52 protein-coding genes (1 of these 52 running past the window's edge) are annotated in these 57,671 nt (G+C 31.7%); 28 read left to right on the forward strand and 24 right to left on the reverse strand.

Translation table 11 applies throughout. The features are described from left to right. Positions 1-123 precede the first annotated feature (123 nt). From ACWNT5_RS17395 to ACWNT5_RS17410, 4 genes are all read right to left on the reverse strand, one after another. Complete coding sequence (locus ACWNT5_RS17395) at positions 124-1,176, reverse strand: hypothetical protein (RefSeq protein ID WP_456518062.1); 1,053 nt, start codon at positions 1,174-1,176, stop codon at positions 124-126. 42 nt (positions 1,177-1,218) lie between these two features. After that, positions 1,219-2,328, reverse strand: coding sequence for a hypothetical protein (locus ACWNT5_RS17400; protein ID WP_456518063.1), 1,110 nt, complete (start codon positions 2,326-2,328; stop codon positions 1,219-1,221). Between the two features lie 151 nt (positions 2,329-2,479). Continuing rightward, a complete protein-coding gene (locus tag ACWNT5_RS17405; protein ID WP_299601590.1) occupies positions 2,480-3,151 on the reverse strand; it encodes a LytR/AlgR family response regulator transcription factor in 672 nt (223 codons plus the stop codon). Further along, on the reverse strand, positions 3,144-4,220 hold the full coding sequence (locus tag ACWNT5_RS17410) for a sensor histidine kinase (RefSeq protein ID WP_456518064.1): 1,077 nt from the start codon (positions 4,218-4,220) through the stop codon (positions 3,144-3,146). Before ACWNT5_RS17410 ends, ACWNT5_RS17405 begins: the two co-directional genes overlap by 8 nt. 190 nt (positions 4,221-4,410) lie before the next feature. Here ACWNT5_RS17410 and ACWNT5_RS17415 point away from each other — a divergent pair, with 190 nt between their 5' ends. Genes ACWNT5_RS17415 through ACWNT5_RS17430 form a run of 4 tightly spaced genes read left to right on the forward strand, consistent with a single transcriptional unit; the run spans position 4,411 to position 6,836 of the window. Then, positions 4,411-4,710, forward strand: a complete 300-nt coding sequence (locus ACWNT5_RS17415) for an EF-hand domain-containing protein (RefSeq protein WP_456518065.1) — start codon at positions 4,411-4,413, stop codon at positions 4,708-4,710. 35 nt (positions 4,711-4,745) lie between these two features. After that, entirely contained in the window at positions 4,746-5,591 is an 846-nt protein-coding gene (locus ACWNT5_RS17420) for a YHYH protein (RefSeq protein ID WP_456518066.1), read from the forward strand. Continuing rightward, entirely contained in the window at positions 5,591-6,187 is a 597-nt protein-coding gene (locus ACWNT5_RS17425) for a toxin-antitoxin system YwqK family antitoxin (RefSeq protein WP_456518067.1), read from the forward strand. The genes ACWNT5_RS17420 and ACWNT5_RS17425 overlap by 1 nt, the downstream gene beginning before the upstream one ends. Then, positions 6,162-6,836: an SCO family protein gene (locus ACWNT5_RS17430; protein ID WP_456518068.1), complete on the forward strand. Its 675-nt coding sequence runs from the start codon at positions 6,162-6,164 to the stop codon at positions 6,834-6,836. Before ACWNT5_RS17425 ends, ACWNT5_RS17430 begins: the two co-directional genes overlap by 26 nt. Before the next feature lie 244 nt (positions 6,837-7,080). Here the strand turns inward: ACWNT5_RS17430 and ACWNT5_RS17435 are convergent, their stop codons facing one another. From ACWNT5_RS17435 to ACWNT5_RS17465, 7 genes are all read right to left on the reverse strand, one after another. Continuing rightward, on the reverse strand, positions 7,081-7,482 hold the full coding sequence (locus ACWNT5_RS17435) for a hypothetical protein (protein WP_456518069.1): 402 nt from the start codon (positions 7,480-7,482) through the stop codon (positions 7,081-7,083). A 26-nt stretch (positions 7,483-7,508) separates the two neighbouring features. Further along, positions 7,509-8,423 carry a DUF5777 family beta-barrel protein gene (locus ACWNT5_RS17440; protein ID WP_456518070.1) on the reverse strand — a complete coding sequence of 305 codons (915 nt, stop codon included), beginning with the start codon at positions 8,421-8,423 and terminating at the stop codon, positions 7,509-7,511. Between the two features lies 1 nt (position 8,424). Next, on the reverse strand, positions 8,425-8,970 hold the full coding sequence (locus ACWNT5_RS17445) for a YceI family protein (protein WP_456518071.1): 546 nt from the start codon (positions 8,968-8,970) through the stop codon (positions 8,425-8,427). A 14-nt stretch (positions 8,971-8,984) separates the two neighbouring features. Beyond that, positions 8,985-9,401, reverse strand: a complete 417-nt coding sequence (locus ACWNT5_RS17450; RefSeq protein ID WP_456518072.1) for an OB-fold protein — start codon at positions 9,399-9,401, stop codon at positions 8,985-8,987. 10 nt (positions 9,402-9,411) lie between these two features. After that, positions 9,412-9,714, reverse strand: coding sequence for a c-type cytochrome (locus tag ACWNT5_RS17455; protein WP_456518073.1), 303 nt, complete (start codon positions 9,712-9,714; stop codon positions 9,412-9,414). 155 nt (positions 9,715-9,869) lie between these two features. Next, on the reverse strand, positions 9,870-10,718 hold the full coding sequence (locus ACWNT5_RS17460) for a COG4315 family predicted lipoprotein (RefSeq protein ID WP_456518074.1): 849 nt from the start codon (positions 10,716-10,718) through the stop codon (positions 9,870-9,872). Positions 10,719-10,964: 246 nt separating this feature from the next. Then, entirely contained in the window at positions 10,965-12,092 is a 1,128-nt protein-coding gene (locus ACWNT5_RS17465) for a LytTR family transcriptional regulator DNA-binding domain-containing protein (RefSeq protein ID WP_456518075.1), read from the reverse strand. Between the two features lie 237 nt (positions 12,093-12,329). On the opposite strand from ACWNT5_RS17465, the gene ACWNT5_RS17470 reads away from it, so the two are divergent. From ACWNT5_RS17470 to ACWNT5_RS17480, 3 genes are read left to right on the forward strand one after another with little or no spacing between them, the layout of a single operon-like run. Further along, positions 12,330-12,767, forward strand: coding sequence for an OB-fold protein (locus ACWNT5_RS17470; protein ID WP_456518076.1), 438 nt, complete (start codon positions 12,330-12,332; stop codon positions 12,765-12,767). Further along, positions 12,760-13,308 carry a YceI family protein gene (locus tag ACWNT5_RS17475; protein ID WP_299601555.1) on the forward strand — a complete coding sequence of 183 codons (549 nt, stop codon included), beginning with the start codon at positions 12,760-12,762 and terminating at the stop codon, positions 13,306-13,308. The genes ACWNT5_RS17470 and ACWNT5_RS17475 overlap by 8 nt, the downstream gene beginning before the upstream one ends. Further along, entirely contained in the window at positions 13,298-14,209 is a 912-nt protein-coding gene (locus ACWNT5_RS17480; protein WP_456518077.1) for a DUF5777 family beta-barrel protein, read from the forward strand. The genes ACWNT5_RS17475 and ACWNT5_RS17480 overlap by 11 nt, the downstream gene beginning before the upstream one ends. Positions 14,210-14,266: 57 nt before the next feature. Here the strand turns inward: ACWNT5_RS17480 and ACWNT5_RS17485 are convergent, their stop codons facing one another. Further along, positions 14,267-15,832, reverse strand: a complete 1,566-nt coding sequence (locus ACWNT5_RS17485) for a M28 family peptidase (protein WP_456518078.1) — start codon at positions 15,830-15,832, stop codon at positions 14,267-14,269. Between the two features lie 282 nt (positions 15,833-16,114). Between ACWNT5_RS17485 and ACWNT5_RS17490 the strand changes: the two genes are divergently transcribed. The 3 genes from ACWNT5_RS17490 to ACWNT5_RS17500 are packed head-to-tail and all read left to right on the forward strand — an operon-like array spanning position 16,115 to position 18,995. Further along, positions 16,115-17,164 (forward strand): DUF3667 domain-containing protein, encoded by a 1,050-nt coding sequence (locus tag ACWNT5_RS17490; RefSeq protein ID WP_456518079.1) that lies wholly within the window; start codon positions 16,115-16,117, stop codon positions 17,162-17,164. A gap of 12 nt (positions 17,165-17,176) precedes the next feature. Then, on the forward strand, positions 17,177-18,739 hold the full coding sequence (locus ACWNT5_RS17495) for a protein adenylyltransferase SelO (protein WP_456518080.1): 1,563 nt from the start codon (positions 17,177-17,179) through the stop codon (positions 18,737-18,739). A gap of 4 nt (positions 18,740-18,743) precedes the next feature. Further along, positions 18,744-18,995, forward strand: a complete 252-nt coding sequence (locus tag ACWNT5_RS17500; RefSeq protein ID WP_456518081.1) for a peptide methionine sulfoxide reductase — start codon at positions 18,744-18,746, stop codon at positions 18,993-18,995. 50 nt (positions 18,996-19,045) lie between these two features. Here the strand turns inward: ACWNT5_RS17500 and ACWNT5_RS17505 are convergent, their stop codons facing one another. From ACWNT5_RS17505 to ACWNT5_RS17525, 5 genes are all read right to left on the reverse strand, one after another. Beyond that, on the reverse strand, positions 19,046-21,244 hold the full coding sequence (locus ACWNT5_RS17505; RefSeq protein WP_456518082.1) for an acylase: 2,199 nt from the start codon (positions 21,242-21,244) through the stop codon (positions 19,046-19,048). Between the two features lie 36 nt (positions 21,245-21,280). Next, entirely contained in the window at positions 21,281-22,207 is a 927-nt protein-coding gene (locus tag ACWNT5_RS17510; protein WP_456518083.1) for a LamG-like jellyroll fold domain-containing protein, read from the reverse strand. Positions 22,208-22,394: 187 nt separating this feature from the next. Beyond that, the gene (locus ACWNT5_RS17515) at positions 22,395-23,948 is read right to left on the reverse strand and encodes a hypothetical protein (protein ID WP_456518084.1); all 1,554 of its coding nucleotides are present in this window, start codon (positions 23,946-23,948) and stop codon (positions 22,395-22,397) included. Positions 23,949-24,282: 334 nt separating this feature from the next. Beyond that, positions 24,283-25,146, reverse strand: coding sequence for an ABC transporter ATP-binding protein (locus ACWNT5_RS17520; protein ID WP_456518085.1), 864 nt, complete (start codon positions 25,144-25,146; stop codon positions 24,283-24,285). Between the two features lie 11 nt (positions 25,147-25,157). Further along, positions 25,158-26,483, reverse strand: coding sequence for a serine hydrolase domain-containing protein (locus tag ACWNT5_RS17525; protein ID WP_456518086.1), 1,326 nt, complete (start codon positions 26,481-26,483; stop codon positions 25,158-25,160). Between the two features lie 216 nt (positions 26,484-26,699). Here ACWNT5_RS17525 and ACWNT5_RS17530 point away from each other — a divergent pair, with 216 nt between their 5' ends. The 4 genes from ACWNT5_RS17530 (at position 26,700) to ACWNT5_RS17545 (ending at position 31,807) form a co-directional block, all read left to right on the forward strand. Then, on the forward strand, positions 26,700-27,683 hold the full coding sequence (locus ACWNT5_RS17530; protein ID WP_456518087.1) for a sensor histidine kinase: 984 nt from the start codon (positions 26,700-26,702) through the stop codon (positions 27,681-27,683). A 92-nt stretch (positions 27,684-27,775) separates the two neighbouring features. Beyond that, the gene (locus ACWNT5_RS17535) at positions 27,776-28,483 is read left to right on the forward strand and encodes a LytR/AlgR family response regulator transcription factor (RefSeq protein WP_299601520.1); all 708 of its coding nucleotides are present in this window, start codon (positions 27,776-27,778) and stop codon (positions 28,481-28,483) included. Positions 28,484-28,593: 110 nt separating this feature from the next. Further along, a complete protein-coding gene (locus ACWNT5_RS17540; RefSeq protein WP_456518088.1) occupies positions 28,594-30,774 on the forward strand; it encodes a S9 family peptidase in 2,181 nt (726 codons plus the stop codon). 169 nt (positions 30,775-30,943) lie between these two features. Beyond that, positions 30,944-31,807 carry a phospholipase A gene (locus tag ACWNT5_RS17545; protein ID WP_456518089.1) on the forward strand — a complete coding sequence of 288 codons (864 nt, stop codon included), beginning with the start codon at positions 30,944-30,946 and terminating at the stop codon, positions 31,805-31,807. Positions 31,808-31,905: 98 nt separating this feature from the next. Here the strand turns inward: ACWNT5_RS17545 and ACWNT5_RS17550 are convergent, their stop codons facing one another. Further along, positions 31,906-34,908 carry a GEVED domain-containing protein gene (locus tag ACWNT5_RS17550; RefSeq protein WP_456518090.1) on the reverse strand — a complete coding sequence of 1,001 codons (3,003 nt, stop codon included), beginning with the start codon at positions 34,906-34,908 and terminating at the stop codon, positions 31,906-31,908. Between the two features lie 226 nt (positions 34,909-35,134). Here ACWNT5_RS17550 and ACWNT5_RS17555 point away from each other — a divergent pair, with 226 nt between their 5' ends. The 4 genes from ACWNT5_RS17555 to ACWNT5_RS17570 are packed head-to-tail and all read left to right on the forward strand — an operon-like array spanning position 35,135 to position 37,458. Then, positions 35,135-36,247, forward strand: a complete 1,113-nt coding sequence (locus ACWNT5_RS17555; RefSeq protein WP_456518091.1) for a serine hydrolase domain-containing protein — start codon at positions 35,135-35,137, stop codon at positions 36,245-36,247. An 11-nt stretch (positions 36,248-36,258) separates the two neighbouring features. After that, on the forward strand, positions 36,259-36,588 hold the full coding sequence (locus ACWNT5_RS17560) for a DUF6249 domain-containing protein (protein WP_456518092.1): 330 nt from the start codon (positions 36,259-36,261) through the stop codon (positions 36,586-36,588). Continuing rightward, positions 36,578-37,150, forward strand: a complete 573-nt coding sequence (locus ACWNT5_RS17565; protein WP_456518093.1) for an RNA polymerase sigma factor — start codon at positions 36,578-36,580, stop codon at positions 37,148-37,150. The genes ACWNT5_RS17560 and ACWNT5_RS17565 overlap by 11 nt, the downstream gene beginning before the upstream one ends. Then, a complete protein-coding gene (locus ACWNT5_RS17570; RefSeq protein WP_456518094.1) occupies positions 37,147-37,458 on the forward strand; it encodes a hypothetical protein in 312 nt (103 codons plus the stop codon). Before ACWNT5_RS17565 ends, ACWNT5_RS17570 begins: the two co-directional genes overlap by 4 nt. Positions 37,459-37,529: 71 nt before the next feature. Here the strand turns inward: ACWNT5_RS17570 and ACWNT5_RS17575 are convergent, their stop codons facing one another. Further along, positions 37,530-38,690: an iron-containing alcohol dehydrogenase gene (locus ACWNT5_RS17575; protein ID WP_456518095.1), complete on the reverse strand. Its 1,161-nt coding sequence runs from the start codon at positions 38,688-38,690 to the stop codon at positions 37,530-37,532. Between the two features lie 187 nt (positions 38,691-38,877). Between ACWNT5_RS17575 and ACWNT5_RS17580 the strand changes: the two genes are divergently transcribed. From ACWNT5_RS17580 to ACWNT5_RS17600, 5 genes are all read left to right on the forward strand, one after another. Beyond that, positions 38,878-40,080, forward strand: a complete 1,203-nt coding sequence (locus ACWNT5_RS17580; RefSeq protein ID WP_299601500.1) for a sensor histidine kinase — start codon at positions 38,878-38,880, stop codon at positions 40,078-40,080. A gap of 195 nt (positions 40,081-40,275) precedes the next feature. Further along, positions 40,276-40,596 carry a hypothetical protein gene (locus tag ACWNT5_RS17585; RefSeq protein WP_456518096.1) on the forward strand — a complete coding sequence of 107 codons (321 nt, stop codon included), beginning with the start codon at positions 40,276-40,278 and terminating at the stop codon, positions 40,594-40,596. Between the two features lie 20 nt (positions 40,597-40,616). After that, entirely contained in the window at positions 40,617-41,405 is a 789-nt protein-coding gene (locus ACWNT5_RS17590) for a hypothetical protein (RefSeq protein WP_456518097.1), read from the forward strand. Positions 41,406-41,620: 215 nt separating this feature from the next. Continuing rightward, positions 41,621-42,718, forward strand: coding sequence for a type 1 glutamine amidotransferase domain-containing protein (locus tag ACWNT5_RS17595; RefSeq protein ID WP_299896574.1), 1,098 nt, complete (start codon positions 41,621-41,623; stop codon positions 42,716-42,718). A 222-nt stretch (positions 42,719-42,940) separates the two neighbouring features. Further along, positions 42,941-43,858 (forward strand): helix-turn-helix domain-containing protein, encoded by a 918-nt coding sequence (locus ACWNT5_RS17600; RefSeq protein WP_456518098.1) that lies wholly within the window; start codon positions 42,941-42,943, stop codon positions 43,856-43,858. Positions 43,859-43,864: 6 nt separating this feature from the next. On the opposite strand, the gene ACWNT5_RS17605 is transcribed toward ACWNT5_RS17600, so the two are convergent. The 3 genes from ACWNT5_RS17605 to ACWNT5_RS17615 all read right to left on the reverse strand — a co-directional run bounded on the left by ACWNT5_RS17605 (position 43,865) and on the right by ACWNT5_RS17615 (position 47,554). After that, on the reverse strand, positions 43,865-44,368 hold the full coding sequence (locus ACWNT5_RS17605; protein ID WP_299601487.1) for a hypothetical protein: 504 nt from the start codon (positions 44,366-44,368) through the stop codon (positions 43,865-43,867). A 74-nt stretch (positions 44,369-44,442) separates the two neighbouring features. Continuing rightward, positions 44,443-46,680, reverse strand: coding sequence for an NAD(P)-binding protein (locus tag ACWNT5_RS17610; RefSeq protein ID WP_456518099.1), 2,238 nt, complete (start codon positions 46,678-46,680; stop codon positions 44,443-44,445). Positions 46,681-46,687: 7 nt separating this feature from the next. Beyond that, positions 46,688-47,554 (reverse strand): hypothetical protein, encoded by an 867-nt coding sequence (locus ACWNT5_RS17615; protein WP_299601482.1) that lies wholly within the window; start codon positions 47,552-47,554, stop codon positions 46,688-46,690. A gap of 116 nt (positions 47,555-47,670) precedes the next feature. Here ACWNT5_RS17615 and ACWNT5_RS17620 point away from each other — a divergent pair, with 116 nt between their 5' ends. The 5 genes from ACWNT5_RS17620 (at position 47,671) to ACWNT5_RS17640 (ending at position 54,680) form a co-directional block, all read left to right on the forward strand. Further along, positions 47,671-49,701 (forward strand): sensor histidine kinase, encoded by a 2,031-nt coding sequence (locus ACWNT5_RS17620; protein ID WP_456518100.1) that lies wholly within the window; start codon positions 47,671-47,673, stop codon positions 49,699-49,701. 208 nt (positions 49,702-49,909) lie between these two features. Further along, positions 49,910-51,832, forward strand: a complete 1,923-nt coding sequence (locus tag ACWNT5_RS17625; protein WP_456518101.1) for a hypothetical protein — start codon at positions 49,910-49,912, stop codon at positions 51,830-51,832. Beyond that, positions 51,833-52,648 (forward strand): DUF2490 domain-containing protein, encoded by an 816-nt coding sequence (locus ACWNT5_RS17630; protein WP_299601476.1) that lies wholly within the window; start codon positions 51,833-51,835, stop codon positions 52,646-52,648. Between the two features lie 31 nt (positions 52,649-52,679). Beyond that, complete coding sequence (locus ACWNT5_RS17635) at positions 52,680-53,531, forward strand: hypothetical protein (protein WP_456518102.1); 852 nt, start codon at positions 52,680-52,682, stop codon at positions 53,529-53,531. A gap of 54 nt (positions 53,532-53,585) precedes the next feature. Then, positions 53,586-54,680, forward strand: coding sequence for a serine hydrolase domain-containing protein (locus ACWNT5_RS17640; protein ID WP_456518103.1), 1,095 nt, complete (start codon positions 53,586-53,588; stop codon positions 54,678-54,680). A gap of 20 nt (positions 54,681-54,700) precedes the next feature. Here the strand turns inward: ACWNT5_RS17640 and ACWNT5_RS17645 are convergent, their stop codons facing one another. Next, positions 54,701-55,600 (reverse strand): alpha/beta hydrolase fold domain-containing protein, encoded by a 900-nt coding sequence (locus tag ACWNT5_RS17645; RefSeq protein WP_456518104.1) that lies wholly within the window; start codon positions 55,598-55,600, stop codon positions 54,701-54,703. Positions 55,601-55,700: 100 nt separating this feature from the next. Then, positions 55,701-57,671 carry the 3' portion of a TonB-dependent receptor domain-containing protein gene (locus tag ACWNT5_RS17650; protein ID WP_456518105.1) on the reverse strand. The gene runs 405 nt beyond the window's last position, so 1,971 of the gene's 2,376 nt are visible here — the last part of the coding sequence; the start codon falls outside the window, past its right edge — the gene reads right to left on this strand; it ends in the stop codon at positions 55,701-55,703.

A 57,671-nucleotide genomic window follows, 5' to 3' on the forward strand; every position in this document is an offset into this window, starting at 1 on the left:
GAAAATCATTGCTCAATATGTAAAAAATCAAGGCAAGGAAAAAGAATATGAAGTGTTACATAAAACAGATCAGTTAGATCTATTCTAATCTAATGCCTCGGGGCTTGCCCCGAGGATTATTTACTAATATATTGAGAATTCTAAGATGTATTCTTGATTTGTAGCGTTGACATCTTCAGTATTATCAATCTCATTATCAAAGAGACGAGAAAGATTATTACCTGCCAGATCTTCTATAGTTTGATTGAAGTTTATTTGGTAGTTTCCTAATTTCCATTTCTTTTTAGGTAGGAACTGAATTATCCTTTCATTATTTGATAACTCCCATGTACCTCTGATTATCTGGTTTTTATAACTAATGTTAATATTGTCTATAAGACTTCCATAATCTAAGGGCTCATAGCATTTAATAATTAGGGGAGATAGTGATTCTTTTTTTGGATGTTCTATATGCCATTGCGATATGTTTGGTTTAGAACGATCGGCATCTATGATAGAAAAACTTTTTATATAATCCTTTTGCATCGATATACCATTACTATCTTTTATATTTTTTGAAATTATTATCCTATAATTTTCTCCAGGTGTAAAGACTGAGCCTAATAATTGGTTAGGTATCAGTTTTCGTTTTTGTCTTCCCGGTTCGATCCATAACGTTACCAGAGTTTTATCCCTATTAATTAATATATTTTCTAGTGGTAATATAGCTCTAGATAGGGTGTCTCCTTTAGCGTTTATAAAATGAAAATAATCATATACGTTATTTCTATTTATTGGGTTTGAAAACTTAATGTACCATTTTAAAATATTCGACGGTAGTTTGGAAGATGTTGGATATATCTCTACTACAGATAATTTGTTGTAGTTTTTTGGTATAGGTATTTTGAAATAAGTAATAGAATGGTTGTAAACCAAGGTGTAAATCCGATCCCATCCTAGCGGTACTACAGGAGTAAAATGTAATGAATCTTCTTCAAAAAAAGTCTTGCCAAGGATTGGAGTAGTACTAGTGATCAAATCTTCTTCTATTTCTCCATTATATAAGAATATCTTCTTTTCTAAAGAATCATCATGATTAAGTATTGTGATTTTATCTTTGGTAAAAATGAAATCATATTTTTTCTGACTTAAAAGATCAGATGATAAGATGAGTAAAAAAATAAAAGTGTACTTCAAAGCCTAAACTAATAAGTGTACTAATAGCAATAAGAAACTAAGTTATTTTACCCACCAACTATTCCCTGTTTTTAAAGCAAGGTTTCCATTGGATTCACGTTGAACAATAATGAAACCATTATCACCCATTTTATCCAGTTGTTGAACATTTACATACGGTAAGTTTACATAGTCAACACCTTCGGCGGCTCCTTTTTTTACTACAGGTTTAGTTAATTCTCCCTGAAACGATTCTAAATCTTTAAAATCCATTTTCATAAGAGGTCTATTGGTATTAGCTATTAGCAAATAACGATTTCCTTCGCTAGCAATTTCTATCATATCTACTGGAGAATTTCCACTTCCTAATTCTGCCACAGTTTTCCCTTTATGATGCTTACCTTGTTTTATTTTGTCTATCGGAAATACAACTAAAGGAGTACAAGTATAACTAGCTACAATCTGTGAAGTTCCGTTAACAGTTGTTGGAATAAATGTTTTAATAGGCGCATGAGTTTCATATTTACCATGAGCAGCATGATAAATTTCTAAAGAGCTAGATTCTTGTTTTTCATTAAAAGGAAAATCAATAGCACTAAAAGTGGAGGCAAATTCTTGGTTACTTAGACCAGATAACAGTAGTTTCCCGTCCGTATATTTAATATCTGCAATCGCCCATTTTCTTAAACTACGACCACGTCTATCTTTAGCTTCTTTATCTATTGGGTTTGTCAGTGACACCTTACTAAACGATACATTATCTAACGGTACTTGCTTCAATACATTTTCTTCAACTCTTAATAATATTGGAATACCTGAACTATGATTAATAGATAAGTATATATTATTGTTGTTCGGATTAACAACCATATCCGTGATTTGTACCTGATCTATCGTTGTCCCCATCATGTCGGCTATAAGCTTGTCTATATTATCTAATTTAACTTTAGAATTATCTAATTTAGGATGTTCACTAAGATCTACAGCTATAATTTGTGCTGCATCACTATCACCAATAAATAATATACCTTCTGGACCAAAAGTCATTTTGTGAATTGAAGAAATTTCCGGATTTCCTGTCTTAAAATTTGCTTTCAAATATGTGTTCGCTTGTGCTTTTTGAAGAAAAAAAGAAAATAGTAATGAGATGATAAAAGTGATGAGTGTTTTCATGAGAAGTGATTTGTGTGTTTACCGTACATTGCTTTAAAAGTACTAAAAATCAAGTGTGTGAAGCGTTAAAGATATCCCAATACTATTATGGGATGATATATTCGAATCAAAAAGCTTTAACTATTTCGTGTCATTAAACATAAACAAATTACTAACTGAATAAGGTTTCTTTTACAGATTCATAGTATGTAGAACTTACAGGTATTTTAGTATTATGTATTAAAAGATCTTTTCCTTTTAGAGCACTCACATAATTTTTGTTAATAATAAAAGAACGATGAACTCTCATAAAAAAGTGAGGTAATTTTTCTTCTAATGATTTTAATGTTTGATGGCTCATTATCTTTTTGTTATCTATATGATATATTACATATTCACTATCACTTTCTATAAATAAAATGTCCTTATATTTTATTTTGTGCAAATCATATCCTGATTTTATAGTAATGGTGGCGTCTGTTTCTTGTGAATGGCTTTCTTTTTTAACTTTATTGATTGCTGTAAGAAATCTATTGAAAGTAATAGGTTTTAGTAAATAATCTAGCGCATTTAATTCAAAACCTTCTAAAGCATATTCTGAATACGCAGTGGTAAATATAATCTGGGTGTTAGAAGAAATCATTTTAGCTAAATCAGTACCTTTCAAATCAGGCATTTGTATATCTAAAAACAAGATATCAATGGTTTGACTTTTTAAAATTGGTATGGCATCCAATGGATTTTCCAAAGAAGCTACAATCTCTACATAATCCAAACGATCTATATATGTTTTTAAAAGAGTTCTTGCTAATTCTTCGTCATCGATTATAATACATTTAAGCATGATTTGGTAAATTTATACGTAATTCTACTTTAAATATTTGATCTTTAGTATCAATATGTAATGTATGTTTTTCTGCATACAGTATATTTAATCTTTTCTTCACATTTTCTAATCCAATTCCTCCAATTTTATCTTTTATCATGGTGTCTTTAGGAATACTATTTTCAACTTTAAAAACTACTACTTCTGCAGAGGAATATAAATAAATATCCATAAAAGAACTTTCAGGTTTCTCAATATTACTATGTTTAAATGCATTTTCTATAAACGGAATAAACAGCATAGGAGCAATCAATATTGAAGGATCAGAGACCTCGAATTCTGTATTAATATTATAAGGTTTACTGCTTTTTAAAGAAAACAATTGAATATAATTTTCAATATATGCTAGTTCTTTTTTGATAATTACAAAAGGACGGTCACATTCATATAATACATAACGAAGCATTTCTGATAAATAACTGATACTCTGTTGTGTTTTATCGGAATCAATTACGGATAAAGCATATATGTTATTAAGAGAATTAAATAAAAAATGTGGGTTGATCTGTGATTTTAATAGTTTAAGTTCAGTTTGCAAATTTTCATTTTTGCTTATGATCATTTCCTCTTCTTTTCGTTGTGCAAACAAAAAAGTTTCTAGAAAGGTAGCTATTAAATATGCAATCATTAAACTCGAAAAATGAACCATAAATATCGATGGAGGATTTACTCTTTTTGGTGGATTCACAGGTCTATTTCTTCTAATTGGGGGTTTGCGATTATCATTTGGAGTTTCGAATCTTCGTAATGGCGTATGACTTTTTGGTCCAGAGAATATGGATGATGATATAATTGCAGAAACTGATATTAGGATTATGGATATGATCGTGAAGAGGATGTACTTTCTTTTAAACAAGAAATGTTTTGCGATATAAAAAATTAATAATCCTATTAGTGCAACTTGGAAACCAAAGACTACCGTATTCTCAAGAAGAAATCTGTCATTTCTTTTCTGTAAAATCGATAAAAAAATCCAAACTGTAGCCCAGAGTCCTGCTTGGCATAAGAATCGTATAGATCTTGTCATATTACAAATTAAGTGAAAATAAAATATTTATTTTCTAAAGTAATATATTCTAAAGCTTCTGTAGTATACTGTTTATAGAATTAAATAGGGTATTCGCTGAGTATATGATTAGATTCACAGAAAACACTGCTTTCGCATTATACTTTTGGCGAAATTTAAAGTCTATACAAGAAACTAAAACAGAAAAAATATGAAAAGTAACTTGTTTAATTTAGGACTTATAATGACCGGTATTTTTGTTTTTACTTCTTGTCATTCAAATGCACAATCCAATGATAATAAAAGACAAAAAGAACGTCCTTCCGTAGAAGAAATTTTCAAAAAAATGGATGCTAATGAAGATGGTAAATTAGCTAAAGATGAGATAAAAGGACCATTAAAAAGAGATTTTGCAAAAATAGATCTTGACCAAGATGGGTTTATTACCAAAGAGGAATTAGAGAAAGCTCCAAAACCTGAAAGAAAAGGACCTCCTAGAGATAATCGATAATTCAGTCAATAATTTATTAACTAAAAACCAGAAAAATGAAGAGTATATTTAAAAATGGATTCGCCAGAGTCTCTTTATTGGTGATTATTCTTATTTCTATTGGAATTATTGCTTGTAGCGGAGATGATAATAATACGTCCACAACAGATGATGATGGGATGGTAGCAGAACTTCATGATGCTTTCGCAGCGTTTGATACCGATAATGTAACGGTTATGTTGAGTGGTTCTAATGTAATTATAGAAACCAATGGAAGACCAAATCATACGTCTCCTTATTGGTCTAACACGACAGCAAGAAGTCTTATGGGACCTAATGGAGAAGTAATAGAAACTCCTGCCGCCGCCGAGGATCATCCTTTATTTATAGCTCCTACGGTTACTTCGTTTGAACAAATGGCACCAGGAAATATTGATGATTTTAATGGTTCTTACTCATTAACTGTTCCATCATCACCAGAGCTAGCCACAAGTTCCACAGCTACAGGATTAGGAGCTATTGGTATCGCAGTAAGTGGTGCAGTAATTTATAATGACGAAGAAGGACCTAACATTCCTCTGGATAATGCCGTTGGATCTTTAGATTATACTGCTGCTCATACGGGACCACAAAGCTATCATTATCATTTAGAACCAAAGGCATGGTCTAACGACGATGATAAGTTGATAGGTATTATGGCAGATGGTTTCTTTTTATATGGTAGAAAAGAGCCTTCTGGAGAATATCCTTTGGATTTAGATGAATCTGGTGGACATACAGGTGCAACGCTATATTCGGATACAGAAGAATATCATTATCACATCCAGAACGAAGTATATCTTAACGAGTTTTATATTCTTTTTCCAGGAGATTATCAAGGAACACCTAATAACATTCAGTAATGAAGTTGCTTTCGTTCTTTCTGGTGATAGTTGTTATGGGTTCTTGTTATGATACCAAGGAAGACTTTAAAATAGTATCTGAAGACATTCCTGTGTTTAACGTGGTATCCAAGGACCACCTAAACATGAAAAAGAATCTTGGGTTAGTATATTATAAAAATGAACCTTTTAACGGTATTTCAGAATCCTATTATACAGCTAATAATAAAGCAGAAATGGCAACATATAAAAATGGGAAAAAGCATGGGATATATCGAAAATGGTTTGAAAATGGAACATTAAGTTTTGAAGCAAATTATGTCGAAGGTAAAAAAGATGGTATAGTTAAATCATGGTGGAGTAACGGGAATTTACGTTCCGAATCCAGATTTAATAATGGTATTGTAGATGGACTTCAAAAACAATGGTATAAAAGTGGAAACAAATTTAAAGAACTGAATATTATAAATGGTAAAGAAAAAGGGCTGCAAAAAGCTTGGCGCGAAAATGGAAAAGTCTACAATAATTATGAAGCTAAAAATGGAAGAATCTTTGGCTTAAAACGAGCGAATTTATGTTATGAATTGGAGGATGAAATTATTCAATATAAAAAATAGGTTTTACGTATTCATTATCTGTTGCTTTTGTGTAAGCTGTAAACAAGAAGAATGGAAGTCTAGTAGAGTAGAGGTGTTGCCCTATTATCAAGATGCTAGTTTTACGCCAAATTGGTTAACACCAAATGCTAAAGAATTAGAAGATTTTCATAAGATACCTAACTTTTCTTTAGTGAATCAACTAGGTGAAAAAGTAACTGATGAAACATTTAAGGATAAGATTTATGTTACTGATTTTTTCTTTACCAGTTGTCCAGGAATTTGTCCTAAAATGACTACCAACATGTTAGTATTACAAAAAGAATTCGAAAATGATGAAGAAGTTTTGTTGTTATCACATTCGGTAACACCTGAAAGAGATTCTATAAATGTTCTTAAAGATTATGCAGATGCCAAAGGTGTGATGAATGATAAATGGCATCTGGTAACAGGTAAAAGAGATGATATTTATAATCTAGGTAGGAACTATTATTTTGTAGAAGAAGATTTAGGAGAAACCAAAGCAAATGATGATTTTCTGCATACAGAGAATTTTGTATTAGTAGATAAAAACAAACATATAAGAGGTATTTATAATGGATTGAATAAGACTTCAATTAAGCAACTTATCGCAGATATTCATACCTTAAAATCTGAAAAATATTTTTAAAATAGAAACTACCCCTGAACTTTAGAAACGTACCACATGGTTGTTTTTTGTATCTATAGATAGATTGTGTTCAAATTCCCGGTAACTGGAGAGTTACTGGGGATTTGTTTTTATTCTAGAACCAAAAAAAGGCTGAATTTCATAAAAATCCAGCCTTCATAAACAACCAATTATCTAACATAAACCATTTATCATAGCAATTTTATCCCCTGTTTCTATAGTAATTAGTTCTGTTGAAAATTGATTAATAACTGACATTGATAATCTTATTTTTGTTCATCATTGCATTATCAAAATCAAGAAAATGTGTATTTGCCATAACACATAATTCATTATTCGAATTAAAAAATCGACTTTTAATTTCTATTTTTTTCAAGTTTTTATCGGAACAAATAAGCTCTAGGTTGATACAAAACTCTTGTAAAAACATTAGTGGCTTAATTAAAACTAATGAGTTTAATGATGTCACTGGTGTATAATCTATTTTTTTTGAGGTTTTGTTTTTAAGACCATTTTCAAAAAGGAAAGTTTTAAATATTGATGCAACATATTTTTGATAAGCAGAGGTTTCCATTACCATAAAATCGTCAACATCTTCTCCTTTTACTTTGTACTCTTTTTTAAAAATTTTAGTTTGTAATGACATAGATCTCATAGTTTTATTAGAAGCTGTTAAATACCAGAGTTTTTTATCTGCTTAAGTTTTTTCTTTTTCTTATTGCCCACTTGGAACGCTCTGGATATATTGAATCCTAAATGTATATCACCTTCGAAAAAATTATCCGTGGATTCCGTAATAAAGCTTTTTTCTATCATCGTTATAGAATTAGAAAGAATAATCTGGAAAACATGTCCACCTGTTTCGATATCCACACCAAATGCTAAAGAATTAGATGCGTCTATAGACTGTAGAGGATTCGCTGTATAATAATATTCTCCGTTTATAGAAATTCTTTTAGTTATCTTAACCCTACTGCCTATCCCTACTGCAAAAATTCCGTGTGGATCGTCATTAATCGCTACTGAGTTTCTATGTACATAAGTAGGCGTTATTTGTAATGAAAAAGAAGGACTAAACTTTCGTGCTATTAATATTTGAGAAACATAAGATAATTTTTGGCTAAAAGTAGGTTCATCTTCAGGGTCAAAATCTTTTAATGTTCTGTAAGCAATACTAGAAAATATAGTAGCTGTGAAAGGAAAAGACTTTTTACCAGTACTTTGTTTTAAAAACTTATATTTTATAAATCCATCATACGTTTTATCAAAACTACTTCTTCCAACACCTAGCATTACATTATCAGTTAATCCATATTCAAATGCAAATCGAATATTAGATTGATCTAGTCCATATAATTCATCGGCTCCAAGATTAACTCTTCCAAATCGATGAGATATCAAAAACTCTAGAGTTCCTTTTTTTCTATTCTCTACCGAATGACCATTTAAAATTCTGGTTCCTTTAAATGTAGCGGTAGTATAGTTTTTTGTTTCTGTAGTCTCTTCTTCTAAAATATCCATTAGATCTTGAGCAGATGCTCCGATATTAATGGCCAGTAAAAAGACAATAACTGTCAATTTTTTCATGTTACTTTTGATAAGGTTTGTGATCAAATTCATACGTTACCTTTATAGTTTTAGCAATATTATTGGCTACTACAGAAGGTATTTTAATTCCAAAGTCTGCTACTTCGATTTCAAAATCTCCATTTAGTGAGATATCTTCTTCTGTAGAATTAATATTGCCTTGTATTTCCATCTTCTTAGTTACACCATGAATCGTTAGGTCACCTACAATAGTAACTTTGCTTTCTTTGTTTGTTAAGGTTTCGAAGTCTAAGATTTTTCCTTTGAAAGTAGCCTTTGGATAACGATCTGATTCTACATAATTTTCATTAAAATGTTCTTGCATCAAGGCTTTTTCAAATGAAAAAGATTTCATTAAAATGGCTATAGCTATAGTGCCTGAAGAGGTGTCTATAATACTTAGCACTTGATTATTATCTGCTTTTATATCTTCTATTGGAGTGGAAGAATAAAAGGATGTATAGCCTTGTTTGGTTAAGAATTTACCTTGTCCTACCACAGTAATAGATGATAATAGGAAGGTGCATATTATAAGTATGGTTTTCATTTTGTTAGTGTTGTTTATGGTACGATTACACATTTTACGAGTATGACATCCATTAAATATCCTGTACAGATGCCTTTAATGCTTATTTCTTGACCTGTTTTTAAGTTTTTTTCATTTTTTGAAAGATGACAAATGATACTACCTATAGTATTTTCATTGCCTAGTGTTATAATATCATTACCATCTTTTCCTTCCTCTATTGCTGTAATAGTTCCATTAACTTGTATTAGTTCTTCTAAATACTTTGTGTTAGCAGTACTTTCATCATTGATAAAGTCCGACAGTAGCACTTCTGAAGCTAATGACAAACTAGGTTTGGATTCAGCAATATTTATAAATGGTTTGTTGTATATTTTTACAGTAATGATAGAAACTACCAGTATCGCTGCGAAAAAATAGAGTATTAAGAGTTTTTTTGTCTTTTTAGTCATATTGAACGATTTAGTTGTTTAAAGCTCCATTGTCTATCCAGCAACGTATAAGCTCAATTTCGTTGTTACTTAAACTACCTCCTAAAGGCATCGTTCTGTTTACAACTTCTCTTCGTACTCTGTTTGCATTATTACTAATATTTTCAAAAGTTGTTAAATCTGGCGCCTGGTTACCGCTACCTCCATGACATCGTATACAATTGTTATCAATGATTGGTTTTATATCAGATGAAAAAGAGATTTCATCATCGCAGACTTCAATTGCTACAGTTTCTTCTTCAACATTTGTTTCGCAAGAGTAAAATATACTCACAGATAGAAGACATATTAATTTGATTTTGGAAAATGATTTCATTGTTTTTTGTGAATTTAGAATAAGAGGAAGCTTAACTTCATAAGTAAAGTACCGTCTTCCTCTTATGACCAACTAACTACTTAATGATTATAAAAATGAATCAAACTAAAATGTTATAATGCTGTTGTATCGGTATTAACTATTGGCCAGATTCCAGGCGTAGGAACACTGATTCCGTAATTATCTCCTCTTTCTACATCTTGACCAAAATAATACAGAGGTCTTCCTTTGTAGGTTACTTGAGTTCTTCCGAATACATCTATAGTTCCAAAGTCGTTACGATCTAGGATACTTGGTATGTTATTAATATCTAGGCTTATGATTGGCCAGATTGGATCATTAGAGAAATCATCTGCTGTGTAATTGTTCGTGTCTTTAGTATCATTTACAAAAGCATAGATTGTTCTTCCTGTACTGTTGGTGATGTAAAATGTAAGTCCATCTCCTTCAGTATAATCACTAGTGAAGTTTTGATCGTTTCCATCGGCGTCTCTTCCTACCAATTGTGCTTCTGCATACATTAAAGAATAATCTGGTTTTGCGATATACCAGTTGTTTCCAACTTTATCTCCATTTGTATCTCCCGCAGCATTGTCATTTACAAAATAATATAACGGCCAACCTTTGTAAGTGTTTTGTCTTTCTCCATCTGCTCTGGTAATTACTCCAAAGTCTGCAGCATCTAATCCTTCATCAAGTGTTAAGTCAGCTTGATAAAATATTGGCCATGCAGTTTTACAATCACCGTTACATTCAGATTGTCCTTTTGTATCTCTTGAAAAGAAATATAGAGACATTCCTTCAGAATCTGTAAGGATATTTCCAAAGGTAGCATCGTTTGCAAGTTGTACTGCATTAGCAGTCGTTGGAGGATTAGGATCAATAATGTTTTCTACGTCGTCGCTACTACAGCTAGTTAATATTGTTATTGATGTTAATAATAGATAAATTGATTTTTTCATTGTAATAAGTTATTTATGATTTATGCCACAAATAACCGTCAACACTGGGCTCAGAAACAAAATAAAATGTATGAGAGGGAAAAAAAAAGGGTTAAAAAGGAAAAAAAAGAGGGTGAAATAATTACGATTTTTGAATAAATTCAAGAATCACATCTGAGTTAAAATGAAATTAGAATTCATCTTATCTATAATATCAAAAAGTTAGTATGTAGATATTTTGGAATCTAAAAAACGAATAAAACTTTATTAAATATTTAGCCATTGTCTAAATTCTGATGCTTTATTTTTACTAATAATAATTTCGACATCAGCGTTGTTAATTAAAATTTTAAGCTGGCTATTTCCGTATTTAATAATTTTTGCAATGGCACTTATGCTAATTATAAATTGTCTATTTGCTCTAAAAAATACCGAAGGATCTAAACTAGTGAGCATATCATCAAGACTCACGTTACTAGTTGATTTTTTTCCATCAAAACAAACTACATATGTTATACTATTCTCTGTATATATATATGCTATTTGATCAATTGAAACAGGGACTAATTCGTTTCGGATATAGGTAAGTATTCTTTTTTTACTAGGGTCATTAGCTAAATCGGAAGAAGAGTCATTTGGCTCGACTACTTCATCCTCAGTTTTATCTACAATCCTTTGTTGGTATGCAATGAGATCTGTATTCAATTTGGAAAGGTTGAGTAATTCACTTTCTAAGTCAGTGTTTTTCTGTTCCAATTGTTTTTCGTAGTAACTACCTATAATGCGAACTACAATAAATGAGGAGAGAATAATTAATCCACCCATTAATATAAATATGGTATAAAAACTAGTCTTTAATTTCCGGACTTGTCCTTTTACTTTATTAAGATTAATTTGTGCTGCAACAATAAGATCAGAATCTTTAACAGGAGCAATGTAAACAATCTCCGTCTCTAGCTCATTATTAGGAATACTATCATTTTGTTTCCTTTCGCCTAAAAGTAAATCATATAATTTATCAGAACTGTTTTCTTCGTTAAGTGAGGTTAGGAGAGATTGATCAGAATTTACTTTTTGTCCAACCTTTGTAATATCAGGATTACAAACTTCTTTACCAGACCAATCAAATACACAGACAAAAGAGGTCCCATTATGCGTGTTTTCAATTACTTTCTGAAGATTGCTTATTATTTTTTCTCTCTCAATACCATCATTGATTTGGTAATGCGTAAGTTTAGAAATTTCATCAGCTTCACGCTTACTGGATTCTAATTGTATTTCTATTAATTGATTAGCGCTTACTTTTACAAAATACTTTACTCCAAAAGAAGCAATAATTAGGAATATTACGGCAATAGAAACAAAAGTTAAAAAATATAATCTGTCTTTTCTCATTATTGCTTAGGGGTATCGTATCGTTTAGCCGGGTATTTCTCCAAATTTAAAACGAAAATACAATATTTTATAACTAGTTAGTTTTAGATAAAAGAATTATTGATATTTGGCTTACTGCCTTTTTTTTCCTTTTCAACTCCTATTTTTCTTTTTCAGAAACTTTTTCTTTTGATACTCTATGATTTCCTATTACTTTGTTTTTCAAATCTACAGTGTCCATAAACTTTGATATTCTAAGTGACTAAGAAAATTAAAATAGCAATGTTCCTTTTCATTTCCGTATGCTTCCTGAGTATATCTGTGTATTATCTGATTTTTGGTGGAGAATATATAAATGTTGTAGCAACTGAGCCAGAATTACATTTGAGCTCTACATCGCTAGTTGCATCGTTTAGTAGAGATGAGCAAACTGCCAACGATAATTATAAGAATAAAGTAGTAGAAGTAACTGGCAGCATCAAAGAAATTAGCTATTTAAATAATAGAAGCACATTGATATTAGAGGGAAATACAAAAAGCTCAAGTATCATATGTGATATACAACCAAACCACAAAATGAAATTAAAAAAACTTAAAGAAGGTGATACAATTACCATTAAAGGAGTCTGTAAAGGGTACCTTAAAGATGTTATTTTATTAAATTGCGTGCTTACTAATCAAAATACTAATGAATAAAATTCTTATTCAACTATTTTTCTTGCTCAATTTTGTGCCATCAGACAGTATATCTGAGCAAGTGATTACGCGTCAGGGACAAGTCTCGTTCTTTTCGTATACCTCTGTAGAGAATATAGAGGCTAAAAATAATCAAGTATTAAGTATTATCGATTTATCCAAACAAGAGATTGCCATTAGTATGCTAATGAATGCTTTTGTTTTTAAGAAATCTTTGATGCATGAACATTTTAATGAAAGTTATATCGAATCTGACTTGTATCCGAAAGCTACTTTTAAAGGTAATTTTATAGATTTTGATCCGAATATTGAAGGATCTCAAACCAAGTTTGTAAAAGGTACTCTCACGATAAGAAACATCTCCAAGGAAATGGAGATTAAAACTAATATAGAAAAGATAGACGGTAAATTTATAATTACCGGAGATTTTGAACTAACCGTTAAAGATTTCGAAATTAAAATTCCACCTATTCTTAGACCTAACATAGCCAAAGTTATATCTGTTACATTTAGATTTGAATATCAGCCTTATGAAGAATAATATATTTTTTCTCTTATTAATTATATGTGTTGGTTTTAATAACATGGCACAAGCTCAGGATTTACTGGAAACCTTGGAAAAAGAATATCCAGATACACCACAATACGAAATAGCAACCTTTAAATCTACAAGAATTGCGATAGGCCATTCAATAGAAAATAGAAAAAAGGGAGTTTTACAGATAATGGCGATGAACAGATGGTGGAATGTTCCTAATCATCAAGGACAAAGTTTTGTAGCTGATAAATGGAGTGCAAGACTTGCTTTAGAATATGGTATTTCTGATAGACTGTCTACTGGTTTTGGTTGGACAACTTTAGAGGATGTTTACGACGGATTTTTAAAATATAACCTAATTAGACAACGCAAAAAGTCTAAAAAGTCTTTTTTGAGTATCACATTATTTCAAAATGCTTCTTATCGAAGTGAATCTAATGGAAGATCAGCAATTTATGGAGGTTTTGAAGACACTTCTTTCCAAGATCGTTTGGCTTTTACAAGTCAGGTGTTAATTGCCCGTAAGTTTACACCACAGTTTTCGGCACAAATTTCTCCAACGTTTATTCATAGAGGATCATCATTATCTTATGAAGATCCAAATAATCATTTTGCTGTTGGTATTGGAGGAAGATATAAAGTGGGAGGGCATGTGTCTATAGTGTCGGAATATTATTATGTAGCAAATCCTATTCAATCTGTGGATACTTTTGGTGCTTTTGCTTTAGGAGTTAATTGGGAGTTAAGTGATTTAATGTTACAATTTCATATGACCAATGCATGGAGCACTGTAGAAGATGTATTTATTACCCAAACTCCGAATAACTTTAATTTACAAGACGGTAATTTTACTTTTGGATTTACGGCTACTTTTGCATTGCATCTTAGCCAAAAAAAACCTTAAAATAAAAAAAGAGGCTTGAATAACATCAAGCCTCTTTTTTAAATTAAAACGTAAATTTTAATTGGTCTTTTCTACTGCTTTGTCAACAATGATACGATTTTCTCTATTAGCTAGTTCCCAAGCAGTATAGAATATTAATCGCGTTCTGTTTTCTAATAAATCATATTCGATTTTATCTGGAGTATCACTTGGCTGATGATAATCATCGTGAGTTCCATTAAAATAGAATATAACAGGGATATTGTTCTTTGCAAAATTATAATGATCTGATCTGTAATAAAAACGATTTGGATCGTTTTCATCGTTGTAAGTATAATCCAATTCTACATTCGTGTATTTTTGATTTACTTCTTCTGATATAGTATGAAGTTCGGTACTTAATTTATCACTTCCGATTAAGTATATATAATTTCTTTTTCCTTCTTTTCTTTTAGGATCTGTTCTTCCTATCATGTCTATATTAAGATCGGCAACTGTATTTTCTAAAGGAAAAATAGGATCTATATCCGTATAATAGCGAGAACCCAAAAGACCTTTTTCCTCACCAGTAACATTTAAGAACACGATAGAGCGTTTAGGTCCATTACCATCTTTCACTGCTTTGGAGAAAGCTTCGGCAATTTCAACGATAGCTACAGTACCAGATCCATCATCATCCGCACCATTATATACCTTACCATCTTTTACACCTTCATGATCTAAATGAGCTGAGATTACGATAAACTCATCTGGTTTTTCAGAACCTTTAATGTAAGCTGCTACATTCTCGGATGTTATTTTTTCAGAAACATTTTTATAATCTACTGTTATATTGGTTTTCAACGTAGTAGATTTTTCATTAGATTCAATATCACCAACAAAAGCTTTGGCTAAATCTGTATTGATAAGAAAGAAATAAGGTTCTTCTTCATTTCCTACTAGTGACATTCTACCAGATGAGCCGCTAAACTGAGCAACTGCCATTTGATATACTTCTGGGAAATAGAATAAAATAGCTTTTGCTCCCTTTTCTTGTGCAGCAGCACTTTTAGCAGCGAATTGTTGTCTCATATTAGACCATTTAGATCCTTCTGACGTGCCAGTAACGATAAAAGTACCATCTGTATTTTTAGGTTCTCCAGACTTTATCAATACAAATTTGTCTTTTACGTCAATATCTTTATAATTAGAGTATTTCTCATCATCTATACCATATCCTGCATATACCATCTGATCTAAAGAAAATTTATCTGTTTTACCTGATGTAAGTGATATGAAATCATCTTTATACGAAAATGGTTTCTCATTTACTGTTATTGTCACCTCTGGAGTACTTGATACTTCTAAAGGAACTTCCTGGAAATAATTTCCATCGCTTTTAGCAGCTTGCACTCCATGTTTTATATATTGATCTTTTAGATAATTTACAGCTAATTTTTGTCCAGGTTCGCCAGTTTCTCTTCCTTGAAATTCATCGGAAGCATAGGTATATAGCGCGGTTTTTAAATCTTCGGAAGTAATGGTTTTTGCATAAATAGATGGATCATTAGCAACTTTAGTTGTACTCTTGGTAGTTGCTGTTTTTTTTGTTCCACATGCCACAACGAACAGCGCTATGGCTAAAACGGAAAATAACTTTTTCATAAAAGATGTGCGAATTTTAAATTTTTGATGTGCCAAAAATACAAGAAATTCTAAATGATATTGTTAATGCAGTACCAAAATAACTGTACCATAGAAGGGTGTTTACGATTTTGATAATTTTGTTATGCTCGAAACTTTACTGGATTTAGAATTGAATTATATTCGTAAATTCGTCTTATCGAGCTAAACATCTTTAATTCACACAAAAAAGATTGTTTGCTAAAAAATAGGGAAAAGTTCAGAAATTTTTAATTCTGGATAACTGATCAAAAAAAGGGGAGCATGTCTAAAACTACTCAGTGTAAAAATTGTGAAAAACACTTTGATGAATCATTCGATTACTGTCCGTATTGTGGTCAGGAATCTGCGGATAAATTAACTTTTGGTGTATTATTTAGTAACACTATCGGTAACTATTTTGCGGTAGATGCACGTTTTTTTAAGAGTTTTATTCCATTAATGGTTAAACCTGGTATTCTAGCCAGGCGATTTGTAGATGGGAAGCGTCTTTCTTATCTGCATCCGGCACAATTTTATTTATTCATATCGGTAGTTTTCTTTTTTATTTTTTCTTTTACCGTTAGAAAAGCCGATAATGATTTAACTCAAAAGTTTCAAAAAGAGTTTAGAGGAGAAATAGCGATAGACTCTTTAGACTTTAAAAAAGACTCAATCGGTATAGAAATTGCTAAAAAAGCGCTTAAAGAAAACGCTGTACTTACCAATATTGCTAAAGAAGATCTTAATGCTATAGATTCTGTACTTACTGCAGAGCAAAAGAATCCAAAATCAACTTTTAGTTTTTCCCAAAAAAAATTAGACTCTTTAATCAGGTCTGGTGCTCCCTTAGAAGAGAAGCTTGCGCATATGGGATTGAATGAAGGAGATAGTTTAATTAAAAGGAAGTTTTTTACACAAATCCTAAAGCTTTATGAGCAAAAAGGTGGCGGAATCTTAAAAACTTTATACGACACGATTCCTATTACTATGTTTTTAATGCTTCCTTTATTCGCGTTTTTATTAAAGATATTTTATTGGAAAAAAGGAACTTTTGCTCATCATATGGTCTTTAGTTTCTACTTCTTTACTTTTATTTTCACCTCTTTATGTTTCCTGATTTTAGGAAATATGATATTCGAAATTCCTGTTTGGTTAAAACTACTCTTTTTCTTTTCGTTTATTATATATCTGATGATTGCGCTAAGAAATTTTTACAAGAGTAGTCGGATATCTACATTTTTCAAAGGAATCTTAGTTACCTATGTTTATGTTATGATTATTGTACCAATTGCTTTTACTGGAATTATTCTTGTTTCTATATTTTTATATTAATTATTTGGTTATATGGAGTTTACTATAAAAAATACGTTTTCAGAAGAACTACCAGCAGATCCTGTTCAGGAAAATTACCGCAGACAGGTCAGAAATGCCTGTTTCTCATATGTAACTCCTAAAAAGACAAGCAATCCAAAGATTCTACACGTTTCTGATGAAATGATGAAAGAATTAGGATTTTCTAAGGAAGATATAAAATCTGAGAAGTTTTTAAAGCTTATGACAGGTAATGAAATTTTGGAAAACTCAAGATCCTATTCCATGTATTATGGAGGGCATCAATTTGGTAACTGGGCTGGTCAGCTGGGTGATGGACGCGCTATTAATCTAGCAGAAATTGAATATAATTCTAAGCGTTGGGCAATACAATTAAAAGGAGCAGGAGAGACCCCTTATTCTAGAAATGCAGACGGATTAGCAGTTTTGCGTTCGTCTATAAGAGAGTATTTATGTAGTGAAGCAATGTTTCACCTTGGTGTTCCCACTACCAGAGCATTATCATTAGCAACAACTGGTGATCAAGTGTTAAGAGACATCATGTATAATGGGAATGCTGCCTACGAGAAAGGAGCTATTGTATCTAGAGTAGCACCTTCTTTCATTCGTTTTGGAAATTTTGAAATTTTGGCAGCTCATAAAGATGAATCTACCCTAAAAGCGTTAACAGATTACACAATAAAACACTTTTTTCCTGAAATAGAAGCTGGAACTAAAGATGGATATGTATCATTTTTAAAAGAGGTAAGTAATAGAAGTTTAAAAATGGTAATAGATTGGCAACGAGTAGGCTTTGTTCACGGAGTGATGAATACTGATAATATGTCAATTCTTGGTCTAACTATCGATTATGGTCCTTATGGTTGGTTAGAGGGGTATGATCATGGATGGACTCCTAATACTACCGATAGGCAATTTAAACGATACCGATATGGAACACAGCCGGAAATTGTTCTCTGGAACCTTTATCAATTGGCAAATGCTATATATCCTTTAATAGAAGAAATAGAACCCATAGAAGAAATCTTACATGATTATCAATACACTTATAAAAAAGTATACCATGATATGATGTCTTCTAAAATAGGATTGTACAATCCACAAGCGGGAGATGAATTATTGATAAAAGATTTGGAAGAAATTTTACAGCTAACAGAAACGGATATGACTATTTTCTTTAGAAATATTGGTGATTATGCCAAAGGTGATGCTAATAATTATATGAAAGTTATAAAAGATGCTTTTTATAATATAGTAGAAGTAGAAGGAACTATTCTGGAACGTTGGAATGATTGGTTTTCGAGATATGATCAAAGGTTAAGTTTAGAATCTTTGGATGATTTTGATAGAAAAAATAAAATGAATACTATAAATCCTAAATACGTTTTACGGAATTATATGGCTCAACTAGCTATTGATGATGCAGATAAAGGAAATTATGATTTAATAGAAGAGTTGTATCAAATGCTAAAAAAGCCTTATAGCGAACAACCTGAATATGACAAATGGTTTGCTAAACGTCCTGATTGGGCAAGAAATAAAGTAGGATGTTCTATGTTATCCTGTAGTTCATAGTTTGATGATGTTATTAAATGCGATTAACAGAATTCCAGAAGGATATTCAGAAGTTTTATATCAGAAGAAGAAATATAGTGTTACGAAAGATATCTATAATAATGGAAAATCTTTTAAGATCTACGCAAAAGAATTACAAGGAAATGATTTTATAAGTCTAAATTACTACATCACTTCAACAGCAGAATTATTAAAACCATGTGAAATGTCTGATCAAAAAGTAATTAGCTTTTTAATGCAATTGAAACCAGTATAAACATCTGTTTTATAATTTATTGCATCTGTTAATGTAAACCTATACTTTATTTATTTTTCTCCTGGATGATAGGTTTTTTTAGCACGTTTTAATACATCTTCTTTATAATAAGCAGCTTCTTTAAACTGTACATCTACATATGGTTGTATTTGATCATCGAAATGTACTGAAGTAGGATCACCGCTTTGTCCACCAGCTAGACTAGTTTTTGCTTTTACTTTGTCACCAAATTCTACTACCGCTACAAAACTGTTACCTCTAGTACCGTATATTTTTTTTGTATTATTCGTATAACGAACTCCGTAAGCAGCTAGAGCACCCCAACGTCCAGAAGCAAAACCAACAGCAGTACTTGGTTTATTGTCATCAAACGGTTGTCTAATATCTCCATTAATACGTTGAAAACGATTTACTTCGCCCCATGGTAATATATCTCCGAAATCATTTTTAAGCTGCGCAACCGTTTCCTTAAATATGGCAATTCTTTCTTCCAAAGGGGATTTTGTTCCAAAATAGGTAAGGAGTTGCATATCGCTAATGCGTTCTTCTGGTCTTTTTCCGTTTTTTGCATAATTAGTCCCATAAAAATGTGCTAACGTCATTGCTTTAGATTCTTTAGAAGTTCTATAATCCCAATTTCTTAACATTTCAATATAGCTTCCCAACTCTTTTGTTTTGTCAACTTTGTCGTAGGCTTCTACCAGACCAGGAATCAACTTAGAAAAAGCTGGAAGATAGGGGTCATATGCTAGTTGTATTAGACTATCGATAGTGTAGTCTTTTTTATTTTTTAATAATTCAATAGCGTGTACACCTCTAAAATTCTCACGATCGATTGACATATACCTTGGATAATCTTGTTTTTTAGGACTAAACTCTAAAGCAGCTGTATAGGGAGTAGAATTACAGTTTTGTAACCAACCATTTTTAGGATTGAGAAGTGTAATGGTTTCATCTACTGTATGTAAACCGTTCCAATCTGTTTTTGGATTGCTGCCGTCCACAGGTTTCGTATAATCAAACGAAGTGTCTCTAACCGGGATAAAATTACCGTGGAAATATGCAATATTACCTTCCGCATCTGCATAGACAGTATTATTAGATGAATTGGTTCGTATATCCATCATATCTCTAAAACCTTTATATCCATCTTGTTTGGTTCTAATATATGATTGTTGTAATGCTTTTACAGGTTCCCACATTAATGCAGAAGCTACCCATTTACCGTCTTTCATATGGGTAATAGGTCCATGATGTGTACGATATGCAGGAAATACTTTTTCTACTAAAGAATCTCCTTCTTTATATTTTAGTGTAATATCATATTGTTCTACAGGTTTCCATTCTTTACCATATTTATAAACTGGTTTGCCATCTTTTTTATTGGTTGTTTCTACGAATTCATCGATCACATCTGTATATGTAGAAGTATGCATCCAACCAGTTTTTTCATTAAATCCTTGATACACAAAAAACTGCCCCCAAGTTACAGCGCCATAAGCGTTTAACCCTTCTTCGCTTACTACATGTACTTCTCCTCTAAAATAAAATGAGGTATGCGGATTGATTAAAAGCATAGCATTGCCAGATTGTGTAAGTGCTCCAGAAATTGCAATCCCATTAGATCCTTGTGGTTCTAACATTTCTTTTTCCTTCGCTATTTCAGTTTCTTCTGAAATTGGTATTTCTACACCCTTTTCATACATCGCCTTGATTTTGCGAGTAGAAACACGTTCGATATCTCCACCGATAGATCCTTCACTAAAATACATCGGCATCCAAGGTTCAAATTTCGTTAATAATCTAGGTTTAACCTCTGGATGGGTTTTAAGGTAGTAGTTGATACCATCTGCAAAGGCAATACACAACTCTTTTAACCATTCAGGGCTTCTTTCAAAATTAGTAATTGCCTCTTCCTCAGTCATGAACAATTTAGCTCTAATGTCACTATAAATTGCTTTTTCACCTTCTACTTCAGCGAGTCTTCCTGTTGCCCAGATATAATTTTGTTCTACACGATTAAAATCATCCTCGCACTGTGCATATAATAACCCAAAAACTGCATCTGCATCTGTTTTTCCATAAATATGTGGTACTCCAAAATCATCTCTTATAATTGTAGTATTTGTAGCATGGTTTTGCCAACGTTGCTCTTCTTCAGTGAGTTCTAAATTTGTATTTTTTGTTTCTGTTTTGCAGGAAACTAATAAAAGTGTAAGACTAAAGATGACGAACTTAAACTGTCTCATTTTTGATGGTTTTATAAATATGTAGTAGGAAGTTGTTTATTGTAAAAGCGTGTGTACACCGTTTTCTAGACTGTACAAAGCATCAATCTCCTTTTGGGTTAGATTTCTGTTAAAAATAGAAAGTTCATCCATAAGACCAATATAGCCTAATCCCAAATAAATGTTTGACTTTTCTAATTCCCAAGTAAATGGATCTGTAATTCCGTTTCTTTTACCTTGTAGTTTTCCATTCAGATATAAAGACGTCTGTCCATCATCAGAATTTAGATTTGTAAAATTGATGAAGACATGAGTCCAAGATCCAGTTGCAAAAGGAGGATTGGTCACTGGAACTAATTGACTTAAAAAGTCCTTGTCATCATTATCTGATAATGTAGTATCCTTTTTCCAGGAGGTTTTATCTCCAATTACTCCTAGTCTAAAGTCTCGCGGATTTTCTTTGGTAAAATCAACCCAGATAGAAGCATCATTATAACTTACATCTGTAATCTGAATTGGGTCGCAATATCCAGGTTTTAAGTCTGTTGCTGGGTCTAGTTGTAACCAAAATGAAATTGCTCCGCTCCAGTTTTTATTAGTGAAATTTATATTGTTTTTACTAGGGTAATAGATGTATTCTTTAGTTCTATCTTTATAAAGAAGAGCATTTCCTTTCAAACCTTTATTTTCTGCTATTGAAATTCCTTCTTTATGTATACCAACCTGCACAGAATCTATGGCTTTTCGAGAAGGTACTGTGTATAATTTAGGATCTCCTAAAGAAAAATCGGCATCTACACCATTATCAAAAGAAGCATAAAAGGTAAGTGCTTGCTTCAATACTATGTTAGTGCTATCTATTTTAACCTCTTCTTTTACGGATTCTTCCTTTTTGGAAGTGTTTTTCCCGCATGAAAAGAATATAAAAGATAAAACAAAAGTTATAATAGTACTGTAGCGAAGATTAGTTTTTAGAGTATTCATGAGATGATTTATGTATATGGTTCTAAATATATAAAATAATACCCATCAAATAAATTGATGGGTAGGGTAAGAGTACGTTTTATGGAAATTTTATGAAATTGAATTATAGGCAGAATTACAATAGTCGAAATGAATATTAATATGTCTATGTTAATCCACCTGTTTTAAAAGACACATTCTAATTCTATTAATTTCTTAATTGTTGTATTCTCATGATTAGTCCAATACTTCCAATTATTATTGAACTTATAATGAGCGTAAATATGTACAAAGAGTTATGTTGTAATCCTCCAAAGTAATCCATGAACGGGATTTGATTTATATTTCCATAAGTGATAATAAAAAATACAATTTCGAATAGTTTTTTCCCTTTTGTCAAAATACCAGATGTAATTGCTATTAAAACAATAAAAATTGCACCAATAATAATATGTAGTACAGATTGTACATCCACTACTATTATATGCTTTATAAGTAAAGGAAGTGCTAATAGTATCATCATTAATGCTCCGGCCAATACTTGTGAAACCAGTAGTCTTTTTATGGGTTTATATGAAGTAAAGGCGAAATATTGTACATTATGATACATTTCTTTAGATGATATTTCTGATAATCTATGTACTTGTAAAAACCAAAGAATAGGTAACACTATGGTATGTGCAATGGTGATTGGTAATGCAGCTAGCAATATTATACCGATTACATTAAGTATCCATAACCATTTTTTGCCTTTGCGATATAGCAGTAGTAGTTCTGTTTTTACCAAAGAATAAATACCATAATTGCTTGTGGATTTTACTAATAATGCTTGCTGTATCTCATGGGGGTTACTCTGTTTTTTATACGTAGCTAACATAGTTTTCTTGTTGGTCTTATTAGTAGTACGAAATCGATCAAAAAATGGTGATATAATGTAAAGCACTAGAAATGCTAATGCACACCATCCGATTCTACTTATTATAAAAGTAGTAGGAAACTCAATTCCGTTAAACTCGAATTTTTTATTTTCAGTTATGTTTCCTAAAACATAGCCTATATTTAGTTCGGTATCATGATCAACAGGTAATAATTCTCTAACGCTCATTTCCATTTGATCCATTACTATTTTGGTTCCAAAGGGATCTAATAAGTATGTATAAGAAGAGCTATCCGAAAACGAAGGGAAAGCCAAATAAGAAAACAAAAAGAAGAATCCTATATTTTGGATTATAGAGTATTTCTTAAAAATAACTTCGAAAACTACCGCAATAGCTGATATGCAAAATATTGCTGGAATTGGAATTAGAATATAAGGAATTATAAATTGTAAGATTTCAAATGAATACCCTTCGTTATACAGAATAAATAGTAATATACTCATCAAAAATATAATTACAACAATCGTACTTAGAATTAGAAAATTACTTATGAACTTAGAAGCTAAATATTTAAAATTAGTAATTGGAGTAGCAGCTGTAATATGCCCAATTTTGGTAATAGCATCTGTTTTAATTGTACTGTTGACCAAGTAAAATCCAATTAAGGATAAAAAAATACTGGTCATTATTGCTGTAACATAACCAAACCAAGCCGAATTATAAAACCCAACGTAATCTGCTATTCTAATTGTAGAATAAGAAGCATTTGGCTCAGGAACAAAAGTGTATGCTATTGCTAAACTAATACAAAGAGTAATTAGAAAGCTATAACTTCTGGTACGCTGTAAATAATCATATTTTATAATAGAAATAAATGTTTTCATGATATTCAATCTTAGTAAGCGTAATGAACTCCTATGTGTACGTTACCGAAAACGATAGACATAATTATAAGTATCATAATAGCTACAATGGTTAATAGTATTGTTGTTTTTTTCTGTGATGATTTTTTCATTTTACTAAGTTCTTATTAAGTATAATTGGAGTTTTATAGATTAAGTATTCAAGGTATTTAATGTTAGTAAGCATAATATACTCCTACATGTACGTTCTTTAATATTATAGCGATGATGACTAGAATCATTATGGTTGTTATTATTATTGATTCGGTCTTTTTTTTGTTTGATGAATTTTTCATTTGCTTATGTGTATTAATTTTTAGTTCATTTTTGTTAAGTATAAATAGGCGTCTTCTAGATTTGGTGTTTGGGCTATAGAATCCTTGATAGGAATTTCAGAAATATATCTAACAGCTATTTTTTCTTCTTTTCTAGCGGTGCTAGCCACGATATTATTTTTCTTAAAGTTATCCAGTTGTTCTTTTGGAATAAGCACTTCAAAAACCTTTTGATCTACTAGTTGTATAAGCTTTTCTTGTGTATTACAAGATAACAATGATCCGTTTTTCATTATTGCAACCTGATCTGCTATCGTATCTATATCGGATACGATGTGTGATGACAGGATAACAATACATTCTTGAGATAAATCAGATATCAAATTTCTAAAACGAACTCTTTCTTCAGGATCTAGTCCAACTGTTGGTTCATCAAAAATGATAACTTTTGGGTCATTCAATAAGGTTTGAGCGATTCCTATTCGTTGTTTCATACCTCCAGAGTAACTTCCAATGGGCTTTTTGGCGGCATCTAATAAGTTTAGACCATATAATAGTTGTTCTATTTTTAGCTTAATATTTTTGTCAGCAATCCCTTTTAATGCTGCTATGTATTGCAAAAATTCAAAAGCATTAAGATTGGGGTATACTCCAAAATCTTGAGGTAAAAAACCTAGTTGCTTTCTCATATAATTAGCATCTTTGATAATATTGTTTTTATTAAGTATGATCACACCTTCGGTAGGTTTACTGGCAGTTGCAATCATTTTTAATAGGGTAGATTTTCCCGCTCCATTAGGTCCTAATAGCCCTAGTATTCCTTTTTCGATATTTATGGAGAAATCTTTTAACCCATATTTGTTTCTACCATATTTTTTGGAAACATTCTTTACTTCTAGTCTCATGATCTTACCGTTTATTTGTTTAAACTTACTTTACTGATTGTAGTTGTAAAGCCATTTTGACTAAAAGACAAACTATCATGGTTATTCTCTATTTGGGTTAAAACAACTCCTACAGTAGTATCATAGAGTGATGTTTCGTCCTTTTGTGATAGTTCGCTTTTAACTCCTTGTTCTTCGGATACCAAATACATCTTATTATCCTCCAGTGTTATTTTTAAGATTAAATTCGCTTCTTTTAGTAAGTAAGTGCCTGTGTATTTTTTGAAGTTATCAAGATTGATACTTTTAAAATTTTCTATGGGAGTATCGTTGATATAAGCTAGTAAATCATTTGTTATCGCTTTTTTGAATGGGATTGTTTTACAATTAGTAAATGCTAAGTATAGATCTTTCGTAACAGGATTATATTGATTCCTGAAAGCGTATCCTATATTATTTCCTCCATGTCCGTAATAGGTAACGCCATCAACATTGAATTTAAATAATCCTAAACCATATTGTTCATTTCCAGATTCCATCATCATTTTAAGAGTCTCTTTTTTTAGTAATTTTTCTGTTTCAAAAAGAGATTCATAGAATATTTGCATATCGTTTAATGTTGAAGCAATACTACCAGCAGCATAAGCTATATTTGCAAAATAGCGATAGTCTAAGTAGTCCGTTACATCCTTTCCTTGAAAATATGGAGTTGCCAAATTAGGAAGATGTTTGTGTACGTATGGATAGGAATTGTTCATCTGTAAAGGAGTGAAAATTCGTTCTCTTAATAAATCAAAATAATTCTGGTCTGTTACTTTTTCTATGATTCTTCCTAATAGAAAATAATTGGTGTTACAGTAATCAAATGAACCTACCATTTCTGGATCATTTTTCTCTACCTGATCTAATAAATTTGCATTGTATAAGGCATCATTTTTTCCATAAAAGATGTCTAGAATGTTTTTCCCAATCACTTCATCCAAACCACTTTCATGAGTTAGTAGTGCTTTTATTGTTAATGAGCCATCTACATTTTTAATGGGAGTGAGATATGTTCCAATACTATCAGTAATTTTTAGATTTCCTTTCTCATATTCCTGAAGTATCAATAGCGCAGTAAAGGTTTTGGTAGCACTACCAATATTAAAAACACTGTTTGCAGTTAGATTAAAGTCACCAAGACTTAAGGTTTCAGTTTTATTTTTCTTTTTGGTAAGAATAGCAATTCCTTTATGCTTTTCTTTTAGCATGGCATCATATTTTGTGGAAATTGAGGTAATATCATTTGTTTGACTATATCCGATGTGTTTGATAAAGAAGAGAGCTAATAGAATTATTAAGTACTGTAAAGTTTTCATGTTTCTTAAATTTTATATTTGTTTACATCAAAACTCATTTAATTTGTGCTGATACTGAAAAAAGAATGATGAAAGGTCTTCGAAACGTGATCTTAGGAGAAAAGTCATCTCACCCTTAAAATGAGACAACTTAAACTGAAAATGATATATTACATCATGAAAATATGTTGTTTCAACCTTTAAAACATATTTTTGAGTACTAATTTTTAAAGGAATATGGTAACAAAATTTGATGCTTGGATAGACAATAAAATAATACAGAACATTATTATATGGTTGTTTTTATTGATCATCTTTATCATGGTCATTCAAGCAGATAATAGATTCTTAGTATCTATTGTACTTATTGGCTTTATAATGCCACCGATATATTTAAACAATCTAAAAATCTTACCTTTATTTTTTACTAAGAAACGTTCTTTAGGAATTACATTTTTTATATTAAATATTTTAGTTTTTACACTTTTGGGAGTATCCCTTTTAAGTGATTTCTTCGAAAAGTTTCAATGGAAAATGTTGTTGAATGTATTTGGTGCGGTTTTATTAATAATTCTGTTTGGTACCGCATTAAAACTGGCAAGAGATAGTTTTTATAGAAGACAAGAAGAAAAAGAAGCAGAATTAAAGTTATTAAAAGCACAACTAAACCCACATTTTTTATTCAATACACTTAACAATCTATATGGGTTGTCGGTAATAAAATCAGAAAAGCTTCCGGATTTAATGTTGCAACTTTCAGATTTATTACGATATAGTCTTTATGAAACTAAAGAGACCTTTGTTCCGCTAGACAAGGAGATTCAATATCTTAGAAATTACATATCACTAGAACAGATTAGATTAGAAGATAAGGCAGATATTCAATTAGATATAAAAGGATATGACTCGGCTAACAGAATAATTGCTCCGATGTTATTAATAGTTTTTGTAGAAAACGCATTTAAGCATTTAGGGGTATTAGAAAACACGAAAAGTATTGTGTCTGTTTCTATCGAAATAGGAGAGAACTCCATTGTTTTCAAATGCTCAAATACAATAGATAATATAATCGTTCCGGAAACCGATATAGAAAAAGGCAAAAGTGGTATTGGTTTACAGAATGCAAAAAAACGTTTAGATTTGATATATCCAGAAAAGCATGCATTACAAATTAAGCAGGATAACGGATTTTATATTGTTGAATTAACCCTAGATGTATAGTGAAATCATCTGAATAAAACTGTTAATTATAATTCGTAAGTGTTTACTTAAAATGATTAAACAATAAATTGTAAAGAGAATATTATAAATACATGAAAACATTACAATGTTTAATAGCCGATGATGAGCCCATCGCACGTCAGATAGTAGAAAGCTATATCAAAGAAATACCCTATTTAGAGCTTGTTGCTACTTGCAAGAATGCTTTCGAGGTAATGAGCTATTTACAAAGTAATTCTGTAGACATATTATTCTTAGATATCAATATGCCAAAACTTTCTGGTATTAGTCTGTTAAAGACAATGCAACAAAAACCTAATGTTATTATCACAACTGCTTATCCAGAATATGCTGTAGAAGGATTCACTCTTTCGGTTACGGATTATTTATTAAAACCATTTTCGTTAGAACGATTTTTACAAGCTGTTGGCAAAGTAGTACAAGCTACACCTATTCAACAAGATACTATCGTAATAGAGAAGGAGAAAAAAGCAAGTGTTGTTTATGTAAAAAGTGATAAAAAGATTATTAAATTGGATGTAGATAGCATCTATTATATTGAAGCTTACGGTAATTATATAAAGATCTATACGGATCAAATGATTTTAACACCGGTGACATTATCTGATTTTTTAGAAAAGTTGTCAGATGATTTCGTAAGAACACATAAATCATTCGTAGTAAATTTTAATAAGTTAAAAATGATTGATGGGAATCAAATAATACTACAGAATGATAGTAAATTACCGATCAGTAAGTCATATAGGAAATCGGTTTTAAGCAAAATTGATGAAGTATAATCCCAATATTATTTATTTTAAAGTATCCTAATTAGTAACCTTTTAGGGGAATTATATCAATTTAAAATATTACTAGTACATTTACTTTTTTAACTATAAAATCTCATTTAATGAAAACAAAAATCATCAATCTATTTCTTTTAAGTTCTGTGCTTTTGATAAGCTGTAAAACTGAACAGAAAGAAGAAACGAAATTAAAACCTCATGAATCTTTAACAGCTCCAACTGCTAAAAAAATCGCAGAAGAATTAACAGCACACGGCGATACTCGAATAGACAATTATTTTTGGATGCGTCTAAGTGATGAGCAGAAAAATGCAGAAACTCCTGATGCACAAACAAAGGATGTTCTAGATTACCTAAATGCAGAGAATGATTACAAAGATGCTGCAATGAAACATACCGATACTCTTCAGAAAACATTGTTTGATGAGATTGTTGGGAGAATTAAAAAAGATGAATCGACAGTTCCATATAGCTATAATGGATACTCATATTATTGGAGATTCGAAAAAGGAATGGATTATGCCTTGTATTGTCGTAAAAAATTAGAAGATAAAGCAAAGGAAGAAATTATGCTTAATGGTCCAGAAATGGCAGAAGGATTGAATTATTTTGGAATGGGAGCAAGATCTGTTAGTCCTGATAATAAAATGATATCTTATGGTATCGATACAGTATCTAGACGTCGATATACAATATATTTTAAGGATTTAATCAATGATAAAGTACTTTCAGATAAATTAGTTAATACTACAGGAAGTGTAGCTTGGGCTAATGATAATAAAACAGTCTTTTATACTTCTAAAGATTCAATTACGCTACGAGCAAATAAAATTTACAAACATGTTTTGGGTACGGATCAGTCTCAGGATGTATTGGTGTTTGATGAAAAAGATGATACCTTCAGGACATTTGTTTATAAATCAAGATCGGATAAGTATATTATTATTGGTAGTGATCAAACACTCTCTACAGAATACAGATATTTAGATGCTGATACTCCTAATGGAGAGTGGAAAGTAATCCAACCAAGAGAAAAAGAATTAGAGTATAGTGTAGCACATTTTGGAGATCATTTTTATATAAGAACGAATTTAGATGCAAAAAACTTCAAGTTGGTAAAAACACCTGTTAATGCCACTACAAAAGATAATTGGGTGGATGTGATTCCACATAGAGATGATATCTTGTTACAAGGTTTTACTGCTTTTAAAAATCATCTAGTGTTAAATGAACGAAAAAATGGTCTTAGTACTATTAGAGTAAGAAAATGGGATGGAAATGACGATCACTATATTTCTTTTAATGATCCTGCATATTATACAAGTACAAATATTAATATGGATTTTGATACCAATATTGTACGATATAGTTATAGTTCTTTAACAACTCCAAGCAGTCTTATAGATTATAATATGGATACTAAAGAGCAAAAAGTGTTAAAACAGCAAGAAGTATTAGATCCTAACTTCTCAAAAGACAATTACGTGTCCGAAAGACTATATGCTACGGCAAGAGATGGTGTAAAAGTGCCAATATCTTTGGTGTATAAAAAAGGAACACAAAAAAATGCTAGTACACCACTTTTATTGTATTCTTATGGTTCTTATGGAAGTAGTACAGAACCTTATTTTAGTTCTACTAGATTAAGTTTGTTAGACCGAGGTTTTGTTTTTGCCATGGCTCATATTAGAGGAGGTCAGGAAATGGGTAGATATTGGTATGAAGATGGAAAACTTCTTAAAAAGAAAAATACTTTTACCGATTTTATCGATGTTGGAGATTTCTTAGTAAAAGAAGGATACACTAGTGCTGATCATATGTATGCTTATGGAGGTAGTGCTGGTGGTCTATTAATGGGAGCAGTACTTAATATGAAACCAGAACTTTGGAATGGAGTAGTAGCTGCCGTACCATTTGTAGATGTGGTTTCTACTATGATGGATGAAACAATACCTTTAACCACATTTGAATTTGATGAGTGGGGAAACCCTAAAAATAAAGAATATTACGAATATATGAAGTCATATTCTCCATATGATAATGTAGAAGCCAAAGAATATCCAAATATTTTGATCACAACTGGGTATTGGGATAGTCAGGTGCAATACTGGGAACCAGCTAAATGGATCGCTAAATTAAGAGAGTTAAAAACGGATAACAATCTATTAATTATGGATTGTGATATGGAAACTGGTCATGGAGGAGCTTCAGGACGTTTTGAACGCTATAAACGTACTGCTCTAAATTACGCCTTTATGCTAGACTTAGAAGGAATTAATAAGTAGTATATTTGTTCATCTTTTTATAAAGAAACCAGCAGGGATATATTCTTGCTGGTTTTTTTATCAATTAATGATTTTGTCCAATAATAAACTATTTTTTTTGAATCTAATCCGATTAACTATAAAGTACAGGAAGCTTTTTGCAAAAGTTTTAATCTTAACAAGTCTATATGTGTTATCATTCGCTTCTTGTTATAGTCAAACCAATGCCAAAGATAACCAAGGAAGCTTATCTAAGCGATGGTTCATACAAAGCGATAGTATTAAACGTTTTAAAATTGAACCGTACAAGCCTGTGTATTTTTTGGGTGCAAATTATACAACGGATATCAATAACTTTCCTACTAGTGATAATCCACTTAATACTGTGGAAGAATCATCCGATTTTTCGGATACTGAATTGAAATTTCAATTAAGTTTTAAGACAAGAGCTGCAAGGAATTTGTTAGGAAAGAAAATAGGAGGTGATGTATGGGTAGGATATACTCAATCATCAAGATGGCAATTGTATAGTGCTAATATTTCGAGGCCATTCCGAGAAACTAATTATGAGCCAGAAATAATGTTAGTGTTTCCAACAAGCTATAGAGTTTTTGGATTAAATGGTGTGTTCGCAGGAATTGGAATAAATCATCAGAGTAATGGAAGATCAAATCCGTTATCTAGAAGTTGGAATAGAATAATACTACAGTTTGGTTGGGAAACTTCTTCTTGGAGTTTTGTTTTAAGACCTTGGTGGCGCTTGCCCGAAGATTCCTCGGAAGATGATAATCCAGGTATAGAAAATTATGTAGGAAGAACGGAGTTTTTAACTGTCTTCTCAAAAGGCAGACATGATCTAAGTATTTTGGCTAAACATTCGCTGAGAGGAGGTAGTAATAGTAGAGGTAGTATAAGACTTGATTATGCAATTAAAGTTTTGGGCCAATTACAGGTACACGCACAGATATTTCATGGGTATGGGGAAAGTTTAATAGATTTCAACCATAAGCAAACTACTTTTGGAATAGGGTTGTCTCTTTTACAGTGGCGATGATATCATCAAGTTTTTAGATTTTCCAAATATATAAAAAGGCTGTTCACACTACATGAACAGCCTTTCAAACATACTTAATAGCTAACTAAATATATTTTTTACTTATTGATTACAAATCTCTTTGTGATCGCAAATCCGTCTGTGCTAGTAAATCGGGCAAAGTACATTCCGGATGCTAGTTGAGAAACATCGATAGATAAAGAATCTACATTTGGATTAATTTTCTTGGCTACTGCACCAGTAGAAGAGAAAATTTCTATTTGCGTAAAACTACCTCCCACAATTTCAATGTTTAATTGAGAACTTGCTGGATTTGGATATAAACTAATGTTGCTATCCGCCTCCTCAGTGAAGGTTAATAGCTGTTCACGACTGGATCCTAAAATCACTACATAATCTTCAACTTCTCCATATGTAAATGATTCGCAAGGATCAGGAATGTCATTATATTTCATGGATACACGCATACGAGTAGCACCAGAAGATGCGCTTGCAGGAACTGTAAAAGATCCAGTATTACTAGTATCTGTTGATGGTGCTTTACTAAATACTAACTCACCAGCATCATTAAAATCTCCATCTCTATTATAATCAATCCAAACAGCATAGGCTTCATTATAAATTGTTCCTGTCCATGTTGGAGTAATTGTAATTGTATTTGTTCCGCTTAAACTTGTAGTTAAAGAAGTATAATCTCCATATCCTCCAGATTCTGCACCTGTAGCATTATCAATACTTCCTATTTGTACTCTGGAAATAAACTCATCAGATGTAATTCTACCATTGGAATCACAATATCCTGTTGGAGGATCTGTATCTCCTGATCCTTCCGCTAGATTAATAGTGTAATCTTCAACTTCTCCATATGTGAATGTTTCACAAGAAGTAGGAATGTCATTATATTTCATAGAAACTCTCATTCTAACAGCAGTTAAAGAAGTACCAGTAGGAACAGTAAAAGATCCAGTATTCGTAGCATCTGTGGATGGTGCTTTGCTAAATACTAATTCACCTGCATCATCAAAATCACCATTATTATTATAATCTATCCAAACAGCATATGCTTCTGCGTATATAGTACCTGTCCAAGTAGGAATAATAGTAATATCATAAGATTGGCCTTCATTTAATGTAGTAGCAATACCGCTAAAATCTGAATAAAACTGTGCTCCAGATGTGTTATTAATAGTGTTTAATTCTACTCGGCTGATAAATTCATCATTTACATTAGTACTTGCAGAGTCACAATACGTAACACCACTTGAATCATTGGTGGTAAAGGTTGCTGTTGCGGCTCCAGATACATTTCCGGCAGCATCTTCTGCAGTAACGGAAGCATTGTAAGATGTTAATGGAGATAAACCAGTTACATCAAAACTTGTTGTAGTAGATGTTCCTACGGACGTACCATCAATCGAAATGTTATAACGTGCTACCGCTACATTATCTGTGGATGCCGTCCAACTTAATGTTGCTCCTGATGATGTAATATTAGAAGCTGTCAGATTCGTTGGATTTGATGGTGCTTGCGTGTCTGGAACTCCTGGTTCGATTTCAAATCGACCAACAACACCTCTTCGGCTATTATTAATGTACTCATTAATAAACCAGAATGAAGAATCATCAGAAGGGTCAACATCAATTTTACTATAATCTCCATATCGGATACTTGTAGTAAAGTTTCCATTTCCATTAGCAATTAAACCTTCTGCACTAGTCATTGTTCCAAGTGGATCAGAGCTTAATCTTCCTGTAAAATAAGAGCTTACTCTCACTGTGGTTGGAGTAGTAGGTCCAGACATAGAAGTATATCCCATTCCAATATTTCCTTGACCATCCATTGCTAAACTAGCATTCCAAGCATGTCTGCCATCTGGTGCTGTATAGGTACCTTCTTGGTACAGTGACCAAGGTTGATTGTCACCACTTTGTCTAAATTCGTACCAACGAATACCAGCTAATTCTCCAGCACTAGCATCAGTATCTACTACAAAATTAAATACTGCCGAATTGTGTGTTGGGAACTTTCTAAATTGTGCCTGATTCATAATAGTAGCTTGTAACGCATCAATGGATATCCCACCGCCAGGCTGTGCTAAATTAGAAAAACTTCCTCCATCGAAAACACTAATAAAAGGAGTTGTTGTAATTTCTTGAGGACTGGATACAGTAGAGCTTCCAGGATTATTCCAGTTTACATCGGCTGTCCAAACTTTTATATGATCTACAGAAACCCCGCTCCATGCGTTGTCTTGTAAATATACTATGGTTGCTCCACCAGGAGCTGGTAAGTCTCCGTTAGTTACATTTAATGCCTGAGGGCTAAAAAAACCACTAGTTACGATTCCAGGAAGATTAAAACCAATAATTTGTGCACCTGGATCACCTGCTAACATAGCATCTCTTTCTAAAGCCCATAATTTGTTATTTCCTCCAGTATTTTCTGTGATATAATATCCATCACTCCAAACAGAAAGTTTTTGATAATCCTGAATTCCAGAAATATTGTAAACGAACCATCCAGCAGTAAGTGGATTTGGACCATCAGAAACAGCTACCTGAGCGCCAGATCCCAAGAAAGAAAGTACCCATCTATCCGCAGCATTGTCATAAGACACTGTTAGATCACAGCATCCTCCAGATGGAAATATAGCAGGATTCGGAGCTGTTTGTCCTAGTAGTTGATTACCTGATTTATCGAAAATCATAAATCCCGTATTATAAACTACAAATACGTGATTAGGACCAACTGCTAATGATGGATCTGTTGGATTAGATCCAGAAGTATAAGAGTCGAAAACTAAATTAGCAGGAGCTCTTTGTACACTCTGTTCTTGTTGGTGTTTGTTTAAAACAAAATAATCATTTTTGGATTGAGGATCTTTTCCTGCCACAATCTGATTGCCCAAAGATCTTTTGTCTTTTGCTTCTTTTACAGAATCGTCAGATGGACGTAAATCTTGAGGTCTGGACTGCATGGGAGTTACGTATTCTACCGAGGAGACTTTTCCATGATAGAATGCTTTAGTTTTTCCTTGTTGCGCCTGGACAGTTATTGTGGCGACAACAAACATAATTACGAATGCAAGTTTTAATTTCATTTGTGTAAAATTTAAGTAGTTAATTACCCTAAAGTTAGCACAAAAGATGTTGTTATTTTAACATTATTTTGTCTTTTTTAAGTGCCTAATGGTTAGACCATAAGGAGGTTGAGTATTAACCCTTTTTTTGCCTTGCAAATTAATTTTGTAACCTTTTTTTAATTCGTTTTGTCCAATAATCGTGAATTCACAATCAAATAATTATTCATATTCAAAATCAAAAAAAATGAATCAATCAAAACGAACAATCAAAATATTAGTAGTACTCTTTTTTGGATTCTATATGCATCTAAATTGGGCACAAAATGCAAAAGCATCTTTTAGGATTCCTGATGGTCGACGTATAAAAACTTCAAATTTAGATGCTCATATTCAGAAAGCTATAGATTCTATTAAACTTCCCGGGCTTTCTATTGCAATTGTAAATGACGGAAACATTGTATATCATAATGTTTTTGGAGTAAAAAGTTACAAAACGAATGAGCCAGTTACCAAACAAACTATTTTTGAGGGAGCTTCTCTTTCTAAACCATTATTCGCATATTTTATCATGAAAATGGTCGAAAAAGGAGAATTAGATTTAGATAAACCTATATATCCATATTTAAAACCTATTTTTCCAGAAGGAGTTATTGCAAAAGACTCTTTTGAAGCGTATAAAACATTGACCCCAAGGATTATATTATCACATGGTACAGGGATTCCTAATTGGGTAAAAGGAAAACCTATCTCCATTGCATTTAAACCAGGCACTGATTTCTCCTATTCAGGAGAAGCCTATCAACATTTAGGAGCTGCTTTTGGAACAAAATTAGGAATTGGATGGGGAACTGAATTAGATTCTTTAATTATAAAAGAAGCTTTAGCCCCAATAGGATTAAATAGAAGTCTTTATACTTGGAATACAATCTATGATAAAGATGTGGCTTACGGACATATGAAAGGAAAAACCAATCCTGAAATTAATAGATATAAAAAGGTTGGACCAGGTTTTAGTCTACACTCTGATGCAAAGGATTATGCCATGTTTCTAATAGAAATGATGAACCCTAAAAATATAAGTACGAAAACCAGAGATGAGATGCTCAAAGAGCACAATCATTTTAAGTTAAGTAATAAAATTTTAAAGGAGACTGGACAAACCGGATGGGGACTAGGTTTTTCACAAAAACCTACTCCCAATGGGCTTATGCATTTACATACGGGAAATAATCAAGATTTTCAAGCATATGCTATGTTTATACCAAAACAAAATTATGGTTTCGTAATGTTTGGAAACTCGGATAATTTGTTTCCTTTATTAGAAACGATCGAAAAGATATTAGGAGAACATTTTTAAATATAAAAATTATGAAAGATTTAAATGAAGTATTTGTGTTTATTACAATGATAGTTGCCATTGTAGTAATTGTATTTATAATCGCTAGATATACATATTTGGTCAAGAAAACACTTATTGAAAAAGGTGTCTACCAAGAACATAGAAATAATAAATTGAAGTATTTGGATCTAGGATGTATTGTTTTTGGATTAGGAATTGGACTCCTGATTTCATCAGTTTTTACAACTTTTGGATTGTCTGAGGATGCAACAGATTTATTGGTATGGGGTACTATTCTTGTTTTTGGCGCTACAGGCTTAGTTGTTGCACATTTTATAAGAAAACGACTTGAAGAATAGTCAAATACAAAGAGATTATAATCTTATCCGCAAGGTTATCGATGGTGATACATCTGCTTTTAGGCAACTTATTTTTGCCTACAAAGATGTATCACTATCACTTGCTATATCAATTCTAAAAGATGCTGTAGTGGCAGAAGATGTTTTACAAGAGGTTTTTATGAAGGTATATGATAAGTTACATACTTTTAAATTTAAATCATCTTTTGCAACCTGGTTGTATAGGATAGTAGTGAATACAAGCTACAACGAATTGAAGAAAAGAAAAAATATAGTTAGTATTGATAATACGTCAGAAGTAGATTCAATGGTTCATCGTCAAAAAGAATATTTAAAAGATGCTGATCAAAAAAAGTATATTAATATGACGTTGGAAAAATTAAAACCAGATGAAGCATTGGTACTAAGACTTTTTTATTTATGTGAATATAAAATAAAGGAGATAGAAGAGATTACGGGATTTAGAAGTTCTAAAATAAAAGTAAACTTGCACAGAGGAAGAGATAATTTTGAATTCCATTTAAAGCAAATACTAGGAGACGATTTAAATAATTTGTTATGAAAGAAGAAAAATTTAAAGAATTAATCAGTAAAAGTACTATTGAAACTTCTGATGATTTTGTAAATAAAGTAATGCAGGGTATTCAATTACAAAAAGAAGTGAAAAAACAATCACGTTTTTGGTCTTTTCCAGTGATCATAATAGTTTGTAGTGCATTAATTTTAACGATTTTAGGGATGCTGTTTTATACATTAAATACAGAGTATGCAATATTTAGTTCGATTCCTAAAACACCAATATTTTTATTTATTATTGGGATTGGACTTTATTATATAAATCAATTAATACGATTTCAACATTACAAATAGAATGTTTGATCATAAAATAAAAAGCCTTGCTAGTAATACTATGCAAGGCTTTTGTTAATAAATTCGATATGTTAATATGCCATTTCTACAATTTCGGCTGCAACTTCTGGCGTGATATCTTGATGCTCTCCTAGAGCAGTCATTCCATGATCCTTTAAATTCTTAGCTACTTTTTGAGAGAAACCGTCATAATCATCGGTATAGGCACTTAATTTGGTTTCTATTCCTAATGATTGAAAGAATTCCTCTGTTTTTTGAATAGCCTTTTTCGCTTTCTCTTCAGTAGTCCCTTCGGATATATTAAAGATTCGTTCAGCATATTGTGCAAGTTTTTCCTTTTTTTGCTCAAACTTCTTAGTGTATGCACTTGGTAAAATTACAGCCAATGTGCGTGCATGATCTATTCCATAAAATGCGGTAAGCTCATGAGCAATCATATGAACACTCCAATCCGTTGGTACTCCTTTTTGTATATATCCGTTTAAAGCCATAGTGCAACACCACATAAAATTAGAAGCCGCTTTGTAGTTACTAGGATCTTTAATGATTTCAGGAGCAATTTCTATTAATGTTTGTAGAATTCCTTCAGAAAAACGATCCTGTAGTGGAGCATCAGCAGGGTACGTCATATATTGCTCCAAAACATGTGTGTATGCATCTGCAACTCCATTTGCTAATTGTCTTTTGGGAATACTATGCACAACCGTTGGATCACAGATAGAGAATTGTGGAAATAATCCTGGTCCACCCATTACCATTTTTTGATTTGTCTCTGATCTGCTTACCACAGCACCGCTATTCATCTCGCTTCCTGTAGCTGGTAACGTAAGTACTGTCCCAAACGGTAACCCTTCGAATGTACGAATTCTTTTAGCCAAGATATCCCAAGGATTATCACCTTTATATAATGCTGCAGAGGATAAAAACTTTGTTCCATCAATCACAGATCCACCACCAACTGCCAGCATATAACCGATATCTTCGTTTTTAATTATTTCTAAGGCCTTTAATAAGGTGGTATACTCAGGATTTGCTTCTATACCAGAAAACTCAATAACTTCATGATCTTTGAGCGCCTCTGTTACTTGTTCATAAATTCCATTTTTTTTAATGCTTCCTCCACCATATAATAGTAATATCTTTTTGTCTTTAGGTACTTCGGTAGTTAATTTCTTAATTTCTCCTTTACCAAAAATTATTTTGGTAGGAACGTATAATTCAAAATTTCTCATGTTTTTATTTTATTATGCTGATTAATTATCGATTTCTATGTACTCTTACAAAGTTCGAAATAAATCTTCTTTAAATTATTGATCTATGGTAAGAAAAACTAAAAGAATGCGACAAATACTGTTATAATTATGTAAATATTAAATAGTTTGTTAGTTGAACTAATTTAATAATTTTAGTTTTACCCCAATGATAGCACCAGAAATACCAAAGAACGAAAAGTATAGACAAATTGCCGTTGAGAAATACGGATTACTAGATACATTATCAGAAGAAAATTTTGATAATATAACATCTATTATGGCATATGTTTGTGATGTTCCTATATCCCTAATCACTCTTTTGGATAAAAAGCGTAATTTTCTAAAATCACATTATGGAGTTCCGTTTAACGAGTCACCAAGAGAAATTTCTTTCTGTGGGCACGCAATTAACTCAGATGATCCTATAACGATCATAAAAGATTCTAGAGAAGATGAGCGTTTTATTGGTAATCCATTGGTCACGGAACATAAAGCTATTTTTTATGCTGGAGCGCCATTAATTGATGCTGATGGTTTTAAACTTGGTACTTTATGTGTGTACGACACAAAACCTAGAGAGTTAACTTCTGAGCAAAAAGAAGCTTTATTAGCTATGTCTAAACAGGTGGTTAATCTTTTTGAGCAACGTTATCAGAATTTGAAACTCAGGCAGCTTAGAGATAAACTAGAAAAAAGAAATGAAGATTTAAAGAAGTTTGCTAGTGTAGTTTCTCATGATCTAAAATCTCCATTAGCAAATATTATTTCGCTTACCGAATTATTAGAAGATGATAATAAAGATATACTTAATGAAGAATCACTTCAGTACCTAGAATATCTGAGGACATCTTCATATTCTTTGAAAGATTATATCGATGGAATTTTAAACTTTTATAAAAGTGATGATTTGGTTCAAAACAAAAAAGAAAACATCCATATAGATAATCTTTTAGAAGAATTAAAACAAATTACTGATTCTGAGCATAAAGCTACTTTTCATATAAGAGGAAATACGAACGAGTTGCTGGTAAATAAATCTGCGTTAATGCAAGTATTGGTTAATTTGATCACTAATGGGATTAAATATAATTCAAAATCTGAAATAGTAATTGATATAAGCATCGAAGAAACCAGTGACCAATATGAGTTTTCTGTCACAGATAATGGGAATGGAATACCACAAGATTATTTAGAGAAAATTTTCGACCTGTTTACTGTAGTAGGAGTGGAGGATCGAGATGGAAATGTAGGTACTGGAATTGGATTAGCGACCGTAAAAAAAATCGTTCAGAATCTTGGCGGAAACATTGCTGTAAGTTCTACCGAAAAACAAGGAAGTACTTTTACTTTTACTATTCCTAAAAATTAAAAAATACTTTATTTTTCAATAGACTAGATGATCTTCTTTTAGAACAGCTCACAGTTATATACCGATAAGATACTTACTGAATAGAATAGCGGTTCCACAGAAGCAGGGTGTTATTTCATAGAGAATATTGAATTCGTTTTAAACTTATTTGATTTTCACCCGTCATTTAATATGTAGTTTCTAAAGTTATCCACTATGAAAAAGTACATATTAAAATCAATACACCCATTAACTATAATAGCTTCTTTCACTTTTGTGTTGTTTTTCTTAGCGATAAGCAACAATAAAACCATTGGTTATTTAGAATTTTCAGTAGTGCAGTTTGATAAAATTATGTCTACCAAATTGTTAGGCAATAACATTTCTTTAGGAAGCTGGACTAATAGAATTAAAGAGCTGTTTATTATTAATGATATGAGATCCATAGATAATGTCTATATGTTATTAGGGATGAGCTTACTATTAATACTAATACTGGTGTGGATATCGATATTTCCAACAGTCGAAAAATTTTAATCGTTAAAGCTTATTACGCCATGATAAAAAGAATCCTTATTCTTATCTTCTTTGTTATACATATGAATAGTATGTATGCTAATATTTTGAATAATATACATTATGCAGACACCACTGTTGTTAATAAAGAGACTGAAACATATACTGTGTACAGAGGTGAAAAGAATTTATACATCTCCATTAAAACTTTTGATCATAAAATAGCTAGGTCAATTCTACGTAGAGGAATTCATATATATTTTGATAATAAGGGAAAAAAGAAAAAAAATGTATCTATCACTTACCCTGTAATAAAAGAAAATAAACCGCCATTAAGAAAGAGTGAAGACTTTAACCATGAACGAGAAGAGATTCCTGATCCTGATGTTTTATTTGATCAAATATCTCATATGATAGATAAAGATCTTCCGCAGAATGCGATATATAGTTTTTACGACTACAAAAAAGAATTCAATATTCTCTTGAATAATGAAAAAATAACTATTGATATTTCTGTAAATAAAGAAGAAAATAGTTTTAATTATGAAGTAGAAATTCCTAAGAAGCTAATTCATGAAGAATCAGACAAGAATTTAGATAAGCTGATGATTGGAATAGAAACAGTAAAAAATAAAAGGAATAGAAATGATCAAGAAAGATCTTCCAGACAGTCTCAGAGAAATGTTCAAAGAAGAGGAGGGAATGGTGGTGGAGCGCTTGGAGGAAGACAAGGAAATGGCAGATCAAATAATAGAAATCAATCTCCAAGAGCAGACGGTAATAATATTTCATCAGAAAATGGAATTGAAATATGGTTTAAGGCACTATAGTTTAAAAAAAATATAAAGTTTTAGTATTTGTTTTAAGAATGCAAATGTGAGTTTTTATTAGTTAGTTTTGTTACAAGCTTCGTAAGTGATTACGAAGCTTTTTTGGTTAATAATTATCTTCCTATTTGATCATTTACTCTGACGGAATGATCATTTACTCATTGTTTGAGCTATGTTTTCAATTATTTAGAGGCATGAACTTAAAAATATAGAACATGTCTAAGAAATTTAAAATTTTAAAATGGTCACTGGGAATTTTAGGAAGTTTGTTTATCGCGTTATTTCTTTTTGGTTGGTGGTTTATGAGTCTTATACCGTCTTCTGAAGATAAAATCGATATTACATCTTCTACCATGTCTGATTTACCATATTTATCGAAGAATATTGTACCAAACCGAGGTAAAATTCTAGCTATTGTAACGAGTACTAATGTTATGGGTAGTACAGATAAAGATACAGGATACGAACTTACTGAATTAGCAAGAGCATATTACGTTTTTTTAGCCAATGGTTTTGAAGTGGATATTGCGAGTCCTCTTGGCGGAGAACCTCCAGTAGTTATTGATGATGAAGATATGGGAGCGTATGATTATGCTTTTTTAAATGATACTAATGCACAGAATAAAGTAAAAAACTCTCTTCCTGTGGATAAAATTGACCCTACGATGTATGAAGCTGTATTTTTTGCAGGAGGAAAGGGAGCAATGTATGATTTTCCAGAAAATAAAAGTATTCAGAATATTATAAAAACTTTATATCAGTCTAATAAGGTTATTGGAGCAGTGTGTCATGGACCTGCAGCATTGGTAAATGTTACTTTAGATTCTGGAAAATCATTGATAAATAATAAGAAAGTGTCTGGTTTTACAAATGATGAAGAATTGTTGTTGATATCAGATGCTAAAGAAATTTTTCCATTTCTTTTACAAGACAAATTACAAGAACAAGGAGCTACCTTTTCGGAAGGAGAGATGTATTTAGAAAATGTAAGCCATCATGAGAATTTAATTACAGGACAAAACCCTTGGTCTACTTGGAAATTAGCTGAAACAATGATTGTACAAATGGGATATGTACCTAAATACAGAGAAATTACTGCCGAAGAAAACGCAGTAAAGATTTTGAAAACGTATCACACTCAAGGATCTGAAGAAGCTAAAGAATTGATTGATCAATTATATGATAATGATAAAAAGAATATTGAGAGAGTGTTAATCGCAAAACATGGTGTTATTGCGGCAATGCAGGGAAAATTAGGAGGTTTTTTTAGTCTTACAGGATTAACTTCTTATATCAAATCTAAAGAAAACTAATATGATAGTGATAAAAAGATCACTTTCCTGATATAGTATTTTCTAGGAAGTTTAATATAACCTAAATTTGAAAAAAGCGATTTATTGGATTTTTCGGATATCTTATTAGTCATTATCAGTAGTGCAGGATTATTGCATGGGATCTTGTTTGCTTTTTATTTAATATTCATAAAGAAAAAGAAAGCGTTAACAAACATTTTATTAGGGCTTATACTAATATTTATGGCTTTTAGAATTGGGAAATCAGTAATGCTTAATTTTGGTAATGATCTAGAGCCGATATTCATTTTTATTGGATTAGCTTTTTTATTATTAATAGGTCCGATTTTAAGATGGTATGTGTTAGCAATGACAAATCCTGATTTTTCCTTAGACAGAATTTATTTTCTAGAATTAATGCCGTTTGTTATGATTTTTGTCGCCAGCCTTTTCATTTCGACAGAGTGGTATGAAAATAGTAGAATGGCAATCGTAGTATTTGGGAGTGGACTTATTTTTATATATCTGCATCTTGCTTTTTATATAGGAAAATGTCTTCATATGGTGAAAACCAAAAAGAATGATTATAAGATAACTGTACAAACAAAGTCTCAAAAAATTATATTTAATTGGTTATATCACCTACTAATTGGATGCATACTTATTTGGATCACCTATGTTTTAAATATTTTAGATAATACAGTTCCCTATATTATAGGGCCAATTGTATATTCAATCGTAATCTATTATCTAAGTTACAAAGCTTTTCAAATGAAAGTAATTGAAATAGATGGAGATGCTTTCGCAGTGAATGAAAGCCTTTCTTTATTTAATAGAATTTCTCAACTTATGGTAGAAGAGAAGTTATACTTAGATCAAGAGTTGTCTTTAGTTAAATTAAGTGAGATAGTAGACAAAACAAAACAACACACTTCTTCAGTGATAAATCAATATGCCGAAAAAAATTTTAATGATTATATTAATTATTATAGAATTCAGGACGCAAAAAGAATGTTTTTAGATGTTGTAAATAATAAGTTTACAATTTCTGCTATTGCTTTTGATGTTGGTTTCAGTAGTCTGTCCTCTTTTAACGCGGCGTTTAAAAAATTTGAAGGTATAACACCTTCCAAATTTAGGGAAAGCAAGAATAGGAAATAAAAGGAATTATTTTTTCCTTCTTTTACTTTTCTTGGGTTGTTTATTAGATCCCTTTCCTTTAGAGGTTGCTGAAAACGTTTTTTCTTTTTTTAATTCTCTAAAATGTTCTATGATTTTGGATTTAACTTTGAAATGTAAAACACTTGTTCTTTTGATATAACTATAATAAGAACCAATGATGAGTCCTAAGCCCAAAACTATTGGAATAGATCCATTTTCTATAAAAGGGAATTGTGTATATAGATTTATAGCAACTCTAGGTTCGAATGAAATCAATACATACAGTCCATATGCCAATGCCAAAATTCCTAGGATTAAAAAAGTATAGATTTTGGAGTTAATAGCTTTTAAAATATCCTTTTCCATTTTCTGAATGTTAGTATCACTTAAAAATGGGTTATTACGTTCTTTTTCCTCTTTGATAAGTAATAAAAGGGCTTCATTATAAAAATCAAAAGAAACTCCATAACTTCTTTTATCTAAATCCTCTTCGGTTATATCATATTTCATATGAGCGTAATATATCTATAAAATAATAGTCGATTATAATACATAATCGACTATTATTATCTATTGTTAAGGTTTTATTTCAACGTTACACCACTAAAAATAGGTGTTTCGCTTGGTAAACCAAGTTTATTTCTAACAACCTGACCAGCTTGAAGTCCAGATACAATGGCACCTTCATAATATCCAACATTCACTCCAAAATTAATCCAATCACCAGTAATTATTAAATTATCAAAACCTGATTCATCAGCTTTTAAACGGTACTTATTGGATCCAGGAAGTGATAAAGTATATCTATCCGTAGGATTTACATTAGCTCTGAAAAACTGAGTTTTTAATCTTGCATAATCTGTTTTAGCGGTTTTAGAAAAATCATGAATCACATCAAATTTCATTCCTTCTGGATATTCTAAGGTTGTTGCATTCTTAAAAAACCAACCCATTTTGTCTCGCAACCACTGTTCGGATATGCGCATTATGCGTTCTAATTGTTCGTGCGGATAATTATGATCCGAAAAAGGAGGAATGACTTCAGGATCTAGGAAAGAACCGGTGTAATATATTAAAACTCCTGGTTTTTGATCACCCCAATCTTCGTAAGGTAATACCTGTGACATATCAATAAACGAATATTGAGGATCTGCATAGGTTACAAGATTTGGAAGCGCTCCTTCAGGAAAGCCCCAGTCCGGTAAGTGCATTCCTAATTCTTTTAAATTAGGTGTGATCCATAATTGCATAGACATGGTTGGAATACTCTTAACATGTGTATACATATTATTCCAAGCGGTATTATTAGCTATAATTTCTTTACAAATTCCTTCATTTCCACCAAGTACATCGATTGGTATACCTAAAACCGTATAATCAAAATCTTTACCTTTTTCTAGGGAGAATTCTTTTACATTTTTCCATCCGCACCAAGATTCTTCAAGATCAAATTTACCTTCTTTTAAAGCTTTAGCTTGCTCATCATCTATCTGATCATACAATGGTTCTCCAGGCCAAACATCTAGTCCTTTCAATTTGTATGTTGGGGTATACGTTCCATCTTTTAGGGTAACTTGCTCTGCCATAGATATTTTCTCTATGGATCCAGTATCGGAATAATGAACTTGTTCAACTTTATGGAAAAACTTAAATTTCACACCTCTATTTTTCAATACCAAATAAATAGGAGTAATCATAGTATCCGCTGTACCAGCTTTAAATTTCCACACAAAAGATCCTTTATATCCTGCAGAATTTGTTAAAAAATGAAGTCCAACACCAGCAGCTAAACTTCCTTGCTGATCACCTCCAGTAAGGTTATGGAAAGTTCCTGTGTATAAAAATCGAACCATTGCAGAACTCAATAGTCGATCACTAGCGCCATGACTTTTTAGCCACTCACGATAATCCAAATCATTAATTTTTTCATAATCTAATTCATGAGTTTCTGGATTATACACATCAGCAAAAGTACCTTTCATATTTACCATGCCAAATTCTACGAAAACTGCCAGCCAATAAAAGTATTCGTTATGATCTGCAATAGAATCAATTAATTTACTAACCCATTTAGCAAGTACATGGAATATTTCATTTATTATAGAATGATGATCTTTTCTTGTCGCATGATCATGACCTTCTTTTACCAAATTATCTACTAATTCTGAAACATAGTGTAATAATTTTTCTCCTTCATGTTTAAACACTTTTTCTTTTACAAAAGCTTCAAATTTGGATTTGAAATCAGACCATAATGAATGATGTTCTGGAGCATTAATGTTATGTAAAGAGGCATCTGCTTTTTTAATAATACTATCTTTATTAGGATCAGTACCAAAAAGAATTTCAGCGACAAGTCCAATAGCCTTTTTTACGATTGCAGAAAATGGTAATGGACCACCTTGTCCTGGAATGTATTCGTTTGATGGGAAAATGATATTTTTTTTAATCCATTGATTAGTTTTAGGATCGAAATGAGTAAGTAGAGTAGTATCCTCACGATCAAAAGCCTCATCCCACGATTTAAATGGACTATCAGGCATTAAATTATGTTTCTCACATTCTTTGTAAGAATCCTGAATTAAGCGAAAAGCATTTTCGTACCATCCTTGAGCTATATGGATTCCATGTTCTTGGATTCTTTCATTTTGACCTCTACCAGTGGCTGTTTTACCTCCTAAGCGCCAACCCATTTGATAAATAGTTATTTCATAGCGATCTTGCCAATTTTCATAACTACTTAATTCATAGGCAGCTGTTAGGGATGACATACCACTACCTAAGATGGCGATTTTCTTTTTAGATGATTCTGTGTTTTGCATTAGTTTATTAGTTTTTAGGAATATGGATTTTTTTGGTTGTTAATTTATCATTGAAATGTGTTTCATTTAATTCATTTTCACTTATTGGGTAAATAGGTTTGCCGTTTTCTATAAACTTGGTAACAATGGGAGAGTTATTCCATTGAGCTGCTTCCTCGTATAATTCATCAAGATGTGGCAGTATAAATATTTTATCAAATATTGTTTCTACGATTCCAAAGAAGTTATGAGCTTTATGAGTAACGTATTTAATGTCCTCTCTAGATAATGGATAATGACTAGGATAAAAAGCTTCTATATCCGTAATTAAGGAAACGGCACAACCTCTTGGATTGCCAAAGATTTTTCCTAAAATTCCAAAACTTACTCCTTCTACCATCGATTGTGCATATAATAATCTGTAGAGCACTATATTCACAAAATATTGTTCATATATATTCTCTTGAAAAGCGATCTCATCAGCTTCTTTATAACCAGAAATGATGCTAGAATTATGCGCTCTGTACCATGTACATTCATTTGGTGTTTGAATATAATCTAACCAAAAGGTAACTGGAACAGGTAGATCTTCAAATGTATCTCCAGATTCTTTGATCAATTGAGCCAGTGTTGCCAAATATAAAAAATGACTATTCACGGCTCTCCACCATGGACTTCCGGATGGCTTACCATCAATGGGATTAAGAGTGCCTCGATTTATTTCCCATTTTATAAAAGCTAATTCAGAGTTTCCTAAACCTTCTTTTCCTTTTATAATGGGGTGACCATATTTCTGATAAAATTCATATCGTAATTGGTAGCGACCTTGCGGATTATCAGATACATTATCTACAATCCTTTTGGCATTATCCTTTAGTATTTCTAACTTGTTCATATATTCGCAAAAAAAGCTTTATAAACTTACAAGTTAAATTGTTAAAAACAAGAAATAATTTAGTAAATTAAACAAGTAATTTTTATACAAATTCCCCATACCCACAATTAGGAATGATGATAAAATTAAAATATTGTTCAGGGATAATACTATTGCTATTATTCTTACCGTTGATTTCATTTAGTCAATCTACAGTGTCCCTTAAGGATACAAAAGAACTAATAGACATTGGTAAAAAAACGGATTACTTGGAGGACCCTAATTCTGATTTCACCATATCAGAAATAGTTTCAGATGAATTTGTAGATAAATTTAAACCAAATTCTCAGGAAACTATTAATTTTTCTAGTACAGCTTCTTCCTATTGGTTACGATTTAAAGTTACTAATGAGACATTAGAGACATTTTATCTTAATATTGGTTCGGCATATATAGATTCTATTTCTCTATTTGAATTTGATGAAAAGGGAACATTACTTTCTTCTAGATACACTGGTGATGATTTACCTTTTTCAACTAGGGAGGTTGAAGTTGGAAATTACCTATTTAAACTAGATATCAATAAAGATACTACCCATACATTTTATCTAAAGGTAAAATGTGATCAGCCTTTATTCTTTTTATTACGAGTGGGTACACTACCAAGTTTTGCTGCATATGAGCATGATCTAGATTTTTTGCAAGGAATCTATTTTGGTTTCATGTTACTGATATTCTTGTATAACTTGTTTTTATATATATCTATCAGAGAAAGAATTTATCTTTATTATATCGCTTATGTATTGAGTATTACTTGGTTTGGTGCATCTGTTTTTGGTTATTTCTTCGAATATTTTTGGGCGGATTATCCATTTTTAAACAAGTGGGTAGTAATAAGTGCGGGATTAACCATGATTACTGCTACTTTATTTACCCAACAATTCTTAAATACTAAAGAATCTGGTTCTCGTTTACATAAAATATCTATGATCTTTTTGATTATTGGTTTTTTGGTCTGTGCTCTTGTTGTTTTAGGATTTAAAATAGAAGGATTGAAACTGTCGCAAGTAGGACTTTTGGCCATGGCTGCATATTTCCTTGTTTTAGGTATTCGTTTTAAGTTAAAGGGATTTCGACCAGCGATTTACTATTTACTAGCTTGGGGAGCGCTAATTATGGGCATTTGTTTTGCGATTTTGGAGTCTTTAAATATTACTCCTGTAATGACTTATTTAAATGCAATGCAAATCGGATCGGCATTTGAAGTATTACTACTTTCATTTGCTTTAGGAGATCGAATCAATATGTATAAAAAGCAAAAAGAAAAAGCCCAACTAAAAGCTTTAATCTCTGCAAAAGAAAATGAAAAACTTATTCAGGAACAAAATTTCATATTAGAACAAAAAGTAGAGGAAAGAACAGCTGTTATTGCATTAAGAAATAAAGAACTTGTAGATCTTAATAAAGAAAAGGATATGCTGGTGAGTATGGTAGCTCACGATCTTAGTACACCCTTACATCAAATGAAAGGTTCTATCTGGCTTTTAGATATTCCTAATATGACATTATCTGGAGATCAAGAAATGTATCTCAATGAAATTAATAATTCGGTAGATCGTTTGACAACAATGATCGGACGTATTCTAGATACACAAGCTTTAGAAACGAAGACCATCAAATTGGTAAAAGAGACTTTAGACATTGTGGAATTAGTTGAATATGTAGGAAAATGTTTTGATCTTATCGCTAAGGATAAGCAAATTACCATAGAGGTAGAGGCTATGATGGGTACTCATCTCGTAGAAATCGATAAAAATTATATGATACAAGTATTAGAAAACCTGCTTTCTAATGCTATTAAGTTTTCAAATAAAGAAAAAGTTGTTGTTTTAAAGGTTCATTCGTTTGATGGAAAAACTTATGTTACCGTAGAAGATAACGGACCAGGAATAAGTGAAGAAGATCAAAAGAAACTTTTTGGTAAATTTCAAAAACTTACTGCCCAACCCACAGCTGGAGAATCATCAACGGGGTTAGGATTGTCTATTGTTAAGAAGTATGTAGAAGCTATGGGAGCAACTATTCATTGCGAAAGTACTCTGGGCAAAGGTTCTCAGTTTATCATCACACTCGAATCCAAAAATGGTTTATTAAAAGTCGGAGGATAGTTTCTAGAACTACATGTTTCTTTGATAACTTTATTTTTAGACTGGATAAATTGTTTATCTATTAATAAATCAGACATAATATAGTTTTACTGTAATAAATGAGTATAAAATCAGTTAATTGCTTGTTAGCTTAATTTTTATTCTATTTTTGTATCCATTATACATCTTTCTTATTAAATCTGAGATAGTAAAAGAAAGAACTATAATTATGAGCCACAGAAACCTACTATATACTTGGATTATAGGATGTTTGTTAATTCTTCCTTTTAATTTATTTTCTCAGGAATTATATACGTATTCCGGAAAATTTGAGCTAGGATCTTATAAAGGAGATGCTAACTTTTCTTATAACATCATCGAAAATGACACGGTTCTTAATGGGGTCTTTCAATTTAGTAGTGCCAGCTTAAAGGATTTGTTAGAAAATAAAGATTCTTCATTTTCAATTACCGGAAATTTCGAAAATGATTATGCTACAGGTCCATGGAAATTTTCGTTTAATCTATTTGAAACAGAGAGTAAAAGTAGTGTCGAAGATCTACAATATGTTGTAAATGTTAGTGGAGAGCAGCGATTAGCACAAGGTAATCTTATCGAAGGAAAACCTGATGGTACATGGATCTATACTGCTCAAGAAATTCAAGATTCTAAAGTCGATAAGGTAACTTTTAAAAGCACAATCGATTTTGATAATGGAATCCCTCAGCGTAGTTTTCGTATTGAAGATGAGGAAAAAGAACTTGTAGGTAGATTTTTAAGAAACGGTATTGCGCACGATCAATGGACCTTATATTCCGATCAAGAAATAGACGATGCAGAATCTTGGTTTTTTAGTGAAGGGATTCTCGAACGTATTCAGATTACGTCCAGAGGACAAACTACCAATATAGAGATTTATCCCAATACAAATATTACAGGAAAAACAATCACATTAGATAATACCTATCTCGAAATTTTAAAGTTGAAATTGGGTGCTGATAATACCTCCAAAATTACCGATAGTGGTATTCTTTCATTGCTTCAGAAAAATGATTTGTATTATCAGGAGATTGATACCATTGTATCCGGAATCAGTAAAGCTCCATTCACTCCTCAATTTAAGGTTAGAATACCATATTTTCCGTTGAATAATAAGGAAACAAAGAGTTTAGACTTAATTGCAGATTACTACAAAAAGGCCAATGCTATTTGCGTTTCTCTAATAGAGGACACTCAAATCTCTATTCTAAAATTGTCTGATGAACAGGTTTTTAAACTAGATGAAGAGGTACATCTAATTTCAAACAAGATTGTAAAACCTTTAGGGCAGGTCTTAGAATATAATAACAAATCATTACTACCATTTTTCTCTAGGAGTGAAATTATCAATAAGGTTTGGGAAAGAGGACTTCCATCTCTTAATTCTCAAAATACTCCAATAGTAAGCCAGATAGAGAGTTCAAAAGCTAGAACTATATTGGAAGTAGAACAGTTAGCTAAAGAAACGTTTACATACTTAAGTACTGTAGAAGAGATATTAGCAAAGAAAGTTAATAGACAAAGAAGAGAACAAAAGGCAATTGACTTAGAGAAAAAAATGATTAGTCAATTACAGTATTTAGAGGTATTGGAAAAATCTTTTGAGACAGATACGATTCCTGAAGCTTATATAAATACACTAAGCACTATAAAAAGTAATGCGAGAAGTAAGCTGAATTGGTATGCTTCTATGGAAGATCTCGAGGAAAAATTAAAATATGCCGAAGAGCTAGTAGTTTGTTTTGATGCTTTGGATAATATAGGAGAAACTATTTTAAAATTACCAAATCAACAAAATGAGATAAAGAAAAAGTATCAAGATGATGTTTGGAATCCGTTTACTTCTACTGTAATGACAGAAATGGTAAAAAAACGTATTACCCAAGTGTATGAGAATGTCTTGATACCGTATTTTCTGGAAAAGGTAGAACAAGATATTAGTTGTGATGATTCTATAAAATGGATACAGACTGTTCATAAAACGCATCAACGTATGCATGAAATGCGTGAGGAAAACACAAGAAAATTAGAAAGAAAACTAAGGAAAGAAAAAGATCCTTTAATAATTCTGGAACGTTTTCAAGTATATCCTATTAATAAAGAGAAAGAATAGATGAAAGGAAACTTACGTATATATCTTGTTTTTATTCTTCTCTGTAGTTATTCAGTTCAGATAAATGCGCAAGAAGATCCACCTACAGAATCAGAATTTAAGGAACCTGTTACAAAGTTATGGATCAATACCTATGGTAATATTAGGATCGCTAAACGTTTCTTTTGGGTAGCACAGACTCATTTTAGATTTGAAGAAACGGAACAGACTCCTTTTGTTGGACAAGTTGCTCAAATTTATAATCGTCATGCTATTGGTTATATCTATTCTAAAAAGTTTAATTTTAGTCTAGGAGGTGTTTTAAGATTGAATTTTAATACAGATCCTTCCTCTCCAGATCGAAATTTGGTACCAGAATGGCGTATTTGGCATCAATATATGTTTGCGATGCCACTTTCTAATATGATGTTTTATCATCGTATAAGGATAGAGCATCGTTGGACTCAGGATTTTGCCGAGGGAAGTAATTACGATTTTAGAAATAGATGGAGATATATGTTTAAAGCGAAAATTCCTTTAAATTCTCCAACATTAGCTCCCAAAACATTTTATCTTTCTCCAGAGGCTGAGCTAATTATGCAAAGTGGAAAACCAGTTGTGGGGAGTCCGTTCGAAGATCTTAGACTACACGCATCATTTGGTTACATATTAACTCCAAGAATGACCGTAGCAGCAGGAATTATGTATTCTCAAGGACAAACTTTGAGCGACGGGACAGTGTATAAACAAAATTGGACAGCAAGATTGCATTTATATTTCTCTCCAGATTTTAGAAAAGTAAAAAATAAACTTCCTTCGATACATTTGGATGATTAATATTTATATTTATGGATAAAGTTTCTGCAATATGAAATTAAAAAAGACAACATTAGTTTTATATGGTTTACTACTAACAGCAGTTATTGTAGCAGTGAGTGGAAAGTTTAAGGAACAAAAACTACGTAAAGAGCTTAAGGAAACTCAAGAAAAAGAAGTGAAAATTTCTGAACAGATTGATTCTCGAAATGATTTATTACAAATAGACTCTTTATTAGTTAAAGGAGATTATGCTGCCGCATTAAAAGCTTATAAGAATAAAACTAATAATAACAGTGAATATCTTCAATTACGGATACAGCTAGCAGAAAAATTTATTGCTTTATCTCAGGCAAGTACCGTTCAAGATTCATCTGTTGTAGAATCTATAGAGGAATCAGAAGCAGTAATACAAACAGATTCACCTTATGAAATTAGAAAATATGATTCTTTAAGTTTTGTATTAGCTAAAGTAAAGGCACAACTAAATAGAGTAAAAAAGAAACAACAAAAGAAGTCGTATGGTGAGTATTTAACTTTTACCAATAGAAAAAAGCACAAGGTTCATTATGTGGGTCAGGTAAAAAACGATAAGGCAAGTGGATATGGGATTGCATTTTTTGATACTGGAAGTAGATACGAAGGAGAGTGGAAAGAAAATCTAAGACATGGTGAAGGAGCCTTTTACTGGACTGATGGTCAGTCTTATGAAGGACAATATTTAAATGATCGTCGTAATGGAAAGGGAACGTATTCTTGGCCTAATGGTGAAAAATATATTGGGTTATGGAAAGATGATCAAAGAAATGGAGCAGGGATATTTTATGGAAAGAATAATAAAGTAATTACCGAAGGTGTTTGGAAAAATGATAAACTGGTAGAAGAAAATAAAAGTAAAAAGTAATGCTTATGTAAAAAGAAAAAATCATTCATCAAATCAATAATCAATAGTCAAAAAATGAGAACAAAAATGTTATTACAACTGGCAATAATCTTATTGTCAGGTTGGTCTGTTTGTCAATCCCAGAAAAGTATTAAGAATGTAAACAACATTGATCTTACTACTGAAATGTTGAATTCTTTTCTAGCTTCTCAAATGGATTCATTAAAAATTCCCGGACTTTCTATAGCAATTATTAATAATGCAGAAGTAGTACATCATAAAACTTTTGGGTATGCAAACTTAGAAAAGAAAATTCCTGTAACGAAAACAACTATTTTTGAAGGGGCTTCCATGTCTAAATCTGTATTTGCCACCTTCGTAATGACGTATGTAGAAGAAGGTAAATTGGATCTAGACAAACCATTATATCAATATTTGCCTTATGATGATATTGCATATGATGAAAGGTATAAGCAAATAACAGCCCGCATTGTATTAAGTCATCAATCTGGATTTCCTAATTGGAGAGAAAATGAGGATGATAAAAAGCTAAAAATAAAATTTGATCCTGGTACAAATTATGGATATTCTGGAGAGGCTTACCATTATTTAGCAATGGTTTTGAAGCATATTGAAAATACAGATTGGGTTGGATTAGAAAAAGCATTCCAGAAAAGAATAGCCATACCCTTAGAACTTGAGCATACTACATTTATAGAAGATGCATATGCGTTAAAACATAAAGCTGAACCTTATAATAGCGATGGTAATTGGATCAATTGGAAAGAAGACTATTGGTATAAAAAAGATAAAGGTGTTTTTGTGGCACCAGCTTCTATTAGATCAGAACCTCTGGATTTCTCTAAATGGATGATAGGGGTTATGAATAAAAAGATTCTTAAAGAAGAAAGTTACCAGGAGTTGTTAAAACCTCATTCTACCATCACTACTTTACCTAGTGGAATTAAGTTATATTATAGTTTAGGTTTTATGACTGCAGGTGGTGCTTATCAAAATAGCTTTTTTCATGGCGGTTCTAATGATGGATTCACTTCTTGGTATATGATGGATGTTGAAAAGAAATTTGGCTACGTTTTATTTACAAACTCCATGTTTGGAGAAACATTAGGTAATATACTCTTGGATTATTTCGAGAAAGCATCTTATTAAAGAAATAAATCGTTCAGATATTAATTGGGGTTATTCTCGTTTAATATTTGAATTATTTGATGTAAAGACTGCTTTGCTTCTTTCATCACAGGAAGTAATGGCCAAATATGTGGCATTCCTTTTCCTTCGATTGACAGTATATCAATAGAAGCTTGTTTCATTTTCTCTAATGCTAATTTTTCATCAGGATACATAATATCATATTCTCCAAGAAACAACACAGTTTTAGGAAAACCTACAAAGCTGCCGTATAATGGAGAAATCATGGTGTCTTTAAGATCTACATTTCTTGCACACATCTTTTTTGAACTTAAAATACCAACTTTAGAAAGCATAGGATCCATCGGATCAATTATATCAATTTCGGGATTAGACATCGTGGCATCCATAACCGGAGATATTAAAAGAATCTGGTAGGGTAGTGGCAACTGTTTAGAAATTAATCTTTGTATTAATGATGTTATTAAGGTCCCACCCACCGAATCACCAATAAAGGAGATTTGACTAGCTTCGTGATCTTGTAGTGCAGTATCGTAAACAGCGTCTATATTGTGGGATATTTCTATAATATCAGACTCTGGAGCTTTCGGATAATTACACATCCATATTTTGTAATCTGTCTTTTGTACAATAATTTTTATTGAATCCCAATGATGCTTCGCTGGACCAGAAACAAATGCGCCACCATGGATAAATATAAGTAGCTTATTAGGATTACTATTACAGGTGATCTCAGTAATAGTAGAATTAGAAACTTTAAATTGTTTCGTAATATTTTTTTTTAAAAAACTTCCTTTCGGATTATAAACATCCTCTTTTCTAATTGTTTGATACGCAACTGGATCTTGACTAAAGCTTTTCTTGATGCCTTTTAGTTTTAAAACTGCAATTGTTAGATAATATGTCAGGCTTTTTTTCACAAATCTTAATTTTTCAAAAGATAGGAAAAATCATGTAAATTTTATAAGATCATTTTATTTGGAATCATAAATTGAGAACAGCGAGTGACTTTGTTTTGCTTTATCTTCTTCTACCAGAATAAGTGATAGCTTCTCCTTTTCCAAATGCATAGCTTAGTCCGAAAGTAAAGAAACGTCCACGTTGCCCAAAGTTATAAGTTTCAAAAGTAGGTTGGTTTACGAAACGCTCCTGAATTCTGGAAGCAAAGACATCTCTTATACCAAGATTAGCCACTATTTTTCCCTTTAGTATTTTCTTACGTATTCCTATATCCATAAAAGCAAATCCACTTTGTTTTCCTTGTACAGTTTCAAAACCAGATCTGTAATTTCCATTAAGCTCTAAATCAATATCAGCAAGAAATCCAATTTTTGAACCTAATCGAGTGGACCACTGATTTCCTGTAAAATCAAATACTTGCCCTTCAAAAGATCCTTGACGATCAAAATAATTAAAATTGAAATCTCCTGTAAAGGTTAACCATTTGGTAGGACTATATTTTCCATTAGTTTCAAAACCTATAGATGAATTAGTACCAATATTTTCAGGTGTAGTAAAGTTTACATTATCGATAAAAGTAGATACGCGTTCTACAACATCTGTTGTATAACGATGATACAAACTAGAACTCATACTGGCTTTACCAATTTTATAAATACTCGTTAATTCATACGAATTGGTAAACTCTGGTTGTAGGTTTGGGTTACCGGTTCTAATATTAAAATTGTTTCTAATATTAAAAAATGGATTTAAGTCCCATAGACGAGGTCTAAAGATCCGTTTGGAGTAACCCGCTTGTAATGAAAATTTTTCGCTAAACGTATAGGAAGTATGAAAACTAGGAAAATAGTTTGTAAAGTTTTGCGAATTACTCTCATTGGTATTGGCTAATAAGGTTCCTATGTCTGTATTTTCTACTCGTAAACCAGCTTTTACACCCCAATTTTCATTTTCATAAGCTCCAGTAGCATAAACCCCCAATACCTTTTGATTCCATTCAAAATCATTGGTTAAGCTTTCATTTATGACATAAGTTCCATCTATTAGATCTTCTACTTCAAAATCGTTCCCAACATCATTTATTACATATTGTGCACCAGCTTCGATAGTATATTCTTTGCTCAATGGGTTGGTATAGTCTGCTTTGAAAGTGAAATCAGCCTGTTGGAAATTAGTTGACGTTCGTTGATTACTGTTTACATCCGAACCTTCGAGCGTAGTATCTACAAATAGTGAAGATTGATCTTTTCCAAAGAAACTTCCTAGCGCACTTAATTGAAAAGTGTGGTCTTTGTTATTTTTAAACTGTTTTTTCCAATTAAATTCATATTGCCACTTGGGGTTTGTGGCTTCTGTATCTTCATTTCGTATCCAGCGAGATACTAAATCATTATTGGTATCAAAAAAGCTAAAATTGGTTTCCGATGGTTGATCTTCTATCTCATAAGCAAAATTTCCTGATAATGTGAGTACATTGTACTTATTTAAATGATAATCAGTTCCTAGTGTAACATTAAAAAAGGTTTCATTTCTAAAATTTTCTCCATCACTAAATATTACTTCATTATTTTCTAAATTTCTATTGATCGCTTCATTTTCTCTCGGTAATGAACGATAACCAGCACCTATTTGAGTAAATAAATTAAATTTTTCGGTTCTACGATTTAAACTAACACCTACATTATGATTATCAGGAACACCAGTATTAAGAGATATGGATCCATTCCATCCTTTTTTCTCTTCTTTCTTTAAAATAATATTTAAAATTCCCGAAGTACCAGATGCTTCGTATTTAGCCGAAGGGTTGGTAATCACCTCAATACTTTGAATCATATCTGCAGTTATAGTTCCCAATGCATTACTAGATTCATCTGCTAACACCGAAGGTTTACCATTAATAAGTATTTGAACTCCACCACTACCACGCAAACTAATTTCTCCTTCTATGTTCACATTTACAGAAGGTACATTATTAAGTACTTCCAAGGCGCTTGCACCAGCTGTACTTAAATCTTTTCCTACGTTAAAGAC

The sequence above is a fragment of the Aquimarina sp. 433 genome (assembly GCF_054054605.1).

Bases quoted from the DNA above. Each gene is read 5' to 3' on its own strand.
- ACWNT5_RS17425 (WP_456518067.1), top strand. From the start codon at position 5,591: ATGAAGTTGCTTTCGTTCTTTCTGGTGATAGTTGTTATGGGTTCTTGT.
- ACWNT5_RS17440 (WP_456518070.1), bottom strand. From the start codon at position 8,423: ATGAAAAAATTGACAGTTATTGTCTTTTTACTGGCCATTAATATCGGA.
- ACWNT5_RS17535 (WP_299601520.1), top strand. From the start codon at position 27,776: ATGAAAACATTACAATGTTTAATAGCCGATGATGAGCCCATCGCACGT.
- ACWNT5_RS17550 (WP_456518090.1), bottom strand. From the start codon at position 34,908: ATGAAATTAAAACTTGCATTCGTAATTATGTTTGTTGTCGCCACAATA.
- ACWNT5_RS17595 (WP_299896574.1), top strand. From the start codon at position 41,621: ATGTCTAAGAAATTTAAAATTTTAAAATGGTCACTGGGAATTTTAGGA.
- ACWNT5_RS17495 (WP_456518080.1), top strand. From the start codon at position 17,177: ATGGAGTTTACTATAAAAAATACGTTTTCAGAAGAACTACCAGCAGAT.
- ACWNT5_RS17405 (WP_299601590.1), bottom strand. From the start codon at position 3,151: ATGCTTAAATGTATTATAATCGATGACGAAGAATTAGCAAGAACTCTT.
- ACWNT5_RS17510 (WP_456518083.1), bottom strand. From the start codon at position 22,207: ATGAATACTCTAAAAACTAATCTTCGCTACAGTACTATTATAACTTTT.
- ACWNT5_RS17485 (WP_456518078.1), bottom strand. From the start codon at position 15,832: ATGAAAAAGTTATTTTCCGTTTTAGCCATAGCGCTGTTCGTTGTGGCA.
- ACWNT5_RS17445 (WP_456518071.1), bottom strand. From the start codon at position 8,970: ATGAAAACCATACTTATAATATGCACCTTCCTATTATCATCTATTACT.
- ACWNT5_RS17555 (WP_456518091.1), top strand. From the start codon at position 35,135: ATGAATCAATCAAAACGAACAATCAAAATATTAGTAGTACTCTTTTTT.
- ACWNT5_RS17420 (WP_456518066.1), top strand. From the start codon at position 4,746: ATGAAGAGTATATTTAAAAATGGATTCGCCAGAGTCTCTTTATTGGTG.
- ACWNT5_RS17435 (WP_456518069.1), bottom strand. From the start codon at position 7,482: ATGTCATTACAAACTAAAATTTTTAAAAAAGAGTACAAAGTAAAAGGA.
- ACWNT5_RS17520 (WP_456518085.1), bottom strand. From the start codon at position 25,146: ATGAGACTAGAAGTAAAGAATGTTTCCAAAAAATATGGTAGAAACAAA.
- ACWNT5_RS17540 (WP_456518088.1), top strand. From the start codon at position 28,594: ATGAAAACAAAAATCATCAATCTATTTCTTTTAAGTTCTGTGCTTTTG.
- ACWNT5_RS17430 (WP_456518068.1), top strand. From the start codon at position 6,162: ATGAAATTATTCAATATAAAAAATAGGTTTTACGTATTCATTATCTGT.
- ACWNT5_RS17600 (WP_456518098.1), top strand. From the start codon at position 42,941: ATGGCTTTTAGAATTGGGAAATCAGTAATGCTTAATTTTGGTAATGAT.
- ACWNT5_RS17460 (WP_456518074.1), bottom strand. From the start codon at position 10,718: ATGAAAAAATCAATTTATCTATTATTAACATCAATAACAATATTAACT.
- ACWNT5_RS17410 (WP_456518064.1), bottom strand. From the start codon at position 4,220: ATGACAAGATCTATACGATTCTTATGCCAAGCAGGACTCTGGGCTACA.
- ACWNT5_RS17400 (WP_456518063.1), bottom strand. From the start codon at position 2,328: ATGAAAACACTCATCACTTTTATCATCTCATTACTATTTTCTTTTTTT.
- ACWNT5_RS17465 (WP_456518075.1), bottom strand. From the start codon at position 12,092: ATGAGAAAAGACAGATTATATTTTTTAACTTTTGTTTCTATTGCCGTA.
- ACWNT5_RS17480 (WP_456518077.1), top strand. From the start codon at position 13,298: ATGAAGAATAATATATTTTTTCTCTTATTAATTATATGTGTTGGTTTT.
- ACWNT5_RS17475 (WP_299601555.1), top strand. From the start codon at position 12,760: ATGAATAAAATTCTTATTCAACTATTTTTCTTGCTCAATTTTGTGCCA.
- ACWNT5_RS17625 (WP_456518101.1), top strand. From the start codon at position 49,910: ATGAGCCACAGAAACCTACTATATACTTGGATTATAGGATGTTTGTTA.
- ACWNT5_RS17515 (WP_456518084.1), bottom strand. From the start codon at position 23,948: ATGAAAACATTTATTTCTATTATAAAATATGATTATTTACAGCGTACC.
- ACWNT5_RS17640 (WP_456518103.1), top strand. From the start codon at position 53,586: ATGAGAACAAAAATGTTATTACAACTGGCAATAATCTTATTGTCAGGT.
- ACWNT5_RS17575 (WP_456518095.1), bottom strand. From the start codon at position 38,690: ATGAGAAATTTTGAATTATACGTTCCTACCAAAATAATTTTTGGTAAA.
- ACWNT5_RS17615 (WP_299601482.1), bottom strand. From the start codon at position 47,554: ATGAACAAGTTAGAAATACTAAAGGATAATGCCAAAAGGATTGTAGAT.
- ACWNT5_RS17560 (WP_456518092.1), top strand. From the start codon at position 36,259: ATGAAAGATTTAAATGAAGTATTTGTGTTTATTACAATGATAGTTGCC.
- ACWNT5_RS17530 (WP_456518087.1), top strand. From the start codon at position 26,700: ATGGTAACAAAATTTGATGCTTGGATAGACAATAAAATAATACAGAAC.
- ACWNT5_RS17500 (WP_456518081.1), top strand. From the start codon at position 18,744: ATGATGTTATTAAATGCGATTAACAGAATTCCAGAAGGATATTCAGAA.
- ACWNT5_RS17630 (WP_299601476.1), top strand. From the start codon at position 51,833: ATGAAAGGAAACTTACGTATATATCTTGTTTTTATTCTTCTCTGTAGT.
- ACWNT5_RS17605 (WP_299601487.1), bottom strand. From the start codon at position 44,368: ATGAAATATGATATAACCGAAGAGGATTTAGATAAAAGAAGTTATGGA.
- ACWNT5_RS17490 (WP_456518079.1), top strand. From the start codon at position 16,115: ATGTCTAAAACTACTCAGTGTAAAAATTGTGAAAAACACTTTGATGAA.
- ACWNT5_RS17610 (WP_456518099.1), bottom strand. From the start codon at position 46,680: ATGCAAAACACAGAATCATCTAAAAAGAAAATCGCCATCTTAGGTAGT.
- ACWNT5_RS17525 (WP_456518086.1), bottom strand. From the start codon at position 26,483: ATGAAAACTTTACAGTACTTAATAATTCTATTAGCTCTCTTCTTTATC.
- ACWNT5_RS17450 (WP_456518072.1), bottom strand. From the start codon at position 9,401: ATGACTAAAAAGACAAAAAAACTCTTAATACTCTATTTTTTCGCAGCG.
- ACWNT5_RS17505 (WP_456518082.1), bottom strand. From the start codon at position 21,244: ATGAGACAGTTTAAGTTCGTCATCTTTAGTCTTACACTTTTATTAGTT.
- ACWNT5_RS17570 (WP_456518094.1), top strand. From the start codon at position 37,147: ATGAAAGAAGAAAAATTTAAAGAATTAATCAGTAAAAGTACTATTGAA.
- ACWNT5_RS17415 (WP_456518065.1), top strand. From the start codon at position 4,411: ATGAAAAGTAACTTGTTTAATTTAGGACTTATAATGACCGGTATTTTT.
- ACWNT5_RS17620 (WP_456518100.1), top strand. From the start codon at position 47,671: ATGATAAAATTAAAATATTGTTCAGGGATAATACTATTGCTATTATTC.
- ACWNT5_RS17590 (WP_456518097.1), top strand. From the start codon at position 40,617: ATGATAAAAAGAATCCTTATTCTTATCTTCTTTGTTATACATATGAAT.
- ACWNT5_RS17580 (WP_299601500.1), top strand. From the start codon at position 38,878: ATGATAGCACCAGAAATACCAAAGAACGAAAAGTATAGACAAATTGCC.
- ACWNT5_RS17585 (WP_456518096.1), top strand. From the start codon at position 40,276: ATGAAAAAGTACATATTAAAATCAATACACCCATTAACTATAATAGCT.
- ACWNT5_RS17635 (WP_456518102.1), top strand. From the start codon at position 52,680: ATGAAATTAAAAAAGACAACATTAGTTTTATATGGTTTACTACTAACA.